This window comes from Kluyvera sp. CRP (genome assembly GCF_019930565.1).
In the GTDB taxonomy this organism is placed as follows: domain Bacteria; phylum Pseudomonadota; class Gammaproteobacteria; order Enterobacterales; family Enterobacteriaceae; genus Kluyvera; species Kluyvera georgiana_A.
The window spans coordinates 115,344-173,014 of record NZ_CP082841.1 but is presented as its reverse complement, the minus strand read 5'-3'; the positions used below and the strand labels follow the sequence as shown (position 1 = coordinate 173,014).

The 57,671-nt window shown below is 56.0% G+C and carries 50 protein-coding genes (2 of these 50 cut by a window edge); 21 read left to right on the top strand and 29 right to left on the bottom strand.

Annotation, left to right across the window (positions count from 1 at the left end):
* Nucleotides 1-639, bottom strand: partial view of a DUF3300 domain-containing protein gene (locus tag K7B04_RS00825; protein ID WP_223803296.1) — the beginning only. It extends 1,026 nt beyond the left edge of the window; only the first 639 of its 1,665 coding nucleotides appear in the window; it begins with the start codon at nt 637-639; its stop codon lies beyond the left edge, outside the window.
* Between the two features lie 461 nt (nt 640-1,100).
* Between K7B04_RS00825 and acnB the strand changes: the two genes are divergently transcribed.
* The gene (gene acnB / locus K7B04_RS00820) at nt 1,101-3,698 is read left to right on the top strand and encodes a bifunctional aconitate hydratase 2/2-methylisocitrate dehydratase (protein ID WP_163448036.1); all 2,598 of its coding nucleotides are present in this window, start codon (nt 1,101-1,103) and stop codon (nt 3,696-3,698) included.
* Nucleotides 3,699-3,912: 214 nt separating this feature from the next.
* Nucleotides 3,913-4,275 carry a protein YacL gene (gene yacL, locus K7B04_RS00815; RefSeq protein WP_163448035.1) on the top strand — a complete coding sequence of 121 codons (363 nt, stop codon included), beginning with the start codon at nt 3,913-3,915 and terminating at the stop codon, nt 4,273-4,275.
* A gap of 33 nt (nt 4,276-4,308) precedes the next feature.
* Here yacL and K7B04_RS00810 read toward each other — a convergent pair whose 3' ends face one another.
* Nucleotides 4,309-4,656: a YacC family pilotin-like protein gene (locus K7B04_RS00810; protein ID WP_062772020.1), complete on the bottom strand. Its 348-nt coding sequence runs from the start codon at nt 4,654-4,656 to the stop codon at nt 4,309-4,311.
* A gap of 144 nt (nt 4,657-4,800) precedes the next feature.
* Here K7B04_RS00810 and cueO point away from each other — a divergent pair, with 144 nt between their 5' ends.
* Nucleotides 4,801-6,366, top strand: a complete 1,566-nt coding sequence (gene cueO, locus K7B04_RS00805) for a multicopper oxidase CueO (protein WP_223803295.1) — start codon at nt 4,801-4,803, stop codon at nt 6,364-6,366.
* Between the two features lie 122 nt (nt 6,367-6,488).
* Nucleotides 6,489-7,013, top strand: coding sequence for a hypothetical protein (locus K7B04_RS00800; protein ID WP_223803294.1), 525 nt, complete (start codon nt 6,489-6,491; stop codon nt 7,011-7,013).
* A gap of 74 nt (nt 7,014-7,087) precedes the next feature.
* On the opposite strand, the gene K7B04_RS00795 is transcribed toward K7B04_RS00800, so the two are convergent.
* Nucleotides 7,088-9,478, bottom strand: coding sequence for a glucose/quinate/shikimate family membrane-bound PQQ-dependent dehydrogenase (locus K7B04_RS00795; RefSeq protein ID WP_167576754.1), 2,391 nt, complete (start codon nt 9,476-9,478; stop codon nt 7,088-7,090).
* A gap of 204 nt (nt 9,479-9,682) precedes the next feature.
* Here K7B04_RS00795 and hpt point away from each other — a divergent pair, with 204 nt between their 5' ends.
* The gene (gene hpt / locus K7B04_RS00790) at nt 9,683-10,219 is read left to right on the top strand and encodes a hypoxanthine phosphoribosyltransferase (RefSeq protein WP_064547513.1); all 537 of its coding nucleotides are present in this window, start codon (nt 9,683-9,685) and stop codon (nt 10,217-10,219) included.
* A gap of 93 nt (nt 10,220-10,312) precedes the next feature.
* Here hpt and can read toward each other — a convergent pair whose 3' ends face one another.
* Nucleotides 10,313-10,975, bottom strand: a complete 663-nt coding sequence (gene can, locus K7B04_RS00785; RefSeq protein WP_065356543.1) for a carbonate dehydratase — start codon at nt 10,973-10,975, stop codon at nt 10,313-10,315.
* Between the two features lie 101 nt (nt 10,976-11,076).
* Between can and K7B04_RS00780 the strand changes: the two genes are divergently transcribed.
* From K7B04_RS00780 to K7B04_RS00765, 4 genes are all read left to right on the top strand, one after another.
* Entirely contained in the window at nt 11,077-12,003 is a 927-nt protein-coding gene (locus tag K7B04_RS00780; protein ID WP_163448031.1) for an ABC transporter ATP-binding protein, read from the top strand.
* The gene (locus tag K7B04_RS00775) at nt 12,000-12,770 is read left to right on the top strand and encodes an ABC transporter permease (RefSeq protein ID WP_167576752.1); all 771 of its coding nucleotides are present in this window, start codon (nt 12,000-12,002) and stop codon (nt 12,768-12,770) included. Before K7B04_RS00780 ends, K7B04_RS00775 begins: the two co-directional genes overlap by 4 nt.
* A gap of 111 nt (nt 12,771-12,881) precedes the next feature.
* Nucleotides 12,882-13,322, top strand: a complete 441-nt coding sequence (locus K7B04_RS00770) for a PTS sugar transporter subunit IIA (RefSeq protein ID WP_163448029.1) — start codon at nt 12,882-12,884, stop codon at nt 13,320-13,322.
* Between the two features lie 63 nt (nt 13,323-13,385).
* Complete coding sequence (locus K7B04_RS00765; RefSeq protein WP_223803293.1) at nt 13,386-14,615, top strand: polysaccharide deacetylase family protein; 1,230 nt, start codon at nt 13,386-13,388, stop codon at nt 14,613-14,615.
* Between the two features lie 35 nt (nt 14,616-14,650).
* Here K7B04_RS00765 and panD read toward each other — a convergent pair whose 3' ends face one another.
* From panD to thpR, 17 genes are all read right to left on the bottom strand, one after another.
* Complete coding sequence (gene panD, locus K7B04_RS00760; RefSeq protein WP_035891933.1) at nt 14,651-15,031, bottom strand: aspartate 1-decarboxylase; 381 nt, start codon at nt 15,029-15,031, stop codon at nt 14,651-14,653.
* Between the two features lie 184 nt (nt 15,032-15,215).
* Entirely contained in the window at nt 15,216-16,064 is an 849-nt protein-coding gene (gene panC, locus K7B04_RS00755) for a pantoate--beta-alanine ligase (protein ID WP_167576748.1), read from the bottom strand.
* Between the two features lie 11 nt (nt 16,065-16,075).
* Nucleotides 16,076-16,870: a 3-methyl-2-oxobutanoate hydroxymethyltransferase gene (gene panB, locus K7B04_RS00750; protein WP_167576746.1), complete on the bottom strand. Its 795-nt coding sequence runs from the start codon at nt 16,868-16,870 to the stop codon at nt 16,076-16,078.
* Nucleotides 16,871-16,993: 123 nt separating this feature from the next.
* Nucleotides 16,994-18,235: a fimbrial protein gene (locus tag K7B04_RS00745; protein ID WP_223803292.1), complete on the bottom strand. Its 1,242-nt coding sequence runs from the start codon at nt 18,233-18,235 to the stop codon at nt 16,994-16,996.
* 18 nt (nt 18,236-18,253) lie between these two features.
* On the bottom strand, nt 18,254-18,829 hold the full coding sequence (locus K7B04_RS00740) for a fimbrial-like protein (protein WP_167576742.1): 576 nt from the start codon (nt 18,827-18,829) through the stop codon (nt 18,254-18,256).
* Between the two features lie 4 nt (nt 18,830-18,833).
* Entirely contained in the window at nt 18,834-19,418 is a 585-nt protein-coding gene (locus K7B04_RS00735; protein WP_163448023.1) for a fimbrial protein, read from the bottom strand.
* A 14-nt stretch (nt 19,419-19,432) separates the two neighbouring features.
* Nucleotides 19,433-20,002, bottom strand: a complete 570-nt coding sequence (locus K7B04_RS00730) for a fimbrial protein (RefSeq protein ID WP_163448022.1) — start codon at nt 20,000-20,002, stop codon at nt 19,433-19,435.
* A gap of 15 nt (nt 20,003-20,017) precedes the next feature.
* Nucleotides 20,018-22,615: an outer membrane usher protein gene (locus tag K7B04_RS00725; RefSeq protein WP_163448021.1), complete on the bottom strand. Its 2,598-nt coding sequence runs from the start codon at nt 22,613-22,615 to the stop codon at nt 20,018-20,020.
* A gap of 36 nt (nt 22,616-22,651) precedes the next feature.
* Nucleotides 22,652-23,383 (bottom strand): fimbrial chaperone, encoded by a 732-nt coding sequence (locus tag K7B04_RS00720; protein ID WP_223804104.1) that lies wholly within the window; start codon nt 23,381-23,383, stop codon nt 22,652-22,654.
* A gap of 90 nt (nt 23,384-23,473) precedes the next feature.
* A complete protein-coding gene (locus K7B04_RS00715) occupies nt 23,474-24,079 on the bottom strand; it encodes a fimbrial protein (protein WP_163448019.1) in 606 nt (201 codons plus the stop codon).
* Nucleotides 24,080-24,313: 234 nt separating this feature from the next.
* Nucleotides 24,314-24,913, bottom strand: a complete 600-nt coding sequence (locus K7B04_RS00710; RefSeq protein WP_223803291.1) for a fimbrial protein — start codon at nt 24,911-24,913, stop codon at nt 24,314-24,316.
* 588 nt (nt 24,914-25,501) lie between these two features.
* Nucleotides 25,502-25,993 carry a 2-amino-4-hydroxy-6-hydroxymethyldihydropteridine diphosphokinase gene (gene folK, locus K7B04_RS00705; protein ID WP_163449255.1) on the bottom strand — a complete coding sequence of 164 codons (492 nt, stop codon included), beginning with the start codon at nt 25,991-25,993 and terminating at the stop codon, nt 25,502-25,504.
* Nucleotides 25,990-27,387, bottom strand: a complete 1,398-nt coding sequence (gene pcnB, locus K7B04_RS00700; RefSeq protein ID WP_223804103.1) for a polynucleotide adenylyltransferase PcnB — start codon at nt 27,385-27,387, stop codon at nt 25,990-25,992. Before pcnB ends, folK begins: the two co-directional genes overlap by 4 nt.
* A 55-nt stretch (nt 27,388-27,442) precedes the next feature.
* Nucleotides 27,443-28,339 (bottom strand): tRNA glutamyl-Q(34) synthetase GluQRS, encoded by an 897-nt coding sequence (gene gluQRS / locus K7B04_RS00695; protein ID WP_223803290.1) that lies wholly within the window; start codon nt 28,337-28,339, stop codon nt 27,443-27,445.
* A gap of 68 nt (nt 28,340-28,407) precedes the next feature.
* Nucleotides 28,408-28,863, bottom strand: coding sequence for an RNA polymerase-binding protein DksA (gene dksA / locus K7B04_RS00690; protein WP_001155227.1), 456 nt, complete (start codon nt 28,861-28,863; stop codon nt 28,408-28,410).
* A 156-nt stretch (nt 28,864-29,019) separates the two neighbouring features.
* Nucleotides 29,020-29,742: a DNA/RNA nuclease SfsA gene (gene sfsA, locus K7B04_RS00685; protein WP_167576727.1), complete on the bottom strand. Its 723-nt coding sequence runs from the start codon at nt 29,740-29,742 to the stop codon at nt 29,020-29,022.
* Nucleotides 29,743-29,755: 13 nt separating this feature from the next.
* Nucleotides 29,756-30,286 carry an RNA 2',3'-cyclic phosphodiesterase gene (thpR, locus tag K7B04_RS00680; protein WP_064547537.1) on the bottom strand — a complete coding sequence of 177 codons (531 nt, stop codon included), beginning with the start codon at nt 30,284-30,286 and terminating at the stop codon, nt 29,756-29,758.
* Nucleotides 30,287-30,359: 73 nt separating this feature from the next.
* Between thpR and hrpB the strand changes: the two genes are divergently transcribed.
* The 6 genes from hrpB to fhuB all read left to right on the top strand — a co-directional run bounded on the left by hrpB (nt 30,360) and on the right by fhuB (nt 41,641).
* Complete coding sequence (hrpB, locus tag K7B04_RS00675) at nt 30,360-32,792, top strand: ATP-dependent helicase HrpB (protein ID WP_223803289.1); 2,433 nt, start codon at nt 30,360-30,362, stop codon at nt 32,790-32,792.
* A gap of 162 nt (nt 32,793-32,954) precedes the next feature.
* The gene (gene mrcB, locus K7B04_RS00670; protein ID WP_223803288.1) at nt 32,955-35,486 is read left to right on the top strand and encodes a bifunctional glycosyl transferase/transpeptidase; all 2,532 of its coding nucleotides are present in this window, start codon (nt 32,955-32,957) and stop codon (nt 35,484-35,486) included.
* 226 nt (nt 35,487-35,712) lie between these two features.
* A complete protein-coding gene (gene fhuA, locus K7B04_RS00665; RefSeq protein WP_223803287.1) occupies nt 35,713-37,926 on the top strand; it encodes a ferrichrome porin FhuA in 2,214 nt (737 codons plus the stop codon).
* Nucleotides 37,927-37,974: 48 nt separating this feature from the next.
* Complete coding sequence (gene fhuC / locus K7B04_RS00660; protein ID WP_223803286.1) at nt 37,975-38,772, top strand: Fe3+-hydroxamate ABC transporter ATP-binding protein FhuC; 798 nt, start codon at nt 37,975-37,977, stop codon at nt 38,770-38,772.
* Nucleotides 38,772-39,662, top strand: coding sequence for a Fe(3+)-hydroxamate ABC transporter substrate-binding protein FhuD (fhuD, locus tag K7B04_RS00655; protein ID WP_223803285.1), 891 nt, complete (start codon nt 38,772-38,774; stop codon nt 39,660-39,662). The genes fhuC and fhuD overlap by 1 nt, the downstream gene beginning before the upstream one ends.
* A complete protein-coding gene (fhuB, locus tag K7B04_RS00650) occupies nt 39,659-41,641 on the top strand; it encodes a Fe(3+)-hydroxamate ABC transporter permease FhuB (protein ID WP_223803284.1) in 1,983 nt (660 codons plus the stop codon). The genes fhuD and fhuB overlap by 4 nt, the downstream gene beginning before the upstream one ends.
* Nucleotides 41,642-41,786: 145 nt before the next feature.
* Here fhuB and hemL read toward each other — a convergent pair whose 3' ends face one another.
* Nucleotides 41,787-43,067 (bottom strand): glutamate-1-semialdehyde 2,1-aminomutase, encoded by a 1,281-nt coding sequence (gene hemL / locus K7B04_RS00645; protein WP_163447253.1) that lies wholly within the window; start codon nt 43,065-43,067, stop codon nt 41,787-41,789.
* A gap of 181 nt (nt 43,068-43,248) precedes the next feature.
* Here hemL and clcA point away from each other — a divergent pair, with 181 nt between their 5' ends.
* On the top strand, nt 43,249-44,667 hold the full coding sequence (gene clcA / locus K7B04_RS00640) for a H(+)/Cl(-) exchange transporter ClcA (protein ID WP_223803283.1): 1,419 nt from the start codon (nt 43,249-43,251) through the stop codon (nt 44,665-44,667).
* An 82-nt stretch (nt 44,668-44,749) separates the two neighbouring features.
* Complete coding sequence (gene erpA / locus K7B04_RS00635) at nt 44,750-45,094, top strand: iron-sulfur cluster insertion protein ErpA (protein WP_064547553.1); 345 nt, start codon at nt 44,750-44,752, stop codon at nt 45,092-45,094.
* A 57-nt stretch (nt 45,095-45,151) separates the two neighbouring features.
* Here the strand turns inward: erpA and K7B04_RS00630 are convergent, their stop codons facing one another.
* From K7B04_RS00630 to mtnN, 3 genes are read right to left on the bottom strand one after another with little or no spacing between them, the layout of a single operon-like run.
* On the bottom strand, nt 45,152-45,775 hold the full coding sequence (locus K7B04_RS00630) for a TRIC cation channel family protein (protein WP_064547555.1): 624 nt from the start codon (nt 45,773-45,775) through the stop codon (nt 45,152-45,154).
* Between the two features lie 14 nt (nt 45,776-45,789).
* On the bottom strand, nt 45,790-46,590 hold the full coding sequence (gene btuF, locus K7B04_RS00625; RefSeq protein ID WP_223803282.1) for a vitamin B12 ABC transporter substrate-binding protein BtuF: 801 nt from the start codon (nt 46,588-46,590) through the stop codon (nt 45,790-45,792).
* Complete coding sequence (mtnN, locus tag K7B04_RS00620) at nt 46,583-47,281, bottom strand: 5'-methylthioadenosine/S-adenosylhomocysteine nucleosidase (protein ID WP_065356557.1); 699 nt, start codon at nt 47,279-47,281, stop codon at nt 46,583-46,585. Before mtnN ends, btuF begins: the two co-directional genes overlap by 8 nt.
* An 83-nt stretch (nt 47,282-47,364) precedes the next feature.
* Between mtnN and dgt the strand changes: the two genes are divergently transcribed.
* From dgt to cdaR, 3 genes are all read left to right on the top strand, one after another.
* On the top strand, nt 47,365-48,879 hold the full coding sequence (dgt, locus tag K7B04_RS00615) for a dGTPase (protein WP_223803281.1): 1,515 nt from the start codon (nt 47,365-47,367) through the stop codon (nt 48,877-48,879).
* Nucleotides 48,880-49,014: 135 nt separating this feature from the next.
* A complete protein-coding gene (gene degP / locus K7B04_RS00610; protein ID WP_163447262.1) occupies nt 49,015-50,460 on the top strand; it encodes a serine endoprotease DegP in 1,446 nt (481 codons plus the stop codon).
* 159 nt (nt 50,461-50,619) lie between these two features.
* A complete protein-coding gene (cdaR, locus tag K7B04_RS00605) occupies nt 50,620-51,777 on the top strand; it encodes a DNA-binding transcriptional regulator CdaR (protein WP_163447264.1) in 1,158 nt (385 codons plus the stop codon).
* Nucleotides 51,778-51,887: 110 nt separating this feature from the next.
* Here the strand turns inward: cdaR and K7B04_RS00600 are convergent, their stop codons facing one another.
* The 4 genes from K7B04_RS00600 to map all read right to left on the bottom strand — a co-directional run bounded on the left by K7B04_RS00600 (nt 51,888) and on the right by map (nt 56,762).
* The gene (locus tag K7B04_RS00600) at nt 51,888-52,268 is read right to left on the bottom strand and encodes a DUF3461 family protein (protein ID WP_065356560.1); all 381 of its coding nucleotides are present in this window, start codon (nt 52,266-52,268) and stop codon (nt 51,888-51,890) included.
* 108 nt (nt 52,269-52,376) lie between these two features.
* Nucleotides 52,377-53,201, bottom strand: a complete 825-nt coding sequence (gene dapD / locus K7B04_RS00595) for a 2,3,4,5-tetrahydropyridine-2,6-dicarboxylate N-succinyltransferase (RefSeq protein WP_052285401.1) — start codon at nt 53,199-53,201, stop codon at nt 52,377-52,379.
* Between the two features lie 33 nt (nt 53,202-53,234).
* The gene (gene glnD / locus K7B04_RS00590) at nt 53,235-55,907 is read right to left on the bottom strand and encodes a bifunctional uridylyltransferase/uridylyl-removing protein GlnD (protein WP_223803280.1); all 2,673 of its coding nucleotides are present in this window, start codon (nt 55,905-55,907) and stop codon (nt 53,235-53,237) included.
* Between the two features lie 60 nt (nt 55,908-55,967).
* Nucleotides 55,968-56,762 (bottom strand): type I methionyl aminopeptidase, encoded by a 795-nt coding sequence (map, locus tag K7B04_RS00585; protein ID WP_163447268.1) that lies wholly within the window; start codon nt 56,760-56,762, stop codon nt 55,968-55,970.
* A gap of 332 nt (nt 56,763-57,094) precedes the next feature.
* On the opposite strand from map, the gene rpsB reads away from it, so the two are divergent.
* On the top strand, nt 57,095-57,671 hold the 5' portion of the coding sequence (gene rpsB, locus K7B04_RS00580) for a 30S ribosomal protein S2 (RefSeq protein ID WP_064547569.1). 149 nt of this gene lie beyond the right edge of the window; the window shows 577 of its 726 coding nt (coding positions 1-577); the start codon lies at nt 57,095-57,097; its stop codon lies beyond the right edge, outside the window.

Here is a 57,671-nt window from a genome sequence, read left to right as displayed (position 1 = left end):
CGGATCGCTCGGTTCGATTTTGATCACCGTTGGCGAGCTGCTTGCGCTACTGGTGCTACTGGTAGCATGGCTGGCGCTGGTGGAGGAAACTGCGCGTTTCGTGGTGGTCACCGTTTGCTGCGGAGTCGACTTCAGCGAACCTGTCTGCTGCGCCAGCTGGCGGAGCTTTTGCACTGCATCCATCACATCCTGCGGCTGCGCCAGGAAGGCGTTGCCGAGGTTGGTAACCCATTGAGGATCTTCCCCCATCATGCCCGTCAGCTGTGGAAAGGCGACCAGTGATTTCACGCTGGCGTCCCACGGCTGCCCGGCGACGGCTTTTACCGCCGCATCGCCCTGCTGGCCGGGATGATCTTTCGACCATTGCACGGCCTGAGTGACGCTATCCGGGTAGGTTGAGGCCATCAACACCTGCGACAGCAGCGGGTCGGGGTAAAGGGCGATGGGCGCCACCCACTGGGTGATTTGCGCTGTGGAGTAGGTCGGCGTCGCTGCGGCTTCCGGCGCGGCGACGGCGGCAACCGGCGGCGCTTCCGGAGCGGCAGGTTCGCGGCTTTTCACATACAGCGTACCGGCCGCCGCAAGCAGCCCGGCGCTGCACACCAGTGCAATATAGTGGGGCTTAAAGGGCAAGTTCATGGTGGATCTCCAGAGAACTACACAGTCCGTATGAGGGATCGGATATGCCGCGAGTATAAAGAGACTGTTGTTTGTTTTTTGATTAAAGCAGGGATTTTGCGCGTTGTCGGAAAAATCTGACACGAGTTGCCCCTCTGGCGCGAAGTTCGCGTAAGGAGGTATCCGCCAGGCTCTACTGATGTTAATTACGTATATGCAATATTTTCATAACAAAACAAGGAACAATATGACTAACAGATGGTTGAATCCCGCCTTAAAGGGCGATTTTCTATTCTCTTATACCAACATTAACGATTCAGCAAATATTTAATGTTGCTTTTTTGTAAACGGATTAACAGTCCCCGGAAATCCTGCTATGCTGGCCCACGCGGTACCGGGCTTTTACCCTACAAACTGCTGTCTCACAGGAGCGTGAAGAGATCGCCGACCGCATATGACAATGAGAGCGAGGAGATACCGTCGTGCTAAAAGAATACCGTGAGCACGTAGCTGAGCGTGCAGCCGTTGGGATTGTTGCCAAACCCTTAGATGCAACCCAAATGGCCGCGCTGGTTGAGCTGCTGAAGAATCCGCCTGCTGGCGAAGAAGAATTCCTGTTAGATCTGTTAACCAACCGCGTACCGCCGGGCGTTGACGAAGCCGCCTATGTTAAAGCGGGTTTCCTCGCCGCCGTTGCGAAAGGCGAAGCCACTTCCCCGCTGGTCTCCCCAGAAAAAGCTATCGAACTGTTAGGCACCATGCAGGGGGGTTACAACATCCATCCGCTGATTGATGCGCTGGACGATGCAAAACTGGCGCCGATTGCTGCCAAAGCGCTTTCCCACACCCTGCTGATGTTCGATAACTTCTACGACGTCGAAGAGAAAGCCAAAGCGGGCAACGCCTACGCTAAGCAGGTTGTTCAGTCCTGGGCCGATGCCGAATGGTTCCTGAGCCGTCCTGCGCTGGCGGACAAAATTACCGTTACCGTCTTCAAAGTCACCGGTGAAACCAACACCGATGACCTGTCTCCGGCGCCGGATGCCTGGTCTCGCCCGGATATTCCACTGCACGCGCTGGCGATGCTGAAAAACGCCCGCGAAGGCATCGACCCGGATCAGCCGGGCAGCGTTGGCCCGATCAAGCAGATCGAAGCCCTGCAGAAAAAAGGATTCCCGCTGGCCTACGTGGGCGACGTTGTGGGTACCGGTTCTTCCCGTAAATCCGCGACCAACTCCGTACTGTGGTTCATGGGTGACGATATCCCTCATGTACCAAACAAGCGCGGCGGCGGCCTGTGCCTTGGCGGCAAAATTGCACCTATCTTCTTCAACACCATGGAAGATGCGGGCGCGCTGCCAATCGAAGTGGACGTAGCCAACCTGAATATGGGCGACGTGATTGACGTCTACCCGTACAAAGGCGAAGTGCGCAATCACGAAACCGACGAACTGCTGGCAACCTTCGAACTGAAAACCGACGTGCTGATTGACGAAGTGCGCGCCGGTGGCCGTATTCCGCTGATTATCGGCCGTGGCCTGACCACCAAAGCGCGTGAAGCGCTGGGTCTGCCGCACAGCGACGTATTCCGTCAGGCGAAAGACGTGGCGGAAAGCAGCCGTGGCTTCTCTCTGGCGCAAAAAATGGTGGGCCGCGCCTGTGGCGTGAAAGGTATCCGTCCGGGCGCGTACTGCGAACCGAAGATGACCTCCGTAGGTTCTCAGGATACGACCGGCCCGATGACCCGTGACGAACTGAAAGACCTGGCGTGCCTGGGCTTCTCTTCTGACCTGGTGATGCAGTCCTTCTGCCACACTGCCGCGTATCCGAAGCCGGTTGACGTGACCACGCACCACACGCTGCCAGACTTCATTATGAACCGTGGCGGTGTCTCTCTGCGTCCGGGCGACGGCGTTATCCACTCCTGGCTGAACCGTATGCTGCTGCCAGATACCGTGGGTACCGGCGGTGACTCTCATACCCGTTTCCCGATTGGTATCTCCTTCCCGGCGGGCTCTGGTCTGGTGGCGTTTGCCGCCGCGACCGGCGTGATGCCGCTGGATATGCCGGAATCCGTGCTGGTGCGCTTCAAAGGCAAAATGCAGCCGGGCATCACCCTGCGCGATCTGGTACACGCTATCCCGCTGTACGCGATTAAACAGGGCCTGCTGACCGTTGAGAAGAAAGGGAAGAAAAACATCTTCTCTGGCCGCATCCTGGAAATCGAAGGTCTGCCGGATCTGAAAGTGGAGCAGGCGTTTGAGCTGACCGATGCTTCCGCCGAGCGTTCTGCTGCCGGCTGTACCATCAAGCTGAACAAAGAGCCGATCGTTGAATACCTGACCTCCAACATCGTCCTGCTGAAGTGGATGATCGCCGAAGGCTACGGCGACCGCCGTACGCTGGAACGTCGTATTCAGGGCATGGAAAAATGGCTGGCGGATCCGCAGCTGCTGGAAGCCGATGCTGACGCAGAGTACGCGGCGGTGATCGACATCGATCTGGCGGATATCAAAGAGCCAATTCTGTGTGCGCCGAACGATCCGGACGACGCGCGTCTGCTGTCTGACGTGCAGGGCGAGAAGATCGACGAAGTGTTCATCGGCTCCTGCATGACCAACATCGGCCACTTCCGTGCTGCCGGCAAGCTGCTGGACAACCATAAAGGCCAACTGCCGACTCGCCTGTGGGTGGCGCCGCCAACCCGTATGGACGCCGCGCAGCTGACCGAAGAAGGTTACTACAGCGTGTTCGGTAAGAGCGGTGCGCGTATTGAGATCCCTGGCTGTTCCCTGTGTATGGGTAACCAGGCGCGTGTGGCTGACGGTGCAACGGTGGTTTCCACTTCTACCCGTAACTTCCCGAACCGTTTAGGTACCGGTGCGAACGTCTTCCTGGCCTCTGCGGAGCTGGCGGCGGTTGCGGCGTTGATCGGCAAACTGCCAACGCCGGAAGAGTACCAGACCTACGTAGCGCAGGTGGATAAGACGGCGGTGGATACCTACCGTTACCTGAACTTCGACCAGCTCTCTCAGTACACTGAGAAAGCGGACGGCGTGATTTTCCAGACGGCGGTCTAATCGCATAGCCCGGACGAGGCGCATCAGTGCCGACTCCGCGAGCATCCCCGGCGACACGTTATTTGGCCGGGTAGCAAAGGTGAGAGTTTCGGCTCTCGCCTTTTTTATTTTTCTATTCCTCCCGCGGCAACGCTGTTTTTATTCCTCCAGACTGCGATAATTACCAACAGGTACAATGCAGCGGTGACGCATTGCCTTTGTAGAGGAACAGATCATGGATTATGAATTTCTGCGCGACGTTACCGGAGGGGTAAAAGTACGAATGTCGATGGGCCACGAGGTGGTCGGTCACTGGTTTAATGAAGAGGTTAAAGACAACCTCTCGCTACTGGATGAAGTGGAAGAGGCTGCACGTACCGTTAAAGGCAGCGAGCGTTCATGGCAGCGCGCCGGGCATGAATACACTTTGTGGATGGACGGCGAAGAAGTGATGGTTCGCGCTAATCAGCTGGAATTTTCCGGCGACGAAATGGAAGAGGGAATGAGCTACTACGACGAGGAGAGCCTGTCGCTCTGCGGCGTGGAAGATTTCCTGCAGGTAGTCGCTGCGTACCGCGAGTTTGTGCAACAGCGTTAATCCATGCGGAGCCTGCGGGCTCCGCCATGTCTGTCACTTCACGTAAGCCAGCAGGCTTAACGAATCACGCGCCAGCGCCTTACATTTCTTCGCCGTTGGGATGCCGATGCCGCTGAGGTCACGGTAGCTGTCTTCACCCAGCGCCTTCATGTTAAACGTATCGTAATTGCTGAGATCCCACTGGTTCTGCTGCGCGAAGAAGACCAGCGCGCGACGGATTTGGGTATTAGGCAGGTTCTGGTAGCCGCAGTCGTTTTTCAGAAACACAAATACCGCCGTCAGATCGGCCATATCTTCCGCTTCAGACTCGCTTAAAGCATAACTCGAGCTGGACATCGCCAGCAGCGATCCAAGCAGCACCGTTCGGAAAAACGTCTTCATTTCTTCTACCTTACATCGTCGATATTCCACGTTAACATATTTACCCACAACACGGGGAGCATTATTCATGGCTTTCCGCTTGACCTTCCTGCAGGGGGAGGGTTTAAGCTCAAATAATCACCACAAGCCGAAAAGGAAGTACCGATGCATCGTCGTGATTTTCTCAAATTAAGCGCCGCCGTCGGCGTTGCCAGCGCCTTGCCGCTATGGAGCCGTGCGGTATTTGCCGCTGAACGTCCTACGCTCGCCATTCCGCCGATCCTTACCGCTGACGCGAATAACCAGATCTTGCTGACCGTGCAGGCCGGAAAAACGCAGTTTGCGGGGAAAACGGCGACCACCTGGGGCTATAACGGCAACCTGCTGGGGCCGGCTATTCGTCTGCAGCAGTGGACTCCTGCCACGGTCAAAATTCAGAATATGCTCCCGGAAGAGACCACCGTGCACTGGCACGGTCTGGAAGTGCCAGGTGAAGTCGATGGTGGCCCACAGGGGATCATTCAGCCCGGTGCCAGCCGCACGGTGAGCTTTACGCCGATGCAGCGAGCGGCGACCTGCTGGTTCCATCCGCATCAGCACGGTAAAACCGGGCATCAGGTCGCGATGGGGCTGGCTGGACTGGTGCTGATTGAGGATGAAGACAGCCAGAAGCTGATGCTGCCTAAGCAGTGGGGTATCGACGATATTCCGGTGATTATGCAGGACAAAAAATTCACCGCGGCGGGCGAGATTGATTACCAGCTGGATGTGATGAGCGCTGCCGTTGGCTGGTTTGGCGATACGCTGCTGACTAACGGCGCGCCGTTCCCGCAGCATGCGCCGCCGCGGGGCTGGCTGCGCCTGCGCCTGCTCAACGGCTGTAACGCGCGCTCGCTGACGCTGACTATCAGCGACAAACGCCCGATGTATGTGGTGGCGAGCGACGGCGGCCTGCTGGCCGAGCCGGTAAAAGTGAACGAGCTACCCATGCTGATGGGCGAGCGTTTTGAAGTGCTGGTGGATGCGCGCGATGGCACAGCATTCGACCTGGTAACGCTGCCGGTCACCCAGATGGGGATGGCGGTTGCGCCGTTTGATAAGGCCGTACCGGTGCTGCACATCCAGCCGATCGGTATTCCCGGCTCTGGTACGCTGCCGGATACGCTGGCGAAAATGCCCGCGCTGCCGTTACTGGACGGCCTGACCGAGCGTAAGCTCCAGCTATCGATGGACCCCATGCTCGATATGATGGGCATGCAGGCATTGATGAAGAAATACGGCAATCAGGCGATGGGCGGAATGGATCATGGCGACATGATGGGCCACGGCGGTATGAAAATGGACCACGGCAATATGGGCCACATGCAGCACGGTGAAGGCGGGTTCGATTTCCATAATGCCAATAAGATCAACGGTAAAGCCTTTGATATGAATCAGCCGATGTTCGCGGCGGAAAAGGGCAAGTTTGAGCGCTGGGTGATTTCCGGCGAGGGCGACATGATGCTGCATCCGTTCCATATTCACGGTACCCAGTTCCGCATTTTGCGGGAAAACGGTCAACCACCGGCGACGCATCGCACGGGCTGGAAAGATACGGTGCGCGTGGAAGGCGGCGTGAGCGAAGTGCTGGTGAAGTTCGATCATGAGGCCCCGAAAGATCAGGCCTATATGGCGCACTGTCACCTGCTGGAGCATGAAGATACCGGCATGATGCTGGGCTTTACCGTCTAGCGAGAAACCGGGTAGTGGCGACGCTACCCGGTAACGGCTGAAGGGCGATACAAATTTGCGTCGTATCAAATGGATAAATTAAATATATACTCGTGTGGCTAACAATTAATCACGAGGTGAACATGTCTCTCTTTGGTAAGGTTCTGGCAGCGTCTTTGGTCATGATGGTGGCGGTGTCAGCACAGGCTGACATGAAGATGGAACGTAAAAACATTCCCGAGCTGAAGTTGAGCATCGAGATCCCGCAGGCGTTCACGCCGATGCCTGACGATATGGCAAAAATCAAATACCCGTCAGAAAACCGTCCGCAGGTTATTTATAGTGATGAACGTGGAAAAGCATCCTTGGGGGTGAGTAACGGACGTCACGCGCTGCCCGCAGATAAGCTCGATGTGGCAAAGGACGCGACGCTGAAAATGCTGAGTAACTATAAGCCGCAGGCGGAATCCGTGACGGTTGATGGGCATAAAGCATGGTTGATTACCTTCCGCTCTCAGGCGGCGGATACGGACATTCTGAATATGCTGCTGGTGGCGTCTGAAAACGATAAAGCGGTTCAGGCGGCATTTAATATGACGAAAGATCTGGTGGGGCAGTATCAGGAGGCGGCCAGGGCGTCGCTGCTGTCGATTAAGTTTGATAAATAATTGCGTATTTCCCCGGGCCACAAAAAGCGCGTGACCCGGGAGTGAGGATGCCGACCCAAGGGTCGGCATTTTATTTACTTCGCGTCGTCAGGTAACGCGTAGGCCACGATGTAGTCGCCCATTTTTGTGCCAAACGAACCGTGACCGCCCGCGGAGATGACCACGAACTGCTTGCCATTGACCTCATAGGTCATCGGCGTCGCCTGGCCGCCTGCTGGCAGACGTCCTTGCCACAGTTTCTCACCGTTGCTCATATTGTAAGCGCGCAGGTAGTTATCGGCGGTTGCAGCGATAAACAGCACGTTACCGGCGGTGGAAATCGGGCCGCCCAGCATTGGCATCCCCATGTTGAACGGCAATGGAATCGGCAGCGGGAACGGCAGGCTATCCTGCGGCGTACCCAGACGTTTTTTCCATACCACTTCATTGGTTTTCAGATCCAGCGCGGAGATATAACCCCAGGCTGGCTGTTTGCACGGCAGTCCGAACGGAGAGAGGAACGGGTTCAGCGTCACGCCGTACGGCACGCCATACTGGGGCTGGATACCGGCTTCGGTACCGCTACCTTTCGCGTCCTTCGGCTGCTCCATCGGGTTGCCTGGGCCGCGTGGAATCAGTTTAGAGACGAACGGCAGCGCCATCGGGTTGGCAATTGCCACCTGACGGTTCGGATCGACGGAGATACCGCCCCACTCAAACATCCCCAGGTTACCCGGGAACACCAGCGTGCCTTGCTCGGACGGCGGGGTGAAGATGCCTTCATAGCGCAGCTGATGGAACATCACGCGGCACACCAGCTGGTCAAACATGGTGGCGCCCCACATGTCTGCACCGCTCAGGTCTTTCTTCGGACGGAAGCTCAGGTCAGAGAACGGTTGGGTTTTGGTGACGTAGTCGCCTTTCGCTGCGCCCTGCGGGACCGGTTTTTCCGGTGCCGGGACGACCAGCTCGCCGTTACGGCGATCCAGCACGAAGATGTTGCCGGTTTTGGCCGGTGCGTAGATAACCGGTACGTTTTTGCCATCGACGGTGATGTCTGCCAGCGTCGGCTGGGACGGCATATCCATGTCCCACAGATCGTGGTGAACGGTCTGGTAGCTCCAGGCAAGTTTACCGGTGGTGGCGTTCAGCGCCACAATGGAGCTGGCAAAGCGTTCCTGTTCCGGTGTACGGTTGCCGCCCCAGATATCCGGAGTAGTAACGCCCATCGGCAGGTAGACCAGGTCCAGCTTCGCATCGTAGGCCGCGGGTGCCCAGGAGTTCGGCGAGTTGAAGGTATAATGCTGGCCGGGTTGCGGAAGGGCGTTAGGATCTTTCGCGCCCGGGTCAAAGGCCCACAGCAGTTTGCCGCTGTTGACGTCGAAACCGCGAATCACGCCAGACGGCTCACGGGTTGAGAAGTTGTCGGTAACCGCGCCGGCAATCACAATCACTTTATCGGTGATGATCGGCGGTGAAGTCGGTTCATACATCCCTGGCGTGGTAACCGGCATATCGGTTTGCAGGTTCAGAATGCCTTTGTTTGCAAAGGATTCACACAGCTTACCGGTCTCGGCGTTGAGGGCAAAAATTCGGCCATCGTTCACCGGCAGAATAATACGGCGCGGGCAATCGGACACCACGTCAGGCGAGGCGTTTGCCGCCGTCGCTTCGTGATAAGACACGCCGCGGCAGGTCACGTGCTGGAAGCTCGGGTCGGTGCCTAACTGCGGGTCGAAGTGCCATTTCTCTTTCCCGGTGGCCGCATCCAGCGCGAACAGACGCTGGTGGGCGGTACACAGATAGAGCATGTCGCCAATCTTAATCGGCGTCACTTCATTGGTGATTTCACCCGGATCGTTTGGCTGCTTCAGGTCGCCGGTGCGGAACACCCAGGCTTCCTTCAGGTTATGCACGTTCTCAGCGTTAATTTGTTTAAGCGGCGAGAAGCGCTGGCCTTCCTGGTTACGGCCATAGGCGGGCCAGTCCTGGTCTGCAATCTTTGAGATAGGCTCTGCTGGCGTGGCGTCGGCGCTCAACGTGCCGTTCACTTCTTGCGGGTCATGGAATCCTGCCCACGTGAGAATAGCGGCGCTGATCAACAGTGCCACCACCAGTGCGCCAACGGCACCGCTGGACGGCACGATCAGGCGACGCCAGACGAACGGCAGAATCAGCCACACGCCGAAGATGACCAGCACGTCGCTACGCGGGGTGAGCGCCCAGAAGTCGAAGCCGACTTCCCACACGCCCCAGATCATGGTGGCGACCAGCAGTACCGCATACAGCCACAGCGCCGAACGTTTACCGCGCCACAGCAGCGCGGTAACGCCTAGCATCACCAGACCGGCGACCGGGTAATACCAGGAGCCGCCAACGGCGACCAGCCAAGCTCCGCCAATCAGAAGATATAAACCACAAAAAGCCGCAAAGAGGGTGGTTAACCTCGCGAGCAGTCGTGGTTGTTGGTTTTTTGTTTCAGCCATAGAAAGGTGTCCGTTTGTTTGTTAATTATTGCTTTCATTTGATTATAGGATTTAACAAGTGTGATCGAAATCACAAAATGAGCTTTATTATCGAATTAGCCGCATTAATCGTTTTGCTGGTATACTTTCTCGCTTGCTGATCAACCTCGCGGCTCTGGGTTAACAGGTTGAGTGATTTACATTTAAAATCATGTGGTTAGTTAAATGAAACATACTGTTGAAGTGATGATCCCGGAAGCGGAGATCAAAGCGCGTATCGCCGAACTGGGTCGTCAGATTAACGAGCGCTATAAAGATAGCGGCAGCGAAATGGTGTTGGTGGGTTTGCTGCGCGGTTCATTCATGTTCATGGCCGATCTGTGCCGTGAAGTGCAGGTACCGCACGAAGTCGATTTTATGACGGCATCCAGCTATGGCAGCGGTATGTCGACCACCCGCGACGTGAAAATCCTTAAAGACCTGGATGAAGACATTCGCGGTAAAGACGTGCTCATCGTTGAAGACATTATCGACTCGGGCAATACCCTGTCGAAAGTGCGCGAGATTCTCGGCTTGCGTGAGCCGAAGTCGCTGGCGATCTGTACGCTGCTGGATAAACCTTCTCGCCGCGAAGTGGACGTGCCGGTTGAGTTTGTCGGCTTCTCCATCCCGGACGAATTCGTGGTCGGTTACGGTATCGACTACGCGCAGCGTTACCGCCATCTGCCGTATGTCGGCAAAGTGGTGCTGTTAGACGAGTAATGCGTGGGTGCCTGATGGCGCTTCGCTTATCAGGCCTACGGCGCAGGCTTGTAGGCCGGGTAAGGCGTTAGCCGCCACCCGGCAATCCCTGCACTACTTATGATTGATATGCTTTAACTTGAGGTTGGAAATCCCGTGGCGGTAACGCTGCTCCAGGGTTTCGCGGCTGGTGGCGGTCACATCGAGATCGCGCAGCAGGCCGTCATGAATACCGTAGGCCCAACCGTGAATCATCACCTTCTGGCCGCGCTTCCACGCAGACTGCATGATGGTGGAGTGCCCCAGGTTATACACCTGTTCCATCACGTTCAGCTCACATAACGTATCCAGACGACGTTCCTGCGGCATCTCGCCCAGCAATGAACTATGTTTGAACCAGATATCGCGGATATGCAGCAGCCAGTTGTCGATTAAGCCCAGCTCCGGGTTCTCTACCGCCGCCTGTACGCCGCCGCAACCGTAGTGGCCGCAGATAATTATGTGTTCAACTTCCAGTACATCAACGGCATACTGCACCACGGAAAGGCAGTTGAGGTCAGTGTGGATAACCAGGTTTGCCACGTTACGGTGAACAAACAGCTCACCAGGCTCAAGACCGGTGAGACGTTCGGCGGGAACGCGGCTGTCGGAACAGCCGATCCATAGAAAGCGCGGTTTTTGCGCTTGCGACAGTTTCTCAAAAAAACCGGGATCCTCTTCTATCAGCATCTTTGACCATAGTGCATTGTTGCTGATGAGTGTATCTATGTCGTTCATGGAAGCGGTAACCCAGTAATTTTCGTTGGGTTAATATAGGGCAAGTCCTGATTTATTAAAACCCAATATCAAGTATCGGAATGTAAGGTAAGCGAAAATCTATGACCATTGCACTGGAATTAGAGCAACTGACGAAGACCTATCCGGGCGGTGTGCAAGCGCTGCGTGGGATCGATCTGAAAGTGGAAGCCGGAGATTTTTACGCGCTGTTGGGGCCGAACGGCGCGGGTAAATCCACCACTATCGGCATCATCAGCTCGCTGGTGAATAAAACCTCCGGGCGCGTCAGCGTCTTTGGCTACGACCTGCAAAAAGACGTGGTCAACGCCAAGCGTCAGCTCGGGCTGGTGCCGCAGGAGTTCAACTTCAACCCGTTTGAAACCGTGCAGCAAATTGTGGTGAATCAGGCTGGTTATTACGGCGTTGAGCGTAAAGAAGCGGTTATTCGCAGCGAAAAATACCTGAAGCAGCTCGACCTGTGGGAAAAACGCAACGAACGCGCGCGAATGCTCTCCGGCGGGATGAAGCGCCGTCTGATGATCGCGCGTGCGCTGATGCATGAGCCGAAACTGCTGATCCTCGATGAGCCGACCGCGGGCGTGGATATCGAACTGCGTCGTTCAATGTGGGGATTCCTCAAGGATCTCAACGATAAAGGCACCACTATTATTCTCACCACTCACTATCTGGAAGAAGCCGAAATGCTGTGCCGCAATATCGGCATTATTCAGCGCGGCGAGCTGGTGGAAAACACCTCGATGAAGGCGCTGCTTTCCAAGCTGAAATCGGAAACCTTTATTCTCGATCTGGCGCCGAAAAGCCCGCTGCCGAAGCTTGAAGGTTATCAGTACAACCTGGTCGATACCTCAACGCTGGAAGTGGAAGTACTGCGCGAGCAGGGGATTAACAGCGTCTTCAGCCAGCTGAGCGCCCAGGGCATTCAGGTGCTGAGTATGCGTAACAAAGCGAACCGTCTGGAAGAGCTGTTTGTTTCGCTGGTTCATGAAAAACAAGGAGATCGCGCATGATGCAGCTTTATTGGGTCGCGCTGAAAAGCATCTGGGCGAAAGAGATCCATCGCTTTATGCGTATCTGGGTGCAGACGCTGGTGCCGCCGGTTATCACCATGACGCTGTACTTTATTATCTTCGGCAACCTGATCGGTTCACGTATCGGTGAAATGCACGGCTTTACCTACATGCAGTTTATCGTGCCGGGCTTGATTATGATGGCGGTTATTACCAACGCTTATGCCAACGTGGCGTCGTCGTTCTTCAGCGCTAAGTTCCAGCGCAATATCGAAGAGCTGCTGGTTGCTCCGGTGCCGACGCATGTGATCATCGCCGGTTTTGTCGGCGGTGGGGTCGCTCGTGGTCTGTGTGTGGGCATCCTGGTGACGGCGGTTTCGCTGTTCTTCGTGCCGTTCCAGGTGCACTCCTGGGTCTTTGTGGCTCTGACATTGATCCTGACGGCGATTCTGTTCTCTCTGGCTGGTTTGCTGAACGCGGTGTTTGCGAAAACTTTTGATGATATCAGCCTGATCCCGACCTTCGTGCTGACGCCGCTGACCTATCTCGGCGGCGTGTTCTATTCGCTGACGCTGCTGCCGCCGTTCTGGCAGGGGCTGTCGCACCTGAACCCGATCGTCTATATGATCAGCGGCTTCCGCTACGGTTTCCTCGGCATTAACGATGTGCCGCTGGCCACCACCTTTGGCGTGCTGGTGGTGTTTATCATCGCCTTCTACATGCTGTGCTGGTATCTCATTCAGCGCGGGCGCGGTCTGCGCAGCTGATTGTGCGTAATTTCCCGGCAGACAGCGTCTGCCGGGAAGTATTCTTTGACAGTCATCACCCCTCTTTATCAATCACTCCGCTAAACTACTTGCCTGCTAAGGAGGCAAGCTATGTTAGGTTGGGTGATTTCCTGCCATGACGATCGCGCACAGGAACTGCTGGATCGTCTGGAAAAAAAGTTCGGGCCGTTACCGCAATGTCGGGCGGTAAATTACTGGCGTGGATTAAGCGCCAATATGCTGAGCCGGATGATGTGTGACGCGCTGCATCAAACCGACTCCGGCGACGGCGTCATTTTTCTGACCGACAATGCCGGGTCCGCGCCTTATCGCGTTGCTTCGCTAATGAGCCATAAGCACAGCGGCTGTGAGGTGATCGCGGGGATTCAGTATTCATTGATTGAGAGAATGGTTTCTCTGAGGGATACGCTCAGCAGTAGCGACTTCCGCAACCGTATTGTTGAGCTGGGAACGCCCGGTGTGACGAGCTTGTGGCACCAACAGCAAAAAAATCCGCCATTTATACTGCTCCATGATTTGTATAAGCCTTAAACATTGGTATTGATCGCGCTTTTGTTACAATAGCGAAGTCGGTTCCCGCTTCGGTTATTGCTCATGGCTATACGCTCGGTTGTTTTTCTTCTGCTCTTCCTCGCTGGTGGCGTGAGCGCCGCTTTGCCTGCCCGTTATATGCAAACCACTGAGGACGCGACGGTCTGGGCACGCATTGGCAATAAAACCCAGACGGTCGGTAACCTGCGCGCCGGGCAGATTATTGCCATTGAGCCGGGCGCTGAAGATTACTACACCTTTAGCTTTGGCTTCGGGAAAGGATTTATCGACAAAGGTCACCTTGAACCCGTGCAGGGGCGGCAGCGCGTGGAGGATGGGCTAGGAGATCTGAACAAGCCGCTCAGTAATCAGAATGTGATCACCTGGAAAGATACACCGGTATATAACGCGCCGGATGTGGGGAGCGCGCCGTTCGGTACCCTGGCAGAGAACCTGCGCTATCCGGTGGTCAATAAGCTCAAAGATCGGCTGAATCAGACCTGGTACCAGATCCGTATCGGTGAACGTCTGGCCTATATCAGCGCGCTTGATGCGCAGGTTGATAACGGTATTCCGGTCATCACCTATCACCATATTCTGCGCGATGAAGAGAACACCCGCTTTCGTCACACCTCGACCACCACCTCGGTACGCGCCTTTAGTAACCAGATGACCTGGCTGCGCGATATGGGCTATACCACGCTGACGATGTATCAGCTGGATGACTATGTGCATAACCGCGCAAATCTGCCGGGGCGCGCGGTGGTTATTACCTTTGACGATGGTCTGAAGTCGGTGAGCCGCTACGCCTACCCGATACTCAAGCAGTACGGCTTTAAGGCCACCGCGTTTATCATCTCATCACGCATTAAGCGCCACCCACAGAAGTGGGCGCCGAAGTCGCTGCAGTTTATGAGTGTTTCCGAGCTGGAGGGGATTAAGGACGTCTTTGATTTCCAGTCGCACACGCATTTTCTGCATCGCGTCGACGGTTATCGACGGCCCATACTGCTCAGCCGCAGCTACCACAATATTCTGTTTGATTTTGAACGTTCACGTCGGGCTCTGGCACAGTTTAACCCGCACGTATTGTTCCTTTCATACCCGTTTGGCGGGTATAACGCGACGGCGGTGAAGGCGGCGAAAGATGCCGGTTTTCAGCTGGCGGTGACGACGGTGAAAGGGAAGGTGAAGCCGGGTGATAACCCGATGTTGCTCAAAAGGCTGTATATTCTGCGGACGGATTCGCTGGAGACTATGTCGCGGCTAATCAGCAACCAGCCGCAGGGCTAAGCTGGCGCCCCGCATGAGCGGCGCGCCAGAGAGGATCAGGCAACCTGAACCGGAATCGCTTTTGCGGTGCGCTTCATTTCGTTGTCGCCTTCGAAATAGGCCACGTTCGGCCGCCAGGTACGCGCTTCTTCGTCGCTCATGGTCACGAAGCTGGCGATGATGACGATGTCGCCGACGTCAGCGTTGTGCGCAGCCGCACCGTTGACGGAGATAATTTTAGAGCCGCGTTCCGCCGCAATGGCATAGGTGGAGAAGCGCTTGCCGTTGTTCACGTTCCAGATATCAATGGCTTCGTTTTCCAGGATACCGGCTGCGTCGAGGAAGTCCTGGTCAATGGCGCAGGAACCTTCGTAGTGCAGGTCTGCATGCGTCACTTTAACGCGGTGAAGTTTGCCCTGCAGCATAGTGCGAATCATAGCGTCTACCTTTAATTCTTAACGGATACAAAGCAGTCTTCTGACTGCCTTGAGAAATTTCGCAGGCAGTATTGCCCGATTTCTGACGGGTGTCCATATGCGATTAAGCCTGCTTACGATTTTGCGTAGGCCGGATGGCGACGTAACGCCTTATCCGGCCTACCTGGCGATTATCACGCCGACGTTACAGCTCTACGCTCTGATTATCAATCAGACGCGCCTGGCCCAGCCACGCCGCCATCAGGATCACCGCGCGTTTGCTGTTCTCGGTGAGATCGAGCAGGGTATCGGCGTCGCGAATCTGAATATCATCGGCGCGGAAGCCTTTCTCGTTCAGTTCCTGCTCGGCGATAGCAATGATCTCTGGCAGCTCACGTTCGCCCGCTTTGAGCTTCTCGGCTACACGACTCATGACTTTGTACAGACCCGGGGCGATTTTACGCTGCTCTGCCGTCAGGTAGCCGTTGCGCGAGCTTAACGCCAGGCCATCTTTAGCACGGATAATCGGCACGCCGACGATCTCGATATCGTAGCCCAGGTCAGCAACCATTTTGCGAATCAGCGCCAGTTGCTGGAAGTCTTTCTCGCCAAAGCAGGCGATATCCGGCTGAATGAGGTTAAACAGCTTGCTGACGATGGTCGAGACGCCGCGGAAGTGGCCTGGACGGCTGGCGCCTTCCAGCATGGTGGAAAGGCCGGGAACGTCAACATAGGTTTGGCCTTCCAGTCCCTGCGGATAGATTTCTTTCTCCGACGGGGCGAAAACAAAATCAACCTTACGCTTGTTTAGCTTCTCGCAGTCTTCCTGTAACGTGCGCGGATAGCGCGCCAGATCTTCCGGGCGGTCAAACTGCATCGGGTTGACGAAGATGCTGACAACCACCACATCCGCGCGCGTTTTCGCTTCTTCAACCAGCGTCATATGGCCATCGTGCAGGTTGCCCATGGTGGGAACCAGTGCGACACGCTTGCCTTCCTGACGTAGACGACGGATATGCTGGCGCAGCAGCGGCAGGGTTTCAATAATCAACACACCTTGACTCCTTAATGGAAACTGTGTTCTTCGCCCGGATAAACGCCGGACTCCACTTCAGCAATATACTGCCGCACTGCGGCGCGCATGTCGCCCGCCGTGCTAAGGAAATTTTTGGCGAATTTCGGAATATGGCCGCCGGTGATGCCGAACGCGTCGTGCATCACCAGGATTTGTCCATCGGTGACGTTACCCGCGCCAATACCAATCACCGGAATCGACAGCGCTTCAGTGACGCGTTTCGCCAGCTCAACCGGCACGCACTCCAGCACCAGCAGCTGTGCCCCTGCCGCTTCCAGCGCCAGCGCGTCGTCCAGCAGCACCTGGCCTGCGTCGCCGCGCCCCTGTACCTTGTAGCCGCCAAAAATATTGACCGACTGCGGCGTCAGCCCCAGATGGCCGCAGACCGGTACGGCGCGGTCGGTGAGCATTTTCACGGTATCCACCAGCCATGCGCCGCCTTCGATTTTGACCATGTTGGCACCGGCGCGCATCACCGTAGCAGAGTGCTCAAACGCCAGTTCCGGCGTGGCGTAAGCCATAAACGGCAGATCGGACAGCAGCAGGCAGTTCGGCGCGCCGCGGCGTACCGCGCGGGTGTGGTAGGCGATGTCTTCAACGGTCACCGGCAGGGTGGAGTCGTGCCCCTGCACGGTCATGCCCAGCGAATCACCGACCAGCATCACGTTGATGCCCTCATCGGCGAACAGTTTGGCAAAGCTATAGTCGTAGGCGGTAATCGTCGCGAAGCGCTTTTTTTCCTGTTTGCATTTCTGCAGCAGGGCGATAGTAGTGGGTTTGCTCATAACCTCTCCGGCCATCATAAAAACAAATAGATTGGCCGCATTGTAGGGGAAGAGGAGGGAGAGTGTTAGCCCTTTATGGGCAAATCCCGGCGGCGAGAGACACCAGGATTTGCCGTTCAAAGGTTAAGGGTAGGTGATAGAAAATATGCCGGTGGCGTAAAATTTGCCGGACAGTATTTTCTCATTGCTGTCGCGCTTCATTGTCGCGTTAAATTTCAGGCTCTGGGTGGTGGTGACAATACTTCCTCCGGAACCCGCGATACCGGTTGAGGTGTCGGTTTGATCTTCGTAGTCCTGATAAACCGAGGTATCGTCGTTCGGAATCAGCACCATTTCATCACTGACGCTATTAGCCAGCCCTTTAATTTGCAGCCCCACGCCATCGGCTTTTCCTGATATCAGGGTATTTCCCAATAATGTGGGATCTTTGCCGGTGGTTCCGGCGATCAGTTTGACGGCAATATTGCGCACCCGGCTACAGCCACTGAGTTCGATACTAAACGGCACCGGGGTGGCGCCGTTGATTATCTCGTTTGGGCTATAGGAACCCATCGAAACCGTTGTTCCTTTGACGGTATCGCCGCTGAGTACGGCGGCCGAGCAAGTTGGCAGTGAAATCTTTACGTTGTCGGTAGAAGCGATAACATCAATGTAGTAAGACAAAATATCAGGGCCAGGATTGGGGTTATGAAAGCGGTAAGAATATGACCCATTGCTGAGCAATGAAACCGACTCACTACTTTGTGGATCAAAGCTGGCATCGTTATAGAAGTCGATGTAGGCGGTGCCGGTGATGCCTCCGATGGGCATATATCCATTTATTGTTGAATCATTGGCGCAACCGGTTGTGGTTGTGGACCGTGTCATTGTTTGCGTCGGCTGATCGCCCACATATAATTCTGCTGGCGCGAATGAGATTCCCCACGAACCAGGGTTATGAATCCTGAATGTAAAATACAGGCCAGTGATGTTCGTTTTGAGCAGTTTATGGCCGCCGTAGGTTAATCCGGAATCAACAAAGTTATTTTCTACCACAAGGTCCGCGCCCGTGGCGCCACTATTGGTGGTGCAATAAAGCATACCGGTACCCGAGTTGGCGGTATCTGAATTCAGCTTTAATTCAACATTGCTTGGCTGAAGCGTGGCGGACTTGTAAAACACCAACGTCTGGTTCCCTGAAAGGGAATATTTCAGCGTACGAGAACCGTCGCCATTCGGCCCTTCCCGGTCATAGGAACCAACGTGCGCCTTGTTTCCAACGATATATGTTTTCGCACCATCTGCCGATATGGCGTCAGCAGTCAGCAGGCTCAAACAGATGAAGACAACCGCTTTCAGTTTATTAAGCTGGTGGGGATTATACATTTCCTTATGACCCTCTTATTATTCGTAATAGACAGAAACCAGTACGCTGGATTTGATTTTTCCCCCGGTAACGGAGCGGGATGCCACCACCTTTTGCATCCGGGCGTAAAACGTATATTTTGCGTTGGTGTAATCAGCTTGGGTGACGTTATAAACGCTGCGCGGCGTGCCGTCAGTGTTCAGCACGTTAAAGATATTTTGCTCGTCGTGAGTGGAAAAAATCACCACCCCCACGTTATCTGGCCCGGTTTTGTCTTCGTTAGCAAATATTTGCCCGGAATAGGGGGAGAAACTGCCTGACAGCGGCGCAAACTGGAAAGTGATTTGTGTTGGCGTTTTGCCGCCCACGGAAGCGCAGTTATTCACCTCAATATAGAACGTTCTGCCGCCGGCCAGAAAATCTTCCGGTGTTTCATTGTTGGCAAAATAGTCCTGACTTACGGTACCGAGATCGACCGTGCCATTATTATCGAGACTGATCTGGCAGCTTGGGTTAATGATATTGGCCTTAATCTCCATGCTGGTATCGGCCGCGCAGAGCAACGGTATGGCGCATAACGCCGGAGCAAGCAACGAAAGTAAGCGTTTCATCATGGTGTTACTCATACTCGACGGTAAAAACGGTTTGGGTTGAAAACGCGCCAGGCTGAAGGTCGACGATGCTTTTCCCTGTCTCAAAGACGATACGGGTGCTGAGTGGCCAGGAAACGGTTTGATCATCTATCGCCCCGCTGACATCAACGGTAGATTTGGGTTTGGTATTGCAGTTGAGCTGGGTGCTACCCGCGCCCGCTGGCGTGGCGGTGGTCCAGACTTCCGCCGCCACGCCGGTGGCGGCGTCGGTGCCGCTCAGGCTGTTTTTAAAGCCCGCGCCGTTGCCCGCGGTTCCGCCGCAGCCGCTCTGCCCGCTGAGCGTCACCAGCGCCTGTGATTTTATCAGCCCTTCACAGGCGCTAAAGACGAGCGAAAAGCGCTTTACGTTGGTTTTTTTGACGATTTCCGGCACGTACACGTCGCCAATATCAATCACCGTGGCCGGACGGTTATTGCTATCGTATAGCTGCGTCGTGCAGGTACTGGGGGTTATCGTCGTTTTTACAGTGAGCTGCGTGGTGCCTGCTGCAAGGAGTTGACCGCTCAACGTGAGCAGCAGCGCCAGACACAGTGAGAAAATACGCGGCATCGTGAACGTCCTTGTTATTGATAGGTAAAGGAGAAGGTGGCGTTAGCCTGAAATACCCCCGCAACAGGAGGGGCCGTGGTCAGGCGACGGAATGAAACAGAGAGATCCATACCGTTAGTTATCTGAGCGCTGGTCCATGTGACGCTCTGAGCGCCATTGAGCTTGATGCGTTGGCCGTCGGTGCCGCCTTTTGGTTTAATTGCCATCGAGACGTTTTCGGCGTAGCCGCTGATGCTGGTATCGTTATCGATAAAGTAGATGTTTCCGGAGTTAACGTTGCCGCTAATGGTCATCACGATGCTGACGATTTCGTTATTACATTCGGCGGGCATAAGTTTGAAGCTGCCTTCCGTATTCGCAGTCTGGTTGATGATATCCAGCACGGACATTTGAGGAACATTCAGCGTGTAGCCGTCGGCTACGCTGCCGCTTGCCGTCGCGCTTCCCAGCGCTGTTATCGTCATGGCGCAGGTGGTTTCTTCCACCGTGGCGTCAAAGTTGACCGACAGGTTTTGCGCGTGCAGTTCGCCGGCCAGAAGGAGCAGCGTGACCAATGAAACCGGGATGTAAGAAGGCGCTCTCATTATCTCCTCCTGAGATTATTCTATTTGACAAACGGCGGCGTTGACGATGGGCATCTGCCCTTTGTCTGCGTCAGTTTGCGGTAGTTGATAATGTGCCTTACAGCTCTGCGGCTGATTTTTCACCGTCCAGCGCACCACGATATCCCCTTCATCCTCCACGCCGCGTACAAACGCCTGACCGCCCTGACCAACGGCGCCCAGCGATATACCCTTGGTATCAAAGACGCTGGCGGCGAAAGGCAGCGGCTGGCCGTCGCTGCGCGTGAGGTTAAAGATTGCCGAACGACGCTGGTCAGTTTCAAAGGTGCTGAAAATCACCGCGCCCTGGCGGGGAACAACGGTGGTACTGGTGCTCTTCATTTCGACATCGTTATCCAGCTCGCTGATGTCCAGCGAGACGGTGTTTTCCCGGTAAGGCGTCAATGAGCTGAAGATGCCATAGCCAAAGCGGTCGACGGTGTTGCTGCCATAGCCAATTCGTGCCCCTTGTGCTCCTGGCGCGTTCACCACCAGCAGCGTATCGTTTTCGTTGAAGCCGTCGCCGGAGAAGGTTAGCCCGCCGCGGTGCAAGACGAAGCCGCCATCGGTACTCAGCGAGTACTGACGGGACTGGTCGTTGCTGGCCGAGGCGGAACCGGAATAGGTGCCCCATGGCGACTCATACGAAGCATAGGTGCCGACGGTGGAGAGGTTCTGATCGCCATTCACCCGGTTGTAGCCCGCGTTCACGCTGTAGTTCCAGCGATTATCTTTGCTGTTGCCGTTCACCGTCGTGTTGTACTGATCGTTGCCTTTCAGGTCGCTGTTCACCGAGCTGCTCAGCGAGTTGAAACCGCCGCTGCCCGACTCTTTACCAAACAGTTTGTCGAGAGGGACGTTCAGCGTCAGGTAGATAGCGTCGTCTTCCTCGCCTTCCTCATCGTAAGAACGTTGAATGCCAATGCTGTAGCTTGCCCACTTAAAGCTGTTGCTGTAGCCGAATGAAAAGCTGCTCTGGCTATCATTGGTGACCCAGTAGCGGCTCCATGTCCCGGTCAGGTAAAAGGAACCATAGTCATTTTTACCGTCGCGTAATGACTGGTTCATACTCAAATTGACCTGATCTTTCAGTCGGCTATAGCTATTCATGTTCTGGTATTCATCGTGCGTCATATGCTTCGCGCTATCGATTAACTCCATCGCATCGGTCAGGCTGAGGTAGTTTTTGGTGGTATAGCGATAAGCCGCGATGTTCAGCGAGGTGTTGGTTGGCGCGAAGAATTTATTCCACGAGATACGGTAACTCTGGCCGGTATAGGTTTTTATATTGGGTATGGTGGTTTGCGAATGCGTCACATCGAGGGAGAAAGCCCCCAGGACGGTGTTCATACCCACGCCAAGCAGACCGGCATAGTAGTCGTTATCGGTGATCTGAAAACCGGTATAGCCGGTAAAGGTGTTATTGAAGCCGTAATAAAAGGTTCCCTGCGCCAGCATCGGCGCTTCGACCAGATCGTCTTGCTGAATTTCACCGAGGCTCATATCCCAACTGCCGACGCCTGGGTGCATCATTTGCACCAGCGAGGAATAGGGCTGGGTAAAGGTTCGTTTAGAGCCGTCGGCTTCTTCAATGGTGACCACCAGATCGGCGCCGTAGCCGCCGGGAGTAAAATCGGTCAGTTCAAACGGCCCCGGCGGGACAGTGGTTTCGTAAATTTTATAGTTGTTTTGCGTGATAGTGACTTTCGCGTTGCTTCTGGCAACGCCATGCACGCTGGGGGAGTAGCTGGCCAGGACTGGCGGCAGCATTAACGTTTCGCTGTATAAGCGAACGCCGCGCACGCTCACTGAGTCGAAGGTATTGCCGGAAGTCCCTTGTTCGCCCACGGCAAATTGCGAACGCAGCGCCGGAATATCATGTTGCACATAGCTGTGCTGCAGATCGAAAGAACCGCCTTCATCGTTACGCCAGGAGTAGTTGCCCTGTGAGCGCAGATGCCAGCCCCCGAGGTTGATCCCCGCGTTCAGGCCGGAGTAAAAGCTATCGTCGGAGTCATCGGCATATTCATTGTGCCAGGCGTTAGCGTTATACGAGAACATCGCTGCGTTAACGCCATCTTCCCAGAAAGAAGGGTCGATATAGTTGCTGTAGCTCTTCTCCTCCCACGCCTGGGGAACTGAAATATTCAGTAGCTGATCGTTGACGTTATACTCGATTGACGACTGCGGTATCAGTTTGGCCAGGTCGAGGCAGTTTTCTATATCACTGTCGCGCTTTTGCAGAATGCCTTCGTTGCCTTTGTATTCCGGCTGGCGAATATGCAGGCGCATCAGCATGGACGGTGTAATACAGGCTCTGGCGCTGCGTTTATCCCCCATATCAATAAACGTTAGTTGCATATTGCCCGCGGTTTGATTGTTTACACTGACACCCACATCATAGGTGCCGGGAAGCGTCGCGTTACCGTTAGCATAACGATCCAGGTCGATACCGTTTGCGGAAGCGCCCATCAGGAATGTCCGATCGAACTCCAGGTTTTCTTCGGACCGGGCGTAATGGCTGGAGGTCAATATGCAGCAGGCGATAGCCCAGGCAAGCCGGGTTATCTGGCATTTTTTTGATACGCGTGACATAGCTTTCCCACAGTAAAGAAAAAAACCGCAAATGAATTACAGAGAGGCGTTGCCGCTGATATCACCGCCAAAATCGCTGATTGCGTGGTATTCAAGCCTGGCTGGCGACGGCGGCGTGTTCAGCCCTTTGATGGGGAAATCGGCGCTGCTTTTCGGCGCAACCATCGTGGCCGCGACTTCATATTTTTTGCCCGCGCTTTCCAGCGCGATGGAACTGAAAGAGACAAAATAGGGTGTAGGGTTAGTGACATGAACGACAGCTCCCGTCGCGGCTTTTTTGGCCTGCCAGGTTAGCTTCTCTGGCGCTTTTGATGATGTTTCCGCCAGACCTTCCGGGCGGTAGAACAGCTTAATGCGCGTGCGGAACGCTAACTGCAGCAGGTTCTTACCTTTGGCATCGGCTTCGCTGGGTTTGGGGGGGATTTCCAGCGCGTTAAACCAAAATACGCTTTCCCGGTCTTTGGGCAGCGCAATACTGCCGGTATAGGTAAATTTCACCGTCTGGCCGCGTTTGGCGTCAATGCGCGAAACGGGAGGCGTCACGGTAAAGGGAACCTTGATAGTGCTGGGATCTTCGTTATCTTTACCATTATCCAGCCAGCTTTGTACCAGCAGCGGTCTCTCTCCTTTATTCTCCATACGAATAGAGGCGTCTTTCTGCGATTCTTTATAAATAATTCGGGTGCCGGACAGGACAATATCGGCGCTGGCCTGTGTGCAATAGGCCATGCTCAATACGCAGAGTAAACAGTGGGTAAGATGACGCATCCTGGTCATATGCTCTCCTTAATATTCATGAAAGGAAATAGCCGTAGCCATTTCCTTTTTCAGGCTTATATCACGACTAACAACACGGAATTAGTTGTAGGCAATGGTGTAGGCCGCGTTGGTTTTAACAAAGCCCGCGGTGACCGGCACGACAACCGGTGTTGCGGTTGGATCGGTCTGGGCGACGTACGAAGCGACGAAGCTCCACTGTGCTTTTTTGCTGGTATCAAAGGTTTGGGTGTGGGTATCTTTACCGTCAACGGTCACCATGGTGTAGGTGCCCGTCGTCGGGTTTACTTCGTGGATAGCCACATTCACGCCCTTCGCGGCATCAGTGATACTTTCGTCGTTATTCAGCGTACCCTGGCCGTTGCTGCGGAACTGGGAGGTCATGGTCAGGTTAGCTTTTGTCTGGGTTTCAAAGCCGGCTTTGCTGCAGTCAACGCTGATGGTGAAGGCTTTCGCTTTCGCGCCAACGCTGTTGGCTTTTACCAAACCTGCACTATTCACTTCAGCAACGGAAGCGGTTTCCAGCTGGATCTGGGCATCCTGAGCGCCGTTGTTTACGCTCATTACGCAGGTGTTGTCGCTAACCAGACCGGCGAAGTCAATCTGGCCGCCATCTAATGCAAAAGCAGAAGAGGAAAGCGTTGCCGCAGAAAATGCCAGGGAGATGACAAGTAATTTTTTGTTCACAATTAAACGTCCTTTTAAATAAATCAACGGTGAGTGAAAATAAATTTTTCACCGGGTAAGCATACGATATTCAATTTCGCTGAGTAAAATAAGCAAGGTGTATGTTTTCTTCCTGGTTATCCATCTCGCTTAATTAATATTGCTATGGTGAATAACCTGATTTCACGGGCGCTAATTGTGTCTGGTAAAAAAGGAAATGGTTAACCCATTTCCTTAGTGGATAATTAATAAAAATTAATTATAGGCAATAGTATATGCCGCGTTGGTTTTAACAAAGCCAGCGGTGACCGGCACGACAACCGGAGTCGCGGCTGGATCGGTCTGGGCGACATACGAAGCGACGAAGCTCCACTGTGCTTTTTTGCTGGTATCAAAGGTTTGGGTGTGGGTATCTTTACCGTCAACGGTTACCATGGTGTAGGTGCCCGTCGTCGGGTTTACTTCGTGGATAGCCACATTCACGCCCTTCGCGGCATCAGTAATGCTGGAGTCATTGTTCAGCGTACCCTGGCCGTTGCTGCGGAACTGGGAGGTCATGGTCAGGTTAGCCGTTGTCTGAGTGTCGAAGCCGGCTTTGCTGCAGTCAACGCTGATGGTGAAGGCTTTCGCTTTCGCGCCAACGGTGTTGGCTTTTACCATACCTGCACTATTCACTTCAGCAACGGAAGCGGTTTCCAGCTGGATCTGGGCATCCTGAGCGCCATTGTTTACGCTCATCACGCAGGTGTTGTCGCTGACCAGACCGGCGAAATCAATCTGACCGCCGTCCAGGGCAAAGGCTGAGGAGGAGATCGTTGCCATTGACAATGCGGCAGCGAGTAGCGTCTTGTTCATTCTATAATGTCCTTATATATATTAATTTAGGTTACAGGAATAACTGGTGGATAAATTATTCCTTGCGTATTTAACCGGAAAATAACCAAATTTGTAAAATTACTAGAAATTATTTCTAATCTATAAAAGATTAGTTTTGTGAATTTTATTTTTAGATTGTATTTTTATTGACCAATTTGCTTTTTGTTTGTATTTTTACTACTTATTGATTGGTGTTTAAATTAAGGGGTTACGAATGCTTTTACAAATTTAACATGCCTGATGGTGATGTTACGGTGATCAATATTGATAATTTGTAGGGGGAGAGGAGGGAATGGCTGGATGATAAATACGATTGTTTTCCCGTTCATATCACCATATGTAATGAATTATTTCTGATTAGAAAATTTAAAAAAGTTATTTAAAAAAAATAACCAATTCTTTGTTAAATATTTTATACAATGTAATAAATTTGAACCTCTGATATTAATTAATATCTCCACTAGCGATCGTATTATGAAAATAAAGTAACATCATTGCGATAAAGGGGAATATTGTCGGAGTCAGAGGCTGTTGTCATGATACTCCCCACTCATTGCGGGGCGTTGTCTAGTGGGCGGTGTGCCAGAGGGCTGGGCTTTCAGGATAGCGAGCCGCCAGATAGTCGCCAAGCGGGGTGTCTCCCGGGAAACGTAGCTCAGGCGCAATTTCAAACAGCGGCCACAGCATAAAGCTGCGGTTGTGCATATCGTAGTGCGGAACCGTCAGACGTTCCGTATCGATCACCGCATCGCCAAACAGCATAATATCCAGATCCAGCGTCCTCGGACCCCAGCGTTCGGCTTTACGCACACGGCCCTGCTGTAGCTCGATACGTTGGGTATGATCCAGCAACGCCTCAGGCGACAAGTCAGTGTCGAGGGCCACGGCGGCGTTCAGATAATCAGGTTGGTCCTGTGGGCCTAACGGCGGCGTGCGGTAAAACGACGATACCGCCAGCAAGCGGCTTTCGGGGATGGCACCGAGCGCCTCAATGGCAGCATTCACCTGCTCCAGCGGAGAGGCGAGGTTGCTGCCGATGGCGATATAAACGACGGTCACGCGCTACCTTCACGGCGCGGTGCGCGTTTACGCGGGCGGCGATGGCGACGGCGGGTATCTGGTTCGTCACCCAGATCGTTGAGCATCTCTTTTTGCGCCGGCGGCGCGACCACCTGGAATTCGCTCCACCATTGGGTCAGGCGTTGCAATTCGTGGTTGTTTTCGGCTTCGGCGCGCAGCGCCAGCAGGTCGTAGGCGGCGCGGAATTTCGGATGCTCCATCAGCTTCCACGCGCGCTTACCCTGACGGCGGGACATGCGCAGCTGCAGCTGCCAGATATCGCGCACCAGCGTGGTAATGCGTTTTGGAATCGCCAGCGAACGGCAGGCTTCATCCAGCACGTCGTTCATCGCCAGCGCGAAAGCGTCATAATAGGCCAGTCCGCTCTCCTGAGCGATTTTCTGCGCCATTTCCAGCAGCGGATACCAGAACATCGCGGCGAACAGGAACGCCGGGTTAACGCGCATATCGTTACGAATGCGGTTGTCGGTGTTTTTCAGCACCTGGGCGATGATGCGTTCCATCGGGCTGTCGCCGTCTTCGGTGAAGTAGCGAGTGATGGTCGGGAACAGCGGCTGGAACAGGTTGTATTCGCGCAGCAGCTTGTAGGTTTCAAAGCCGTAGCCCGCCTGTAGCAGCTTCAGCGATTCTTCAAACAGGCGTGCCGGAGGTACGTCGTGCATTAAGGTCGCCAGGCGCGGAATCGGCTCGGCGGTTTCCGGGCTGATGCGCATATCCAGTTTGGCGGCAAAGCGCACGGCGCGCAGCATGCGTACCGGATCTTCACGGTAGCGGGTTTCCGGATCGCCGATCAGGCGGATGACGCCGTCTGAGAGATCCTGCATGCCGCCAACGTAGTCGCGTACGGTGAAGTCCGCCACGCTGTAATAAAGGCTGTTGATGGTGAAGTCGCGACGCTGGGCGTCTTCTTCAATAGAGCCGAAGATGTTGTCGCGCAGCAGCATGCCGTTTTGCCCACGCTGGGAGGTGGTGCGATCGGACTGACCATCTTCGTGGTGACCACGGAAAGTGGCGACTTCAATAATTTCCGGGCCAAACATAACGTGGGCCAGGCGGAAGCGACGACCAACCAGGCGGCAGTTGCGGAACAGCTTACGCACCTGATCGGGGGTGGCGCTGGTGGTCACGTCGAAATCTTTTGGTTTTTTGCCAAGCAGCAGGTCGCGAACGCCGCCGCCAACGAGGTACGCCTCGTAGCCTGCTTTGTTCAAACGATAAAGAACCTTGAGGGCGTTTTCGCTGATATCTTTGCGGGAAATAGCGTGCTGCTCGCGCGGAATGACGGTCATAGCAGGTTTTGCGATGGCGTTTTCAGCCTCGCTCTCCTCACGGCTCAGCACCTTGCGGCAAAAATTAGCGACTCGGGTAAAAATGGTGCACCTCGGTAGTATCTGACTTTAGGACAAAAAAATAGCGGCTAATCATAGCTCAGCACAACGCATTTGAGAATGGCGGATTGATCTTCGCCGTCTCAGGCACCGTCGTCAGCGACCACTGAGCAACCGCATTGTGCAATAAATCCGCCGTACTGACATCCTGCCATTGCGTCGGAACCGGCTGGCCTAAAAAGCGCAGCGCCTCAATAAGTACCGGGCGTGGATCCCCAACAGGAAGAGCAGGTGCATGATTTTGCTTGGAAAGTTTAGCACCTTCTTCATTCAATGCCAGCGGCAGGTGAATATAGTCGGGCGCTGGCCAGCCAAACTGCTGGTACAGCGAGATCTGGCGGACGGTTGGCTCGATCAAATCGGCCCCGCGGACGATTTCCGTCACCCCCTGAAAATGGTCGTCGACCACCACGGCGAGATTATAAGCAAATAATCCATCACGGCGATGAATAATGAAATCTTCGCGGGCCAGGCGTTCGTCGGCCTTGATTGTGCCGCGCAGCAGGTCAGTGAATTCGGTCACAGGATGTGTCTGACGCAGACGCAGGGCGGCATTTTGCGGGTCGTTTCTGAGGTCGCGACAGTGGCCGTCATAGGTACCGCCAATGCTCTGAATGCGCGCGCGCGTGCAGGTGCAGTAGTAGCACAGATCCTGGCTTTTCAGCCAAGCCAGCGCTTCACGATAGGCATCGTGGCGCTGCGACTGCCACAGCACGTCGCTGTCCCAGTGCAGGCCGTAATGTTCCAGCTGATGCAAAATGGTGGTTGCAGCACCGGGAACTTCACGAGGGGGGTCGATATCTTCAATGCGCACGCGCCAGATACCCTGCTGAGCGCGGGCCTGGAGATAGCTGCCAAGGGCGGCAATCAACGAGCCGAAATGTAGCTCACCGGAAGGAGAAGGGGCAAAGCGCCCGATATAAGGTTGTGTTGACATGTTTAGTGCAATAAAAAACAACAAGGCGGGAGAGATTCCCGCCTTGAAGATAGAGTGTTAGCGTTCTCTTAACCTGCCATCTGCTTTTCGCGGATTTCTGCCAGCGTTTTGCAGTCAATACACAGGTCAGCCGTTGGACGCGCTTCCAGACGACGAATACCAATTTCAACACCGCAGGACTCGCAGTAGCCGAAATCTTCGTCTTCGACTTTCTTCAACGTCTTCTCGATCTTTTTGATCAACTTGCGTTCACGATCGCGGTTACGCAATTCGAGGCTGAACTCTTCTTCCTGTGCGGCACGGTCTACCGGATCCGGGAAGTTTGCAGCTTCGTCCTGCATATGTGTAACGGTGCGATCGACTTCATCCCTAAGTTGATTACGCCATGCTTCAAGAATACGTCTGAAGTGCGCCAGCTGGGCTTCGTTCATATACTCTTCGCCTGGCTTCTCTTGGTACGGCTCCACCCCAGCGATGGCGAGAATACTCAGGGACGATGTTTTACGGTTTTGCCCTTCTTGCATGTTGCTTCTCCTTAACACGCACTATCGATCCCCGTGTTCGGGGGAAAAATCAGGCCGCTATAAATAGCAGATGCTTTTCCGGATGGCAATTATCTAAACGTAACACTTGACAATGCTGTGAGGAAAAGCGTATTTGCGCCGCAGCCCGAACACTTTCTATTCAACTCCACCCCGCGTTAACGCAACGGGTAACGGCGATATCAGAGTCATCTTATCGGCAGAAAGTTCCGCTTTATAAGCCAAAATTTCCACCCCCTGTTTTTGCGCTTCTTGCAACAACTGTGCGTATTTAGCATCAATATGGTGTGCTGGAGAGAAATATTCAATGGCTGAGTGCAATATTGCAAACAGCAAAACGGCACGTTCGCCGCTGGCCACAACGCCCATCAGCTCGCGCAAATGCTTCTGTCCGCGCACGGTGACGGCATCGGGAAAATAGCCGAACTCATTTTCCGCGAGTGTGACCGACTTCACTTCAATATAGCAGTTGGGGCGATCATCTGCCTGTAACATGAGGTCAATTCGACTATTTTCCTCACCATATTTCACTTCGCTTTTCAGGGTGTTGTAGCCAGTAAGTTCGGGAATACAGCCTGTCAGAATCGCGTCTTTGGCCAGGGTATTTGCGCGTAACGTGTTCACACAAATAAAATCCCCGTTTTGCGTCTGGGTTAATTCCCATGTGTGGGGATATTTACGCTTAGTATTTTCTGATGTGGAATACCACACGGTGTCCCCTGGCGTTGCGCAGCCGGTCATTGCGCCGGTGTTAGGGCAGTGCAGGGTAAAGGTTTCGCCTTCTGGCGTAATGACATCGGCGAGAAAACGTTTGTAACGCTTGATAAGCGTCGCGGACTGAAGCGCGGGGATAAACTGCATCGGGTTTCCTTCGTTATTCGCTGAGCGTCCAGCGCTGCAATGAGGTATATCGCGTACGACCGCCGGTGAAGCGCGATTCGTACAGCGCAAACTCGGTGACCGGGATTTCCCAGTGAAAACCGGGCGCGGGAATCGGCACCGCCTGTCCGGCGTTGCGCAGTAGCGTGAGATGCGGGTGGAACGGCTGTGGGCTTTGATAACAGCCGCTGCGTGCGGCCTGGGCGCGCAGCATGTTGGCCAACTGAAGCAGACCGCGCGGCGGCTGGCGCGTGCCAAGCCAGACCACGCGCGAGCGCAGCCATTGGCCAGCGTCGTCAAGATGTAGCGTAAAGCCTGGCTGACGGATGCGCCCCGCCATGGCCGCCAGCGCGCGCTGTTTTTCCGCGCTGACTTCGCCCAGAAAAGCCAGCGTCAGATGCATATTGGCTGCCGCCACCGGCACGCCCGCATCGGCGGGAAAATGATCCGCGCGCCACTGCACCAGTTGCTTCTGGATTTTCGGCGGAATCGCAATGGCGAAAAACAGTCTTTTTGACTCAGACATGGTGGGGACTCGGTTATGAATTGAGGCGATGCTACAATGTCCGCCGTTTAATGTTAACCCTCTGGAGCCATTCGTGTCCCTGTTGCCGGTCGCAAGCGTCCTTCCTGAACTTCTCCACGCCTTAAGGCAAGCCCCGCAGGTGTTGCTGAACGCGCCGACGGGCGCGGGTAAATCCACCTGGCTCCCGCTGCAAATTTTGCGCGAGGGCGGAATCGATGGTCGCATCCTGCTGCTGGAGCCGCGCAGACTAGCGGCGCGTAACGTCGCCCAGCGTCTGGCGGAGCTCCTCGGCGAGAAGCTGGGCGAGACGGTGGGCTACCGGATGCGCGCAGAGACCTGCGTGGGGCCAAATACCCGCTTAGAAGTGGTGACCGAAGGGATCCTCACCCGCATGATCCAGCACGATCCCGAACTTACGGGCGTGGGGCTGGTGATCCTCGATGAGTTCCACGAACGCAGTTTACAGGCGGATCTGGCGCTGGCGCTGCTGCTTGACGTTCAGCAGGGGCTACGTGACGATCTCAAACTGCTGATCATGTCGGCCACGCTGGATAACGACCGTCTACAGCGCCTGCTGCCGGACGCGCCTACTGTGGTTTCCGAAGGGCGCGCTTACCCCGTCGAACGCCGCTATCAATCATTGCCCGCGCATCAGCGTTTTGATGAGGCCGTGGCGATCGCGACGGCCGAGCTTCTGCGTCATGAGCACGGCTCGCTGCTGCTGTTCTTACCCGGCGTCGGTGAAATTCAGCGAGTGCAGAATCACCTTGCTGAACGCGTGGCCGATGATGTGCTGCTGTGCCCTTTATACGGCGCGTTGCCGCTGAGCGAACAGCGGCAGGCCATTCTGCCCGCGCCAGCCGGCAAGCGTAAGGTGGTGCTGGCGACCAATATTGCCGAAACCAGTTTGACCATTGAAGGCATTCGTCTGGTGGTGGACAGCGCCCAGGAGCGGGTGGCGCGTTTTGACGTGCGCACCGGGTTAACGCGTCTGCTCACTCAGCGTGTCAGCCAGGCCTCGATGACCCAGCGCGCGGGGCGTGCCGGACGTCTGGAGCCGGGCGTGTGCGTGCATCTGCTGGCGAAAGAGCAGGCCGAGCGTGCGGCGGCGCAGAGCGATGCGGAGATTTTACAAAGCGATCTCTCCTCGCTGCTGCTGGATCTGATGCAGTGGGGCTGTGCCGACCCATCGCAACTGCGCTGGCTCGATCAGCCGCCTGCGGTGAACCTGGCGGCGGCCCGTCGGCTGCTGACGCAGCTTCAGGCGCTGGAGGGTGAACGCCTGACGGTGAAAGGGCAAAAGATGGCGGCGCTTGGCATCGATCCGCGTCTGGCTGCGATGCTGCTGGCGGCGCAAAGCGACGACGAGGTGGCGACGGCAGCCCGATTGGCGGCCATCCTTGAAGAACCGCCGCGCGGTGGCAATAGCGACCTGCTGCAGGCGTTTTCCCGCGCTCATGGGCCATGGCAGCAGCGCAGCCAGCAGCTTTGCAAACGATTGAATCGTCGCGCCGGGCAGCCGGATGTGGACGCCATTGCGCCGCTGCTGGCGCAGGGGTTCCCTGACCGTATTGCCCGCCGCCGCGGCCAGGAAGGCCGCTATCAGCTGGCGAATGGTATGGGGGCAATGCTGGATGCTGACGATGCGTTAGGCCGTCACGAGTGGTTGATTGCGCCGCTGCTGTTGCAGGGCAGCGCCTCGCCGGACGCGCGTATTTTGCAGGCCTGCGCGGTGGATATTGACGCGCTGGTCAGCCGCTGCCCGCCGTTGCTTCAACAATCCGACACCATTGAGTGGGATGATGTGCAGGGCACGCTGAAAGCGCTGCGGCGTAGTCAAATTGGCCAACTGACGTTGAGTGTACGCCCATTGGCCAAGCCGTCCGAAAGTGAATTGCATCAGGCGATGCTTACCGGTATTCGCGAGAAAGGATTAAGCGTGTTGAACTGGACGAACGAAGCGGAACAGCTACGCTTGCGGTTACAATGCGCGGCGCAGTGGCTGCCGGATGAGGCATGGCCCGCGGTGGATGACGCGTCGCTGCTGGCGGAACTGGAGAGTTGGCTGTTGCCGCAGATGAGCGGCATACATTCGCTGCGTGGCCTGAAATCGCTGGATATTCACCAGGCGCTACTCGACTGGTTGCCGTGGTCATTACGACAACGTCTGGTGAGTTCGCTGCCAACTCATTACACTGTGCCCACGGGAAGCCGTATTGCGATTCGCTACCACGAAGATAATCCGCCTGCGCTTGCCGTACGTATGCAGGAGATGTTTGGCGAAGCCAGTACGCCGACTATCGCCGAGGGGCGCGTAGCGCTGGTGCTGGAGCTGCTGTCACCGGCGCAGCGGCCGCTGCAAATTACGCGTGATTTAAGCGCGTTCTGGCAGGGGGCGTACCGCGAGGTGCAAAAAGAGATGAAAGGGCGTTATCCGAAACACGTCTGGCCGGACGATCCGGCGAATACCGCGCCAACGCGGCGGACGAAGAAGTATTCTGCCTGATGGCGCTACGCTTATCAGGCCTACGTTTAAGCGAGTAGGCCGCATAAGGCGAAGCCGCCATCCGGCATAAACACAGCGTAAAATTGAGAGATATCTTCTTCTGTCCTGTGACAGAAGAATTGAGAATCAGGCCTTTATGCCTGAATGTTGCGGAGAAAAAGCATGGCGGGGAATGACCGCGAGCCGATTGGACGGAAGGGCAAGCCTGCACGTCCGGCAAAACAAAAGGTAAGCCGTCGACAGCTCAGAGATGATGAGTATGACGACGATTATGATGATGATGGCTACGACGACGAAAAACCACGTGCGCGTAAAGGCGGCAAGGGGAAAAAACCGCGCGGCAAACGCCGCTGGTTCTGGTTCCTGGTCAAACTGGGGATCGTCTTCGCGGTACTGATTGCTATCTATGGCGTCTATCTGGATCAAAAAATCCGTAGCCGCATTGACGGTAAAGTCTGGCAGCTGCCGGCGGCGGTGTATGGCCGCATGGTTAGCCTCGAGCCGGATATGGCCATCAGCAAGAACGAGATGATTCAGCTGCTGACGGCGACCCAGTATCGTCAGGTGACGGCGATGACGCGGCCCGGTGAATTCACCGTGCAGGCCAACAGCATCGAGATGATCCGTCGTCCGTTCGATTTCCCGGACAGCAAAGAGGGGCAGGTGCGCGCGCGTCTGACCTTCGACGGCGCGCGTCTGGATAGTATCGAAAACATGGATAACAACCGTCAGTTCGGTTATTTCCGACTCGATCCGCGGTTGATTACCATGATGTCCTCGCCGAACGGCGAACAGCGTCTGTTTGTGCCGCGCAGCGGCTTCCCGGACCTGCTGATCGATACCTTGATTGCGACCGAGGACCGCCACTTCTACGAGCATGATGGCATCAGCTTCTACTCTATGGGCCGTGCGGTGCTGGCGAACCTGACCGCCGGGCGGACGGTGCAGGGGGCGAGTACGCTGACCCAGCAGCTGGTGAAGAACCTGTTCCTTTCCAGCGAGCGTTCCTACTGGCGTAAGGCCAACGAAGCCTACATGGCGCTGATTATGGACGCCCGCTACAGCAAAGACCGCATTCTTGAGCTGTATATGAACGAGGTGTACCTCGGTCAGAGCGGTGACAACGAAATTCGCGGCTTCCCGCTGGCGAGCCTCTACTACTTTGGCCGTCCGGTGGAAGAGCTGAGCCTTGACCAGCAGGCGCTGCTGGTGGGCATGGTAAAAGGGGCGTCGATTTATAACCCGTGGCGTAACCCGAAACTGGCGCTGGAACGTCGTAACCTGGTGCTGCGTCTGCTGCAGCAGCAGAACGTGATCGACCAGGAGCTGTACGACATGCTGAGCGCGCGTCCGCTGGGGGTGCAGCCGCGCGGCGGGGTGATTTCACCACAGCCGGCGTTTATGCAGATGGTGCGTCAGGAGCTGCAGGCGAAGCTGGGCGATAAGGTGAAAGATCTCTCCGGCGTGAAGATTTTCACCACCTTTGACTCCGTGGCGCAGGATGCGGCTGAAAAAGCGGCCACCGAAGGCATTCCGGCGCTGAAGAAACAGCGTAAGCTGAGCGACCTGGAAACCGCGATGGTGGTCGTTGACCGCTTTAGTGGGGAAGTGCGTGCGATGGTCGGCGGCGCAGAGCCGCAGTTTGCGGGCTACAACCGCGCCATGCAGGCGCGTCGTTCCATTGGTTCTCTGGCGAAACCGGCAACCTACCTGACCGCGCTGAGCCAGCCGAATCAGTATCGACTGAACACCTGGATTGCCGATGCGCCGATTTCGCTGCGTCAGCCGAATGGCCAGGTGTGGTCGCCGCAGAACGATGACCGCCGCTACAGCGGTCAGGTAATGCTGGTGGATGCGCTGACGCGTTCAATGAACGTGCCGACGGTTAACCTCGGTATGGCGCTGGGCCTGCCCGCCGTCACCGATACCTGGCTGAAGCTGGGCGTGCCGAAAGACCAGCTCAACGCCGTACCGGCGATGCTGCTTGGGGCACTGAACCTGACGCCGATTGAAGTGGCGCAGGCATTCCAGACCATTGCCAGCGGCGGTAACCGCGCGACCCTGTCGGCGCTGCGTTCGGTGATTGCGGAAGACGGTACCGTGCTGTACCAGAGCTTCCCGCAGGCCGAGCGTGCGGTGCCGGCACAGGCGGCGTACATGACGCTGTGGACCATGCAGCAGGTGGTTCAACGCGGTACCGGTCGTCAGCTGGGCGCGAAATACCCGAACCTGCATCTGGCAGGGAAAACCGGGACCACCAACAACAACGTCGATACCTGGTTTGCTGGTATCGATGGCCGTGAAGTGGTGATCACCTGGGTAGGTCGCGATAATAACCAGCCCACCAAGCTGTACGGCGCGAGCGGTGCGATGTCTATCTATCAGCGTTACCTGGCAAGCGAGTCGCCGATTGCGCTGGATCTGACGCCGCCAGAAGACGTGGTCAATATGGGCGTGGATGAAGGCGGTAACTTTATCTGCGGCGGTGGCGGCATGCGTATGCTGCCGGTCTGGACGACCGACCCGGATGCGCTGTGCCAGCAAAGCCAGCAGCAGATAGAGCAGCAGCAGTCGACGAACCCGTTTGACTCGTCCTCCTCGCAGCCGCAGCAGCAACAGCAGCCGCCGCAGCAAGAGAAGAAAGAGAGCGACGGCGTAGCCGGCTGGATCAAGGATATGTTCGGCGGGAATTAATCGCGTAATGCACCCACTAAAAGGCCTCTGTCTCTGACAGAGGCCTTTTTATATCCAGGTTTTTTCTTTTTTTTAACCTCATTATTTCATCTGTTTGTTTCTTAACCCCTTAGTTTTTGTAGGGGCGCGTATTGCTTGCTATCGACGCAATTTTTCGCCTATCATGCTGCTCGTTATAATAATAATTCTCGTTTACGTTATCATTCACTTCATCAGAGAAATACCCATGGCACGTCTTAAAACTGCTCAGCCAACCCACTCGCTGCGTAAACTCGCGGTTGTAGTAGCCACAGCGGTTAGCGGCATGTCTGTTTACGCGCAGGCAGCAGAACAACCGAAAGAAGAAACCATTACCGTTACCGCCGCTCCGGCTTCGCAAGAGAGCGCGTGGGGCCCGGCACCAACGATCGCGGCAAAACGTTCCGCGACGGCGACTAAGACGGATACCCCGATTGAGAAGACGCCGCAGTCTGTTTCGGTCATTACCCGTCAGGAAATGGACATGCGCCAGCCGACAACCGTCAAAGATGCGATGGCCTATACGCCGAGCGTCTTTTCTACGCGCGGTAGTTCCTCAACCTATGATGTGGTTTCAATTCGTGGTTTCACCGCACCGACAACCGTGAATACCAACCAGTACCTGGATGGTATGAAACTGCAGGGGAATAACTACTCTGAAGTTTCTATGGACCCGTATTTCCTGGAACGCGTTGAAGTGATGCGTGGACCAACCTCCGTGCTGTACGGCAACAGCAACCCGGGCGGCGTCGTGAGCATGGTCAGTAAGCGTCCGACTACCGAACCGCTGCGCGAAATTCAGTTCAAGATGGGCACGGATAACCTCTGGCAGACTGGCTTTGACTTCAGCGATGCGATTGATGATGCAGGCGTGTGGTCCTACCGTCTGACCGGCTTAGGCCGCAGCCAGGATGCTCAGCAGGATATGGCGAAATCGAGCCGCTATGCCGTGGCGCCGTCTTTCAGCTGGCGTCCGGATGACAAAACTAACTTCACCTTCCTGAGCAACTTCCAGAGCGATCCGGATGCCGGCTACTACGGCTGGTTGCCGCGTGAAGGCACCGTGGTTCCTTACGTTGATGCCAATGGTATCGCGCACAAGCTGCCGACCGATTTCAACGAAGGTGAAAAAGATAACAAGATGCAGCGTCGCCAGCAGATGGTGGGCTACAACTTCTCTCACGAATTTAACGACACCTTCACCGTGCGTCAGAACCTGCGATACGACCAGGTGAAAACGCTGTACCGTTCGGTATATGGTTACGGCTATATTGCGCCGGGCCAGATCAACCGTCAGTACGTGCGTTCTGACGAGGATCTGAATGGCTTCACCGTTGATACCCAACTGCAATCTAAATTTGCGACCGGTGAAGTCGATCATACGCTGCTGACCGGCGTTGATTATTCTCGCATGCGCAATGATGTTGACGCGCTGTATGGTTCTGCCGACGCACTGGATATGAATAATCCGCAGTACGGTAACCCAAATATCGATGTCAGCGGCCCTTACGCGAAGTACCAGGTTCTGAACCGTATGGAGCAAACTGGCCTGTATGCACAGGATCAGATGGAGTGGGACAAGTGGGTACTGACGCTGGGCGGCCGCTATGATTACGCGAAAACGTCAACGCTGACCCGCAGCACGGGTACAGAAGCGATGAACCACGACCAGCAGTTCACCTGGCGTGGCGGGATTAACTACCTGTTCGACAATGGTATTTCCCCGTACTTTAGCTACAGCGAATCTTTCGAACCGACTTCCGGTTCAACAAAAGAAGGGAAGCCGTTCGATCCGTCTCGCGGCAAGCAGTATGAAGCTGGCGTGAAGTATGTACCGAAAGATATGCCGGTGGTGCTGACCGCAGCGGTGTATCAGCTGACTAAGAACAAAAATTTGACCTCCGATCCGAACGATCCGACAGGTCTGTACAGCGTACAGACCGGGGAAATCCGTTCTCGCGGTATCGAGCTGGAAGCGAAAGCGGCGGTTAACGAAAACATCAACGTAACGGCTGCCTATAGCTACAATGACGCAGAGTACACTGAAGACACGATCTTCAAAGGTAAGCGTCCGGCAGAAGTTCCGCGTAACCAGGCTTCCCTGTGGACGGATTACACCTTCTACGATACGGCGCTGAGCGGTCTGACCTTCGGTGCGGGCGTGCGTTACACCGGCTCCACCGTGAGCTACTACAAAAACGTTGCCGCGAAGAAAAATGAAGCGTTTAGCGTAGCGGGTTACGCGATTGCCGATGCAATGGTGAAATATGACCTGGGTCGCTTCGGCCTACCGGGATCATCTGTTGCCGTTAACGTCAATAACCTGTTCGACCGTGATTACGTCTCCAGCTGCTACAGCGAATACGCATGCTACTGGGGCGCAGAACGTCAGGTTGTTGCGACCGCAACGTTCCGTTTCTAACCACCTCCAGGGCGCGGATTTTCCGCGCCCTTTAACATGTTGACGGTTATGCAGGACAACACAACTCATTCAGATACGACCTTTTCTCTCGAACAGGTCGTTTTTCGCGTTCCGGGCCGTACGCTGCTTCATCCTCTCTCTTTAACCTTTCCTGCGGGCAAAGTGACCGGGCTCATCGGCCACAACGGCTCGGGCAAATCGACCCTGTTGAAAATGTTGGGCCGCCATCAGCCGCCGTCGGAAGGGGAGATCCTGCTTGACGGTCAGCCGCTCGACAGCTGGAACAGCAAAGCGTTTGCCCGCAAGGTGGCCTATTTGCCGCAGCAACTGCCGCCCGCTGAAGGGATGACGGTGCGTGAACTGGTGGCGATTGGCCGCTACCCATGGCACGGTGCGCTAGGGCGTTTTGGCGTTGCCGACCGTGAAAAGGTGGACGAGGCGATTGCGCTGGTGGGGCTGAAGCCGCTGGCCCAGCGCCTGGTTGACAGCCTGTCCGGCGGTGAGCGTCAGCGTGCATGGATCGCCATGCTGGTGGCGCAGGATAGCCGTTGCTTGCTGCTTGATGAACCGACGTCCGCGCTGGATATTGCTCATCAGGTCGATGTGCTGGCATTGGTACATCGCCTGAGCCAGCAGCGCGGCCTGACCGTGGTAGCGGTGCTGCACGATATCAATATGGCGGCGCGTTACTGCGACTATCTGGTGGCCCTGCGCGGCGGCGAAATGATTGCCCAGGGGACGCCGGATGAACTGATGCGCAGCGACACGCTGGAACGTATTTATGGTATCCCGATGGGGATCCTGCCACACCCGGCCGGTGCTGCACCGGTAAGTTTTGTCTATTGATGGCTGACGTAAACCTGATTAGCCGCCGTCGGTTACTGACGGCGATGGCGCTGTCGCCGCTGTTGTGGCGGATGCAAACGGCGCAGGCCGTGCCGATGAACAACGAGCGCATTGTGGCGCTCGAATGGTTACCCGTTGAGCTGATGCTGGCGCTGGGCGTCACGCCTTACGGCGTCGCGGATATTCCCAACTACCGTATGTGGGTCAACGAACCGGTGCTGCCGGATTCGGTGATTGACGTTGGCTTGCGCACGGAGCCCAATCTGGAGCTACTGACGCAAATGAAGCCGTCGATGCTGGTATGGTCGGCAGGCTATGGCCCTTCGCCGGAGGTGCTGGCGCGCATCGCGCCTGGGCGTGGCTTCGCGTTCAGCGACGGGAAACAGCCGCTGGCGCAGGCGCGACGCTCGCTGATGGAAATGGCGGACCTGCTGGGTAAACAAGCGGCCGCACATCGCCATCTGGCGGAATTCGATGCCTTTATCGATGGACTGAAGCCGCGTTTCCGTCAGCGTGGGGAGCGCCCCCTGCTGATGATGTCGCTGCTCGATTCGCGTCATATGCTGGTGTTCGGCCCGAACTGCCTGTTCCAGGAAGTTCTCGACCGTCTGGGGGTTAAAAACGCCTGGCAGGGTGAAACCAACTTCTGGGGCAGTACGGTCGTGGGGATTGACCGGCTGGCGGCCTATAAAGACGTCGATGTGATTTGTTTCGACCACGGTAACGCTGCGGAAATGCGCCGCTTGACCGCCACGCCGTTATGGCAGGCGATGCCGTTTGTACGCGCTGGCCGCATGCAGGTCGTACCGGCGGTCTGGTTCTATGGCGCCACGCTATCGGCGATGAATTTCGCCCGTATCCTGGATAATGCGTTGGGAGGCAATGCGTGAAAACGACCTTCTCTCCCTTTGCTGCACTGTTGCTGGGGCTGCTGTTTATTGCTGCGTTGGCGCTGACCTGGTTTAACTTCAGCACCGCGCTGCCGGGTTCGCTCTGGTTGCAGGCGATGCGTCAGCCGAATATCGACGCCATTGACCAGATGATTTTCCACTACAGCCTGCTGCCGCGCCTGGCGATTGCGCTGCTGGTTGGGGCTGGGCTGGGGCTGGTCGGCGTGCTGTTCCAGCAGGTTTTGCGTAACCCACTGGCAGAACCGACGACGCTTGGCGTGGCCACTGGCGCGCAGCTCGGTATGACCATCACCACTCTGTGGGCGATACCGGGGGTGCTGGCGGCGCAATTTGCCGCGCTGGCGGGGGCCTGCATCGTCGGGGCGCTGGTGTTTGGCGTCGCGTGGGGTAAACGGCTTTCGCCGGTCACGCTGATTCTCGCCGGTCTGGTGGTGAGCCTCTACTGTGGTGCCATCAACCAACTGATGGTGATTTTCCACCATGACCAGCTGCAAAGCATGTTCCTGTGGAGCACCGGCACGCTGACGCAGACCGACTGGAGCGTGGTGCAGCGTTTGTGGCCGCAACTGTTGGGCGGCGTGATGCTGACGTTGCTGCTGCTGCGCCCGTTGACGCTGATGGGGCTGGATGACGGCGTGGCCCGTAACCTCGGGCTGGCGCTGTCGCTGGCTCGTCTGGGGGCGCTAACGCTGGCGATCGTCATCAGCGCCTTACTGGTTAACGCGGTAGGGATTATTGGTTTTATCGGCCTGTTTGCGCCGCTGCTGGCGAAAATGCTGGGGGCGCGGCGTTTGCTCTCCCGACTGCTGTTGGCGCCGTTGATTGGCGCGCTGATCCTGTGGCTCTCCGATCAACTGATTCTGTGGCTGTCGCGAGTCTGGATGGAGGTCTCTACCGGCTCCGTCACCGCGCTGATTGGCGCGCCGTTGCTGCTGTGGCTGCTACCGCGTTTGCGCAGCATGAGCGCGCCCGCAATGAATGCCAGCGACAGCGTTGCCCGCGAACGGCAGAACGTTGCGTGGTTTGCGCTGGGCGGGTTAGCCATTCTGTTGATTACCGTATTTGCGGCGTTGTCGCTGGGGCGTGACGCTTACGGCTGGCACTGGGCCAGCGGTTCGCTGCTGGATCAACTGCTCCAGTGGCGCTGGCCGCGTATCGCCTCCGCGCTGATCGCCGGGATGATGCTGGCGGTCGCGGGCTGCATTATTCAGCGTCTGACCGGTAACCCGATGGCCAGCCCGGAAGTGCTGGGTATTAGCTCCGGTGCGGCATTTGGCGTGGTGCTGATGCTGTTTATCGTGCCGGGCAACGCCTTTGGCTGGCTGCTGCCTGCCGGGAGTGTCGGCGCAGCGGTCACGCTGCTGATTATCCTGATTGCAGCCGGGCGCGGCGGCTTCTCGCCGCACCGCATGCTGCTGGCGGGGATGGCGTTGAGCACCGCATTCACCATGTTGCTGATGATGCTACAGGCCAGCGGCGACCCGCGTATGGCGCAGATTTTGACGTGGATTTCCGGCTCGACCTACAACGCTACCGGCAAGCAGGTGATGCAGTCGGCGGCCGCGATGGTGGTTCTACTGCTGCTGGTGCCGCTGTGCCGTCGCTGGCTCACCATTCTGCCGCTGGGCGGTGACACGGCGCGGTCGATCGGTATGGCGCTGGCGCCGACCCGCATTGCGCTGCTGCTGTTGGCGGCGAGCCTGACGGCGGCAGCGACGTTAACCATCGGGCCGTTGAGTTTTGTCGGTTTGATGGCGCCGCATATCGCGCGGATGATGGGGTTCCGGCGGACGATGCCGCATATGGTGATTTCCGCCCTGGTTGGCGGCCTGCTGCTGGTATTTGCGGACTGGTGCGGACGGATGCTGATGTTTCCGTATCAGGTGCCCGCGGGGCTGCTGTCGACCTTTATCGGCGCGCCGTACTTTATCTATCTGCTGAGGAAGCAGAGCCGCTAGATGAAAGGGTGAGGGAACGTCCCCCCTCTCCCCAAAGGGGCGAGGGGGAAAAACGGGCTGGAGCCGTAGGTGAAGGCTGTTCCGAACGGTTCCCTCTCCCCGGTGGGGAGAGGGCGAGGGTGAGGGGGAACTGCGCGTATATCCCTTACAGCTGGGCAAACACCCGACGCGCCGCATCGATGGTGTTATCAATATCTTCTTCGCTATGGGCAACCGACATAAAGCCCGCCTCAAAGGCCGACGGCGCCAGATATACCCCTTCTTCCAGCATCAGGTGGAAGAAGCGCTTGAAGCGCTCCACGTCGCACTTCAGCACATCCTGATAGCAGGTGACTTCTTTGGCATCGGTGAAGAAAATACCGAACATGCCGCCCACGTTGTTGACGACCAGCGGGATACCAGCGTCTTGTGCGGCATCCAGCAAGCCTTGCGCCAGCTGGTTGGTCAGCTCGGTCAGCGTCTCGTGGACGCCCGGCTGCGCCACTTCGGTCAGGCAAGCGTAACCCGCTGCCATCGCAATCGGGTTACCGGAGAGCGTACCCGCCTGGTAAACCGGGCCGGTTGGCGCCAGCGCGTCCATCACGTCACGACGGCCGCCGAACGCCCCTACCGGCATCCCGCCGCCGATGATTTTGCCCAGACAGGTCAGGTCCGGCACCACGTCGTAGTAGGACTGTGCGCCCGCCAGCGCCACGCGGAAGCCGGTCATTACTTCATCGATAATCAGCAGCGCGCCAAACTCGTCGCACAGGGCGCGCAGGCCCGGCAGGAACTCCGGCTGTGGCGGAATGCAGTTCATGTTGCCGGCGACCGGTTCAACGATAATGCAGGCGATCTCCTGCGGATACTGCTCGAACGCCGCGCGCACGGACGCCAGATCGTTATAGGTGCAGGTGAGGGTATGTTTGGCGAAGTCTGCCGGGACACCCGGTGAATTTGGCTGGCCGAGGGTCAGCGCGCCGGAACCGGCTTTCACCAGCAGGCAGTCGGCATGGCCATGGTAGCAGCCTTCAAACTTGATGATTTTGTCGCGGCCAGTGAAGCCGCGGGCCAGGCGAATGGCGCTCATGGTGGCTTCGGTACCGGAGTTGACCATACGGACCATATCCATGGTAGGCACCAGTTCGGTCACCAGCTTCGCCATGGTCACTTCCATTTCGGTCGGCGCGCCGAAGCTCAGGCCGCGCTCGGCCGCTTCAATGACCGCGTTGCGGATAGCCGGATGGTTATGTCCCAGCACCATTGGCCCCCAGGAGCCGACGTAATCGATATAGGCTTTACCATCGACGTCGTACAGGTAGGCGCCATCTGCGCGTTCGATAAACAGCGGCGTGCCGCCAACGCCGGTGAAGGCGCGTACCGGCGAGTTAACGCCGCCAGGGATGAGTTCACGCGCTGCGCTATAGAGGTTTTCAGATTTGCTCATTGCCAGGATCCTGGTTCGTGAAAAATGTTTTGTCCGCTATTCTAAATTATTCCGTAGAGGTTATGAAATTTTTGCCTGATTGCAACAAAGCCCTCCTGAAGCAATTTTTTCGCGACGTAGCGCACAGGTGTGGGTAAAATGCTCCCCCTTCCTATTTGTATTACCAATTAGTGATGACGGTATGAAAGCTGAAATACCCCCTTTAGAGGCACAACGGATTGTCCGTTTACGCCGCCGTGACGTGGTGCGTAAATTGTTGAATCGCGATAAAACGCCGCTGATGGTGCTCCTGATGGCCGCCGTGGTTGGCGCGCTGGTGGGTTTAGTCGGCGTGGCGTTTGAGCATGCGGTGAACTGGGTGATGAACGCGCGTATTGGCACGTTGGCGCAGGTCGCTGACCATTGGTTTATCGTCTGGCCGCTGGCCTTTATTCTGTCGGCGCTGCTGGCGATGCTGGGTTACTGGCTGGTGCGTCGGTTTGCGCAGGAGGCCGGTGGCTCGGGGATCCCGGAAATTGAAGGCGCGCTGGAAGAGTTACGTCCGGTGCGCTGGTGGCGCGTGTTGCCGGTGAAATTTATCGGCGGCATGGGCACGCTCGGTGCCGGTATGGTGCTGGGACGCGAAGGGCCGACGGTGCAGATCGGCGGCAACGTGGGGCGCATGGTGAGCGATATCTTCCGCCAGCGCGGCGAAGAAGCGCGCCACACCCTGCTGGCAACGGGCGCGGCGGCGGGCTTGTCGGCGGCCTTTAACGCGCCGCTGGCGGGCATACTGTTCATTATTGAAGAGATGCGTCCGCAGTTCCGCTACAGCCTGATTTCAATTAAAGCGGTGTTTACCGGCGTTATCATGTCGAGCATTGTGTTCCGCATCTTCAACGGCGAAACGCCGGTGATTGAGGTCGGTAAACTGAGCAACGCGCCGGTCAATACGCTGTGGCTGTATATGGTGCTGGGCATTGTGTTCGGCTGCTTTGGGCCGCTGTTCAACACGATGGTGCTGAAGACCCAGGATATGTTTTTCCGCATCCACGGCGGCAATATTAAAAAATGGGTGCTGATTGGCGGTCTGATCGGCGGTTGCTGCGGCGTACTGGGGCTGATTCAACCGGCGGCCTCGGGCGGCGGCTTTACCCTGATCCCGATTGCGGCGGCGGGTAACTACACCATCGGCGCGCTGCTGTGTTTGTTCATTGTTCGCGTCGTGACCACGCTGCTGTGCTTCTCCTCCGGCGCGCCAGGCGGGATTTTCGCACCGATGCTGGCGTTGGGCACGTTGCTGGGGACCGCGTTTGGCACGGCGGCGGCGAGTCTGTTTCCGGCTTATCATCTGGACGCTGGCACTTTCGCCATCGCCGGAATGGGCGCGCTGCTGGCGGCTTCCGTTCGCGCCCCGTTGACCGGTATCGTGCTGGTACTGGAGATGACCGATAACTATCAGCTCATTTTGCCAATGATTATCACCGGGCTCGGTGCCACGCTATTAGCGCAGTTCCTCGGCGGACAACCACTTTATGCCACTATCCTGGCGCGTACGCTGGCCAAGCAGGAAGCCGAGCAAGAGGCAAAAGCCCGGCAGGTTGCCGGGGAGAATACTTGAACGATTTACCAGGGTATTAGATAATGACCCAAAGAGTCGGGTTACTATTTGCCCAGACTAGCTGTAGTAATGGGAGCATAAAATGAGTGATGACGTAGCGCTGCCGCTGGAGTTTACCGACGCCGCAGCCAAAAAAGTAAAAGTCCTGATTGCGGATGAAGAGAATCCAAACCTGAAGCTGCGTGTGTACATCACGGGCGGCGGCTGCAGCGGCTTCCAGTACGGTTTTACCTTTGACGATCAGGTCAACGAAGGCGATATGACCATCGAAAAACAGGGCGTTGGCCTGGTGGTTGATCCAATGAGCTTGCAGTATCTGGTAGGCGGTTCCGTTGACTATACCGAAGGTCTGGAAGGTTCACGTTTTATCGTGACCAACCCGAACGCGACCAGCACCTGCGGCTGCGGTTCTTCCTTCAGCATTTGATGATCAAATGTCTAAAATTGCCCGCTTAGCCGCGGGCAATTTTGTTTGCAGGCAGGGTTAGCGCCCGTTGTCGTCCAGCGCAAAGGTCGGCAGCTTCAGGTGCCAGCGAATGGCGGCCAGACGAATGGCCAGCGTCACCACCATCCCCATCATACTGGCGTTTTCCAGCGGCACTTTGAAGGTGTAATAGGCTGTCGCGTGGACGATCCCGCCAATAATACAGGCGGTAGCGTAGATTTCGGTGCGCAGAATCATCGGCACTTCGCGCGCCAGCACGTCACGGATAATCCCGCCGCCGACGCCGGTCACCACGCCCATACAGACCGCGACCAGCGGCCCGGAGTGCGCAATAAACGCTTTATTGACGCCGATGCCGACGAACACCGCCAGCCCGACGGCGTCGAGTACCGGCAGCACCCACTTCGGCAGGCGACGCGGTTGGCGCACCAGCACGATGGTCAGCATACAGGTCACCATTGCCACGACCAGGTCGGTCGGGTCTTTTACCCAGAATACCGGGCCGTTGGCGAGCGCCATATCGCGAATCGTTCCGCCACCGACGGCGGTAACGACGCCCAGAACCAGCACGCCGAACGGATCCATGCGCAGTTTCCCCGCCAGCAGTACGCCGGAGACGGCGAAAACAATGGTGCCAACAATATCAAGCCAGTAGACAAGCATGACCAATTACCCAATTAATGAACCTGCGACAGCGCAGTACAGAGTTGTTTTGCGGCGAGGATAATACGTGGGCTTGCCCGTTCAAACCAGTCACTATTAAGGGGAATAACCGGGATTGTGAGCTGACTGGCCCAGTAGCGCTGAATTTTCGGAATCTGACTTTCGTCACCGGCGGCGACAATGGCCTGCGGCTGACGCGTCAGTACCTGCTCACGGCTCACCTGCGGCCAGGCGACGCGGCTGTCGGCAAAGATGTTCTGACCGCCGCAAATCTCCAGCACCTGGTTCTGAATCGCGCTTTTGTTACTGGTGAAGATAGGGTTGAAACCGAACTGCATAAACACGCGCTTTTTCGGCGCATTGGCGTACTGCGCCTTCAGTTGAGTGTAGTCGCGCATCAGCTCGGCGGCGGCCTGCTCGGCTTTTTCCGGCTGCGGGCTCCACTGTGCCAGCTTACGTAGCGCGGCGGCGATGTCTTCAATACTGTGTGAGTCAATCCACAGCACGGTAATGCCGAGCGACTGCAACTGATTGACCGGGCGCTCGGCGTTGCCTTCCTTCCACGCCAGCACGACGTCCGGATGCAGCGCCACGATGCGCTCCAGGTTGATGCCTTGCCAGGAGGCGACCTGTTCGATCGTTTTGGCCGCGGCGGGGTAGTCAGACCACGCGCTGACGCCAACGGGGGTGATCCCGGCGGCAAAGGCCAGTTCGGTATTGGCAGGGGAGAGGGAGATAACCCGCGGCGCGGCATAGAGCCACGCCGGGGCGCTAAACAGCAGGGCCAGCAGCCCTGTCATCAAGCGCTTAGCCATGTGCGAGTTTCTGCACCAGCGTTTCAACCATCAGCGTCGATTGCTTCGCGGCAACCGCCAGGAATTCGTCAAAGCTCAGGTGGGACTCTTTGTCAGCAACGTCGGAGATGGCGCGCACCACCACGAACGGCACGGCAAAGCTGTGGCAAACGTGGGCAATGGCGGTAGCTTCCATCTCAACGGCAATGGCCTGCGGGAAGTTGCGACGAATTTTCGCCAGCCCTTCGGCGCCGTTAATGAAAGCGTCGCCGCTGACGATCAGGCCGCGTACCGCGTTCAGATCCAGCGCCTTGATGCAGGTTTCGGCGGCGGCAATCAGTTTATCGTCGGCTTTGAACGCCGCCGGGCAGCCGGCCATCTGACCGATTTCGTAGCCGAATGCGGTAACGTCGGCATCGTGATAGCGCGCTTCATCGGAGACCACGATATCACCCACTTTCAGCGTCGGCGCCAGACCGCCCGCGGAACCGGTGTTGATGATAACGTCCGGCTGGCAGCGCTCCAGCAGCAGGGCGGCGCCCATCGCGGCCGCGACTTTACCAATGCCGGACTTCAGCAGAGCAACGTCCACGCCGTTCAACTGGCCGGTGTAGATTTCACTGCCGCCGAGGGTGATAGTCTGACGATTTTCGATTTTGTCACGCAGCAGCGTAACTTCTTCTTCCATTGCGCCAATAATGCCGATTTTCATAGATTTACTCGCGATGTGCCATGTTTAAAGGCATAGTCTATCATGCGGTTCAGGGGAAGCGCATTTCTCGCGACGGAGAGGCTATGGCTAAGATTGATTTTCGTAACAAAATTAACTGGCGTCGGCGCTATCGTTCACCGCAAGGCGTCAGCTCGGAGCATGAGATCCTGCGCATTTTTGAAAGTGACCGTGGGCGCATCATCAACTCGCCGGCGATTCGCCGTTTGCAGCAGAAAACCCAGGTCTTCCCGCTGGAGCGTAATGCCGCCGTTCGCACGCGCCTCACTCACTCGATGGAGGTCCAGCAGGTAGGGCGCTATATCGCCAAAGAGATTTTAAGCCGCCTGAAAGAGAAAAAGCTGCTGGTGGCCTACGGTCTGGACGAGTTGACCGGGCCTTTTGAAAGCATCGTTGAGATGGCTTGCCTGATGCATGATATCGGCAATCCGCCGTTTGGCCATTTTGGCGAAGCGGCAATCAACGACTGGTTCAGCCAGCGTCTGGCGCCGAAAGATGCGCTGCGCCAGCCGCTGAGCCATGACCGCTGTGAAGTCGTGAGCCTCCAGCTGCGCGAAGGTGAAGAGACGCTGAATGAGTTGCGCCGTAAGGTGCGTCAGGATCTGTGTCACTTTGAAGGCAACGCGCAGGGGGTTCGACTGGTGCATACGCTAATGCGTATGAACCTGACCTGGGCGCAGGTGGGGTGTATCCTGAAATATACGCGCCCGGCCTGGTGGGTGGGTGAGACGCCAGCGACCCACAGCTATTTAATGAAAAAACCGGGCTACTACCTGGCCGAAGAAGGTTATATTTCGCGCTTACGTAAAGAACTGGATTTAGCACCTTACAATCGCTTCCCATTAACCTGGATTATGGAAGCGGCCGATGATATTTCTTATTGTGTTGCGGACCTTGAGGATGCCGTTGAAAAACGAATCTTCAGCGTTGAGCAGCTGTATCAGCATTTATACGATTCCTGGCCGGAGCATACAAAAGGCTCACTGTTCGCACAGGTGGTGGAAAATGCCTGGGATAAATCTCGCGCTAATTCATTAAGCCGCAGTACTGAAGACCAGTTCTTTATGTATTTACGGGTGAACACATTAAATAAACTGGTGCCCTATGCGGCGCAGCGGTTTATTGAAAATCTGCCACAGATTTATGCTGGTGACTTTAATCACGCACTACTGGAAGATGAAAGCAGCTATAGTCAGTTGCTGAATATTTATAAGAATGTAGCTATAAAACATGTATTTAGCCATCACGAAGTTGAACAGCTGGAATTGCAGGGTTACCGTGTTATTGGCGGCTTGCTGGATATTTACGCGCCGTTGCTTAAATTATCCTTAAGCGATTTCAGTGAACTGGTGGAACACGAGCGGGTGCGTCGATTACCCATTGAGTCGCGCCTTTTTTGCAAGCTCTCAACGCGACATCGTTTAGCTTATGTTGAGGCTGTGAATAAAATTTCACGCGACGCCCTTGAATTTCCGGTGATGGAATATTATTACCGTTGTCGTCTGCTTCAGGATTATATCAGCGGAATGACCGACCTCTACGCGTGGGATGAATATCGACGACTGATGGCAGTAGAATAATCAGAAGTTTTGTAAAGACGCTCAATAAATTTTTACTTTTCCCGCGTGCAGTTGAATGGAACTTAGTGTCATAAAGCGAATCTGATAGTCACGAACACAGCAATTTTGCGTAATCTGATATTGAGATTGAAACACATGAAAAAAACCACGTTAGCAATGAGTGCTCTGGCTCTTAGTTTAAGTCTGGCTCTGTCTCCGTTGTCCGCTAGCGCGGCCGAGACGGCATCTTCTACCGCATCCGCTGCCCAGCCTATGCCTAGCCTGGCGCCGATGCTGGAAAAAGTGATGCCGTCTGTCGTCAGCATTAATGTTGAGGGCAGCACAACGGTAAACACACCGCGTATGGGCCGTAATTTCCAGCAGTTCTTCGGCGACAACTCGCCGTTCTGTCAGGACGGTTCACCGTTCCAGAGCTCACCTTTCTGTCAGGGCGCTGGCCCGAACGGCGGTAACGGTGGCGCCCAGCCGCAGCAGCAACAGAAATTTATGGCCCTCGGCTCCGGTGTGGTGATTGACGCCGCCAAAGGCTACGTCGTCACCAACAACCACGTGGTTGATAACGCCAACGTGATTAAAGTACAGCTGAGCGATGGACGTAAGTTCGACGCTAAAGTGGTCGGTAAAGATCCGCGCTCGGATATCGCGCTGATTCAGATTCAGGATCCGAAAAACCTGACGGCAATTAAGCTGGCGGATTCCGATGCTCTGCGCGTCGGCGACTACACCGTAGCGATTGGTAACCCGTTCGGTCTGGGCGAAACCGTCACTTCCGGTATCGTCTCCGCGTTGGGTCGTAGCGGCCTGAACGTCGAAAACTACGAAAACTTTATTCAGACCGATGCGGCGATCAACCGCGGTAACTCCGGCGGCGCGCTGGTGAACCTGAACGGCGAGCTGATTGGTATCAATACCGCGATCCTTGCACCGGACGGTGGCAACATCGGTATCGGCTTCGCCATTCCAAGCAACATGGTGAAAAACCTGACCGATCAGATGGTGAAATTTGGCCAGGTAAAACGCGGTGAACTGGGCATTATGGGCACCGAGCTGAACTCTGAACTGGCGAAAGCAATGAAAGTTGACGCTCAGCGCGGCGCTTTCGTCAGCCAGGTTATGCCGAACTCCTCTGCGGCGAAAGCGGGCATCAAAGCCGGTGACGTGATTACCGCCCTGAACGGTAAGCCAATTAGCAGCTTCGCGGCGCTGCGCGCCCAGGTGGGCACCATGCCGGTGGGCAGCAAAATCACCCTCGGCCTGCTGCGCGATGGCAAACCGGTGACGGTGAACCTGGAACTGCAGCAGAGCAGCCAGACTCAGGTAGAGTCCAGCAGCATTTTCAACGGGATTGAAGGTGCGGAAATGAGCAACAAAGGCCAGGATAAAGGCGTGGTGGTTAATACGGTGAAAGCCGGGACCCCGGCCGCGCAGATTGGTCTGAAGAAAGGCGACATTATCGTGGGCGCGAACCAGCAGGTGGTGAAAAACATCGCCGAGCTGCGCAAAATCCTCGACAGCAAGCCGTCCGTTCTGGCGCTGAACATCCAGCGTGGTGATAGCTCTATCTACCTGCTGATGCAGTAATCATGACCTCAACCCTTTCCCCATCAAGGGAAAGGGTTTCTTCCTTTCGTAATGTGAAGCTCCCCACAACTCCATAGATCTCGGCTGTGCTTTGTGCATTTGCACAGTGCGCGGTTCCCCTGTCTTTCTTATCATGTAACCTGCTCACAGGAGGGGTTCATGGCTGGCTGGCATCTCGATACTAAAATGGCGCAGGATATTGTGGCGCGCACCATGCGCATCATCGATACCAATATTAACGTGATGGATGCCCGTGGACGCATTATCGGCAGCGGCGATCGCGAGCGTATTGGGGAATTGCACGAAGGTGCGCTGCTGGTGCTGTCACAGGGCAGGGTCGTAGACATCGATGATGCGGTGGCGCGTCATCTGCATGGCGTGCGTCAAGGGATCAACCTGCCGCTGCGTCTGGAGGGGGAAATCGTCGGCGTTATCGGCCTGACCGGCGAACCGGAGACGCTGCGTAAATATGGCGAGCTGGTGTGCATGACGGCGGAGATGATGCTCGAGCAGTCGCGGCTGATGCATCTGCTGGCGCAGGACAGCCGTCTGCGTGAAGAGCTGGTCATGAATCTGATTCAGGCCGAGGAGAATACCCCTGCGTTGACCGAATGGGCGCAGCGTTTGGGAATCGACCTTAACCAGCCGCGCGTGGCGGCGGTCGTTGAAGTCGACAGCGGGCAGCTTGGCGTCGACAGCGCCATGGCCGAGTTACAGCAGTTGCAAAACGCGCTGACCACGCCGGAGCGCAACAACCTGATTGCTATCGTCTCTTTGACTGAAATGGTGGTGCTGAAACCGGCACTCAATCAGTTTGGCCGCTGGGATGCTGAAGACCACCAGAAGCGCGTTGAGCAGTTGATTTCACGCATGAAAGAGAATGGCCATCTGCGTTTTCGCGTGGCGCTGGGCAACTACTTTACCGGGCCGGGCAGCATTGCCCGCTCGTACCGTACTGCCCGTACCACCATGATGGTGGGCAAACAGCGCATGCCCGAGAGCCGCAGCTATTTTTACCAGGATTTGATGCTGCCGGTGCTGCTCGACAGCCTGCGCGGTGGTTGGCAGGCCAACGAGCTTTCGCGCCCGTTGATGCGCCTGAAAGCAATGGATAACAACGGTCTGCTGCGTCGTACCCTGACAGCATGGTTTCGCAACAATGTTCAGCCGCTGGCCACCTCGAAGGCACTGTTTATTCACCGTAATACGCTGGAGTATCGACTGAACCGTATCTCGGAGCTAACCGGGCTGGATTTGGGGAATTTTGACGACAGGCTGCTGCTGTATATTGCGCTGCAATTGGATGAGCAGCGATGATAAAACCGTAGAGTGTGCGGTCTGTGTAAGCCTGATAAGCGTAGCGCCATCAGGCAAAACGCCGGGTGGCGGCTGCGCCTTACCCGGCCTACGAATACATCCACATGCAGCTATTTACGCGTCAACTTCTCCAGATCGGCTTCAATTTCACTGATCTTATTGGTCACGACGCTTTCCAGATGACGCAGATCGTCAAGGATCTTACGCTTCAGGTCGACTTCACTGCGATCGCGCTGGCAAATCTGGTCCAGCTCGTCAATCACGTAGCGCAGATTCGGGCTGATCTCCTGCACTTCTTTGAAACCCTGACCATCACCAGCGATGGTTTTACGCTGACGCGGATATTTGAACTTCACGCTCTTAGCGAAAAATTCACCCTTATCCTTCTGGAAATAGATTTTCAGGATATCGTTGTTGGCTTCCTGCCGGAGGCTGTAACGATCGATTTCATCGGGATTGGTAATCCCCAGGCTTTTCAAATTATCGTACATAGCGGTACCCCTGATCTAATTTAACTATTGAATAATTAACGAAAAAATCAAACTCCGCCAGCGTAAGAATAAAAAAAAGCGGGGTTGCCCCCGCTTTTTCGCATCTTATTAATCGATAGTACGCAGTAGTTCGTTGATACCGACTTTACCGCGGGTTTTCGCGTCAACCTTCTTCACGATGACGGCGCAGTACAGGCTGTACTTACCGTCTTTAGAAGGCAGGTTGCCGGAGACGACAACGGAGCCTGCCGGAACGCGGCCGTAGAACACTTCGCCGGTTTCGCGATCGTAGATTTTGGTGCTCTGACCGAGATAGACGCCCATCGAGATCACGGAGCCTTCTTCAACGATCACACCTTCAACCACTTCAGAACGCGCGCCGATGAAGCAGTTGTCTTCGATGATGGTCGGGTTCGCCTGCAGCGGCTCCAGTACGCCACCGATACCGACGCCGCCGGACAGGTGCACGTTTTTACCGATCTGCGCGCAGGAGCCCACGGTCGCCCAGGTATCCACCATGGAGCCTTCGTCAACGTAGGCGCCGATGTTCACATAGGACGGCATCAGCACGGTGTTGCGGGCGATATAGGCACCCTGACGAACGGCAGCCGGCGGCACCACGCGGAAACCTTCTTTCTGGAAACGCGCTTCGTCGTAATCAGCGAATTTCATCGGTACTTTATCGAAGTAGCGGCTTTCCGCACCGTCGATAACCTGGTTATCGTTAATACGGAAAGAGAGCAGAACCGCTTTCTTCAGCCACTGGTGAGTGACCCACTGGCCGTCGATCTTTTCAGCGACACGCAGCGCGCCGGAATCCAGCAGGGAAATCACCTGGTTAACCGCTTCGCGGGTTACGGTATCCACATTTGCCGGCGTGATGTCGGCGCGACGCTCAAAAGCGGACTCAATAACGTTCTGTAATTGCTGCATTGTTTACTCTTTCCATTCACTAATAAAAATACGTCACCCTTTATCGTTTGGATTGAGGGCCGCTGTCAACCGTTGTTGCACTTCTTGTTGCAGCTCATTATTAAGGGCACGCCGGTCGGCGGTGGCGATTATAAATAAATCTTCTACTCGTTCACCAATTGTCGTAATTCTGGCCCCGTGTAGCGAAATACCGAGGTCGGCAAACACCTGGCCGACGCGCGCCAACAGCCCCGGCTGGTCAAGGGCGATTAGCTCAAGGAATGACCGACGGTCGGTATGGGTCGGCAGGAAATTGACCTCAGTATCGACGGAGAAGTGGCGCAGTTTGGCGGCCTGGCGACGCGGCTGCGGCGGCTGCCAGCTACGCTGGGTAATCGCCTGCTCCAATCCTAAGCGGATGGCTTCGTGGCGATCGCTGGAGAGCGGGCTGCCGTCCGGCTCAAGCACGATAAAGGAGTCCATCGCCATACCGTCGCGGGTGGTAAAGATCTGTGCGTCGTGGACGCTCAGGTTGCGACGGTCCAGTTCGGCGCAGACGGCGGCGAACAGGTACGGGCGGTCCGGACTCCAGATAAAGATCTCGGTGCCGCCGCGCGTTGCCTGCGGGCTCAGCAGAATCATCGGCTGACTGAGATCGTGTTTAAGCAGGTGACGAGCGTGCCACGCCAGTTGGTTCGGCGTGTGGCGGACAAAGTAGTTGGCGCGGCAGCGGTTCCAGATCTGGTGCAGCGCTTCTTCATTGATGTTATCCATGCGCAGCAGCGCCAGCGCCTGCATCTGGTGATGACGCACGCGTTCACGCATATCCGGCGTGTTTTGCATCCCACGACGCAGCTGTTTTTCAGTGGCGAAATACAGCTCGCGCAGCAGGCTCTGCTTCCAGCTGTTCCACAAGGTTTCGTTGGTCGCGCAAATATCGGCGACCGTCAGGCATACCAGGAAGCGCAGGCGGTGTTCGGTCTGCACCTCTTCGGCGAACTGCTTGATGACTTCCGGATCCTGAATATCGCGGCGCTGGGCGGTGACCGACATCAGCAGATGCTGGCGTACCAGCCAGGCGACCAGCTGGGTTTCACGCGAATTCAGACCATGCAATTCGGCGAATTTCAGCACGTCCTGCGCGCCGAGGATCGAGTGGTCGCCGCCGCGCCCTTTGGCGATATCGTGGAACAGGGCGGCAATCAGAATCAGTTCCGGATGGTTGAGCCGCGGCCAGAGGTCGACGCAAAGCGGGTGGCGCGAACGGGTCTCCTCATTGGCAAAGCTCTCCAGCTTCAGCAGCACGCGGATGGTGTGCTCGTCGACGGTATAGGCGTGGAACAGGTCGAACTGCATTTGGCCGACGATATATGACCACTGCGGCATATAGGCCCACAGCACGCTGTGGCGGTGCATCGGCAGCAGGCCGCGGCTCACCGCGCCGGGGTGGCGCAGCATATTGAGGAACAGGGAACGCGCCTCTGGGATATAGCACAGCGGCTCGGTCAGATGACGTCGGGCATGGCGCAGGTGGCGCAGCGTGGTGGAATAGATGCCGGTGATGTTGCTGTTGCGCACCATCATGTAGAACATCCGCAAAATAGCCTGCGGCTCGCGGATAAACAGCGTATCGTCGCGCAGATCGATCAGCGTCCCGCGGAGCTGGAAGTCATCGTCGATGGCGCGCGGTTTTTCATCTTCCGTCAGGGCGAGAATCGCTTCATCGAACAGCTGCAATAGCATGTGGTTCAGCTCGCCCACGCGACGGGTGACGCGATAGAAGTCTTTCATCATGTGTTCGATCGGCTGATTGCCTTCGCCGGCATATTTCAGCCGCTGGGCGACGCTGAGCTGACGATCGAACAGCAGACGGTTGTCGTAGCGATTAAGTTCAAGGTGCAGGGCAAAGCGAATGCGCCACAGCAGATGCAGACACTCGTTAAGCTCGTTGCGTTCGGCCTCGGTGAGGAAGCCAAAGCTGACCATCTCGTCAAGAGAGGTGGCACCAAAGTGGCGGCGGGCGACCCACTGAATGGTGTGGATGTCGCGCAGGCCGCCGGGGCTGCTTTTAATGTCCGGTTCCAGATTGTAGCTGGTGCCGTGGTAGCGCTGGTGGCGCGCCTCCTGCTCGGCGACTTTCGCCGGGAAAAAGTTTTCCGACGGCCAGAAGCCTTCGCTGAAGATGTGTTTTTGCAGCTCAAGGAACAGCGCGACGTCGCCGATCAGCAGGCGCGATTCAATCAGGTTGGTGGCGACGGTTAAATCGGATAACCCTTCCAGCAGGCACTCTTCCAGCGTGCGCACGCTGTGGCCGACTTCCAGCTTGATATCCCACAGCAGCGTCAGCAGTTCGCCGATTTTCTGCGCCTGCTCGTCGGGCAGCTTTTTGCGGCTGAGGATCAGCAGGTCGACGTCCGAAAGCGGATGCAGCTCGCCGCGACCGTAGCCGCCGACGGCGACCAGCGCAGCGTCCTCAACCTCGCCAAAACCGTAGTGCAGCCACAGGCGCTGGAGCATCTGGTCGATAAATTCGGTGCGCGCCTCGATGAGCTGTTCCGCGCTGACGCCTTCGTCGAACGCGACGCCGAGCCAGCGCTGGAAGGCTTCCAGCCGGCTTTTGATATTGGCGCAGTTCAGGCTGTCTTCGGGCCAGTGTACCGGGTTGTCCGGCTGGCCGGGCAGAGTGGGGAGGGGGGTACAAGCCAGTTCAGGTATGGAGTTACTCATTGCGCCACCCATAAGAAAAAACGATTACCCAAAAAAAAGCCGGCATTTGCCGGCTTTTCATTATTCGTTGTGCGAGATTATCGCCGGGATGGTGTCATCCGAGCGTAACGTCAATATTTCGCAGCCGTTGTCTGTCACCACAATAGTATGCTCGTACTGCGCAGACAAGCTCCGGTCTTTGGTTTTTACCGTCCAGCCGTCCTTCATGGTACGAATCTCTTTCTTCCCGGCGTTGACCATCGGTTCGATGGTGAAGGTCATGCCTTGCTTCAGGACCACGTCGGTTTCACGAGAGTCATAGTGCAGCACCTGCGGTTCTTCGTGGAAGCCGCGGCCAATGCCGTGACCGCAGTATTCACGCACCACGGAGAAGCCTTCCGCTTCAACGAACTTTTGAATCGCCGCGCCAATTTCGCGCAGGTTCACGCCCGGTTTCACCATTTTGAGCGCCAGGTACAGGCTCTCCTGGGTAACGCGGCACAGACGTTCGCCGAGAATGGTCGGTTTGCCAACGATGAACATTTTCGACGTATCGCCGTGGAACTCATCTTTAATCACGGTCACGTCGATGTTGACGATATCGCCATCTTTCAGATGTTTTTCGTCATCCGGGATGCCGTGGCACACCACTTCATTGATAGAGATGCAGACCGATTTCGGATATCCGTGGTAGCCGAGGCAGGCGGAGATTGCTTTCTGTTCGTTGACAATATAGTCGTTGCAAATGCGATCCAGCTCGCCGGTGGTCACGCCAGGCTTGACGTGCGGGGCGATCATTTCCAGCACTTCTGCAGCCAGACGGCCAGCAACGCGCATTTTTTCAATATCTTCTGGAGTCTTAATAGAAATAGCCATGGAATATGTCCATCAGTGTCGATTTTTTCGACAATAATTGAGTATTAGTGATGTCAATGTTAACAGCCAGGAGTACCCCCTGCCAAATTGAGAATCATTCTGAACTTCGCCTTTCGTGCCCTGCGTCGGCGATAACAACTGTTGGTATCTGCGTCGGTTTTATGGTATAAAGCGCGCCGAACTTCCGCTCATTGTTTTGTCCGGAAGCGACAAATCTCACTTTGTGTAAATAACACACACGTATCGGCACATATTCCGGGGTGCCCTTTGGGGTCGGTAATATGGGATACGTGGAGGCATAACCCCAACTTTATCTATAGAGGTTTTAAACCATGGCAACTGTTTCCATGCGCGACATGCTCAAGGCTGGTGTTCACTTCGGTCACCAGACCCGTTACTGGAACCCGAAAATGAAGCCTTTCATCTTCGGCGCACGTAACAAAGTTCACATCATCAACCTTGAGAAAACTGTACCGATGTTCAACGAAGCTCTGGCTGAACTGAACAAGATCTCTTCTCGTAAAGGCAAAATCCTTTTCGTTGGTACTAAACGCGCTGCAAGCGAAGCTGTGAAAGAAGCTGCTCTGAGCTGCGACCAGTTCTTCGTGAACCATCGCTGGCTGGGCGGTATGCTGACTAACTGGAAAACCGTTCGTCAGTCCATCAAACGTCTGAAAGATCTGGAAACTCAGTCTCAGGACGGTACTTTCGACAAGCTGACCAAGAAAGAAGCGCTGATGCGTACTCGTGAGCTTGAGAAACTGGAAAACAGCCTGGGCGGTATCAAAGACATGGGCGGCCTGCCGGACGCACTGTTCGTTATCGATGCTGACCACGAGCACATTGCTATCAAAGAAGCGAACAACCTGGGTATCCCGGTATTCTCTATCGTTGATACCAACTCTGATC

Coding starts and splice junctions, on each gene's coding strand:
- yacL (WP_163448035.1), top strand. CDS start 3,913: ATGGATTATGAATTTCTGCGCGACGTTACCGGAGGGGTAAAAGTACGA.
- K7B04_RS00810 (WP_062772020.1), bottom strand. CDS start 4,656: ATGAAGACGTTTTTCCGAACGGTGCTGCTTGGATCGCTGCTGGCGATG.
- cueO (WP_223803295.1), top strand. CDS start 4,801: ATGCATCGTCGTGATTTTCTCAAATTAAGCGCCGCCGTCGGCGTTGCC.
- K7B04_RS00800 (WP_223803294.1), top strand. CDS start 6,489: ATGTCTCTCTTTGGTAAGGTTCTGGCAGCGTCTTTGGTCATGATGGTG.
- K7B04_RS00795 (WP_167576754.1), bottom strand. CDS start 9,478: ATGGCTGAAACAAAAAACCAACAACCACGACTGCTCGCGAGGTTAACC.
- hpt (WP_064547513.1), top strand. CDS start 9,683: ATGAAACATACTGTTGAAGTGATGATCCCGGAAGCGGAGATCAAAGCG.
- can (WP_065356543.1), bottom strand. CDS start 10,975: ATGAACGACATAGATACACTCATCAGCAACAATGCACTATGGTCAAAG.
- K7B04_RS00780 (WP_163448031.1), top strand. CDS start 11,077: ATGACCATTGCACTGGAATTAGAGCAACTGACGAAGACCTATCCGGGC.
- K7B04_RS00775 (WP_167576752.1), top strand. CDS start 12,000: ATGATGCAGCTTTATTGGGTCGCGCTGAAAAGCATCTGGGCGAAAGAG.
- K7B04_RS00770 (WP_163448029.1), top strand. CDS start 12,882: ATGTTAGGTTGGGTGATTTCCTGCCATGACGATCGCGCACAGGAACTG.
- K7B04_RS00765 (WP_223803293.1), top strand. CDS start 13,386: ATGGCTATACGCTCGGTTGTTTTTCTTCTGCTCTTCCTCGCTGGTGGC.
- panD (WP_035891933.1), bottom strand. CDS start 15,031: ATGATTCGCACTATGCTGCAGGGCAAACTTCACCGCGTTAAAGTGACG.
- panB (WP_167576746.1), bottom strand. CDS start 16,870: ATGAGCAAACCCACTACTATCGCCCTGCTGCAGAAATGCAAACAGGAA.
- K7B04_RS00745 (WP_223803292.1), bottom strand. CDS start 18,235: ATGTATAATCCCCACCAGCTTAATAAACTGAAAGCGGTTGTCTTCATC.
- K7B04_RS00740 (WP_167576742.1), bottom strand. CDS start 18,829: ATGATGAAACGCTTACTTTCGTTGCTTGCTCCGGCGTTATGCGCCATA.
- K7B04_RS00735 (WP_163448023.1), bottom strand. CDS start 19,418: ATGCCGCGTATTTTCTCACTGTGTCTGGCGCTGCTGCTCACGTTGAGC.
- K7B04_RS00730 (WP_163448022.1), bottom strand. CDS start 20,002: ATGAGAGCGCCTTCTTACATCCCGGTTTCATTGGTCACGCTGCTCCTT.
- K7B04_RS00725 (WP_163448021.1), bottom strand. CDS start 22,615: ATGTCACGCGTATCAAAAAAATGCCAGATAACCCGGCTTGCCTGGGCT.
- K7B04_RS00720 (WP_223804104.1), bottom strand. CDS start 23,383: ATGCGTCATCTTACCCACTGTTTACTCTGCGTATTGAGCATGGCCTAT.
- K7B04_RS00710 (WP_223803291.1), bottom strand. CDS start 24,913: ATGAACAAGACGCTACTCGCTGCCGCATTGTCAATGGCAACGATCTCC.
- gluQRS (WP_223803290.1), bottom strand. CDS start 28,339: ATGTCAACACAACCTTATATCGGGCGCTTTGCCCCTTCTCCTTCCGGT.
- dksA (WP_001155227.1), bottom strand. CDS start 28,863: ATGCAAGAAGGGCAAAACCGTAAAACATCGTCCCTGAGTATTCTCGCC.
- sfsA (WP_167576727.1), bottom strand. CDS start 29,742: ATGCAGTTTATCCCCGCGCTTCAGTCCGCGACGCTTATCAAGCGTTAC.
- thpR (WP_064547537.1), bottom strand. CDS start 30,286: ATGTCTGAGTCAAAAAGACTGTTTTTCGCCATTGCGATTCCGCCGAAA.
- mrcB (WP_223803288.1), top strand. CDS start 32,955: ATGGCGGGGAATGACCGCGAGCCGATTGGACGGAAGGGCAAGCCTGCA.
- fhuA (WP_223803287.1), top strand. CDS start 35,713: ATGGCACGTCTTAAAACTGCTCAGCCAACCCACTCGCTGCGTAAACTC.
- fhuC (WP_223803286.1), top strand. CDS start 37,975: ATGCAGGACAACACAACTCATTCAGATACGACCTTTTCTCTCGAACAG.
- fhuD (WP_223803285.1), top strand. CDS start 38,772: ATGGCTGACGTAAACCTGATTAGCCGCCGTCGGTTACTGACGGCGATG.
- hemL (WP_163447253.1), bottom strand. CDS start 43,067: ATGAGCAAATCTGAAAACCTCTATAGCGCAGCGCGTGAACTCATCCCT.
- clcA (WP_223803283.1), top strand. CDS start 43,249: ATGAAAGCTGAAATACCCCCTTTAGAGGCACAACGGATTGTCCGTTTA.
- erpA (WP_064547553.1), top strand. CDS start 44,750: ATGAGTGATGACGTAGCGCTGCCGCTGGAGTTTACCGACGCCGCAGCC.
- K7B04_RS00630 (WP_064547555.1), bottom strand. CDS start 45,775: ATGCTTGTCTACTGGCTTGATATTGTTGGCACCATTGTTTTCGCCGTC.
- btuF (WP_223803282.1), bottom strand. CDS start 46,590: ATGGCTAAGCGCTTGATGACAGGGCTGCTGGCCCTGCTGTTTAGCGCC.
- mtnN (WP_065356557.1), bottom strand. CDS start 47,281: ATGAAAATCGGCATTATTGGCGCAATGGAAGAAGAAGTTACGCTGCTG.
- dgt (WP_223803281.1), top strand. CDS start 47,365: ATGGCTAAGATTGATTTTCGTAACAAAATTAACTGGCGTCGGCGCTAT.
- degP (WP_163447262.1), top strand. CDS start 49,015: ATGAAAAAAACCACGTTAGCAATGAGTGCTCTGGCTCTTAGTTTAAGT.
- cdaR (WP_163447264.1), top strand. CDS start 50,620: ATGGCTGGCTGGCATCTCGATACTAAAATGGCGCAGGATATTGTGGCG.
- K7B04_RS00600 (WP_065356560.1), bottom strand. CDS start 52,268: ATGTACGATAATTTGAAAAGCCTGGGGATTACCAATCCCGATGAAATC.
- dapD (WP_052285401.1), bottom strand. CDS start 53,201: ATGCAGCAATTACAGAACGTTATTGAGTCCGCTTTTGAGCGTCGCGCC.
- glnD (WP_223803280.1), bottom strand. CDS start 55,907: ATGAGTAACTCCATACCTGAACTGGCTTGTACCCCCCTCCCCACTCTG.
- map (WP_163447268.1), bottom strand. CDS start 56,762: ATGGCTATTTCTATTAAGACTCCAGAAGATATTGAAAAAATGCGCGTT.